The organism is Pigmentiphaga sp. YJ18 (genome assembly GCF_038066655.1).
In the GTDB taxonomy this organism is placed as follows: Bacteria; Pseudomonadota; Gammaproteobacteria; order Burkholderiales; family Burkholderiaceae_B; genus Pigmentiphaga.
Genome location: NZ_JBBUKU010000002.1, coordinates 1,173,993 through 1,228,930, shown reverse-complemented (window position 1 = coordinate 1,228,930; position 54,938 = coordinate 1,173,993). Strand labels below are relative to the sequence as shown.

Sequence of the window (54,938 nt, the reverse complement as noted above, 5' to 3'; positions counted from 1 at the left end):
AAGGCGCTGTTCCTTGCCCGCGAGAACGGCTGTCCCGAAGGGGAGCGGTGGCGGCTGCGTGCCGATCCCGTCCACAAGATCGTCAATCGTGTCCTTTATCGGTTGGAAGAGGTGCTGGCCTGCTGGCGTGCGATCACGGCGCCGGTGCTGTGGGTGGAAGCCGCTGACAGCGCCGTCCGCGCCCGGGCATGGGCGGAGCCGGGCTACGAGGACAGGCTGGCTGGCGTTGCTTGCCTGCAACGGGAGACGGTCGCCGATGCCGGCCACATGCTGCATCAGGATCGTCCAGCCGAGGTGGCGCAACTCGTAGCAGATTTCCTGGCGCGGGCGGCGACGGTGCCGGGTGGCCGTCCTACAATGTGAACATGGAATCCGCCCTGAACGTCGATCTGCACTGCCATTCCCAGGTGTCGGACGGCATGCTGCCGCCCGCCGAGCTGGCGGCGCGGGCGCGCCGCAATGGCGTCGACGTACTGGCGCTGACCGATCACGACGAGGTCGGCGGGCTGCACGAGGCCGCGGCGGCTTCGCGGGAACTGGGCATGCGCTTCGTCCCGGGGGTGGAGATCTCGGTCACCTGGGCCGGGGAAACGGTCCACATCGTGGGCCTGCGCGTCGATCCCGACGATGCGGTGCTGGTCGAGGGGCTGCGCGACACCCGCTCCGGCCGCGAGCGCCGCGCCCGCGAAATGGCGGCGCAACTGGCGGCGGTCGGCATCCCGGACGCGTTCGAGGGGGCGCTGGTCCACGTCGGCAATCCGCAACTGATCAGCCGCACGCACTTCGCGCGTTTCCTGGTCGAGCGCGGCGTGTGCAAGGACGTGGGCGAGGTCTTCCAGAACTACCTGGTGGAGGGCAAGCCCGGCTACGTACCCATGCGCTGGGCCACGCTTGCCGATGCCGTGGGATGGATACGGGGCGCCGGCGGCGTGGCCGCCATTGCCCATCCGGGCCGCTATCCCTACACGCCGCTGCAGTTCCATGCGCTGTACGATGAATTCCTGCAACTGGGCGGGCGCGGCATCGAGGTCGTCACGGGCAGCCATACGCCCGACCAGTACCGCGAGTATGCCGAGGTCGCCACGCGCTATGGCTTCCTGGCCTCGCGCGGCTCGGACTTCCACGGCCCCGAGGAAAGCCGGGTCGACCTGGGCGGCCTGCCTCCCTTGCCCGCGCAGCTGACGCCTATCTGGCACGACTGGTTTTGAGCTTCATGAACAAGGCTTTTGTCAAAGAATCCGAGGGCCAGGACGACGACGACCTGCCCGAGCACCTGGCCCTGCCGGCCGGCGTGCGCAACTACATGACGCCCGACGGCTACGCGCGCCTGCGCGGCGAACTGGTCCACCTGATGAACGTGGAGCGGCCGTCGGTGGTGCAGATCGTGTCGTGGGCCGCCTCCAATGGCGACCGTTCCGAGAACGGCGACTACCTGTACGGCAAGAAGCGCCTGCGCGAGATCGACCGCCGCATGCGTTTCCTGACCCGCCGCCTGGACATCGCCGAAGTGGTGGACACCTCCGCCCAGCCCAACCGCGACCAGGTGTTCTTCGGCGCTACGGTCAACTACATGGACCGTGCCGGCGAGGAACACACGGTGACCATCGTGGGCGTGGACGAGGCCGAACCGCTGCAGGGTCGGATCAGCTGGATCTCGCCCGTGGCGCGTGCCTTGATCAAGGCGCGCGAGGGCGATACGGTCGTGCTGCGCACCCCGTCGGGCGTGGATGAACTGGAAATCCTGGAAGTGAGCTATCCGGATCCGCCGCCGCCGTAGCGGGCCGGTCAGCCCTTGACGCGGATGATGCGCTGGACCTGGGGCACGCGGCGCAGGTGGCGGATGACCTGGGCCAGGTGCTGGCGGCTTTCCACCTGGATGGTGAAATGCACCGCCACGGTGGACGAGGCCTCGTCCTGCATGGAGACGTGGGTGATGTTGGCGTCGGAGGCCGATATCTCGGCCGCCACGCGGCCCAGCACGCCGCGCTCCTGGCGCAGCACCACGTCGATGCGCACGGTGAAGTGGCGCGAAGTCTGGTCGTCCCAGGCCACGTCCAGCCAGCGTTCCGGTTCGCGGGCGCGTTGGCGGCGGGCGTTGGGGCAGTCTTCGGTATGGACCACCAGGCCATGCCCCAGTCGCACGTAGGCGACGATGGCATCCCCGGGTATGGGCGTGCAGCAGGGGGCCAGCTGCACCGCCAGGCCTTCGTTGCCCTGGATGCGTATGGGCGTGGCCGTGCCTTGTTCCGTGTAGCGTTCCACCTGTTCGGCGGTGGTCGAGATGGGGTCGCCCTCGGGCATGAAGCGGCGCGCGACCACCGCCGCGAGCCGTTTGCCCAGCCCGATGTCGGCCAGGATCTCGTCGCGCGAGCGCGCGCCGCTGCCGCGTGCCAGCTTGTCCCAGATCGGGTCGGTGCTGTCCGGCATCGGCATGTTCATGGACTTGAGCGCCTGGCCCAGCAGGCGTTCGCCGAAGCTGACGGACTCCTCGTACTTGACCGTGCGCAGGTAGTGGCGGATTTCCGAGCGCGCCTTGCCGGTGCGCACGAAGTTCAGCCATTGCGCATTGGGACGCGAATGCTCGGCGGTAACGATCTCGACCGCGTCGCCGCTCTTGAGTTCGGTGCGCAGCGGCACGAACTCGCTGTTGACCTTGGCGGCCACCGTCTGGTTGCCGACGTCGGTGTGGATGCTGTAGGCGAAATCGATGGGCGTGGCGCCGCGCGGCAGCGAGATGATCTTGCCGCGGGGCGTGAAGACGTAGACCGCGTCGGGGAACAGGTCCACCTTCACGTGTTCCAGGAACTCGCTGCTGTCCCCGGTCTGGCGCTGGATGTCGAGCAGCGACTGCAGCCACTGGTGGGTGCGTTTCTGCAGGTCGTTCAGGTCGACGTCGGAGGTCTTGTACAGCCAGTGCGCCGCCACGCCGCTCTCGGCCACCTGGTTCATGTCGCGCGTGCGGATCTGGAACTCCACCGGCGTGCCGTAGGGGCCCACCAGCGTCGTGTGCAACGACTGGTAGCCGTTGACCTTGGGGATGGCGATGTAGTCCTTGAACTTGCCCGGCACCGGCCGGAACAGCTGGTGCAGCGTGCCCAGCGCCAGATAGCACTCGGGCTGCGAATTGACCACGATGCGAAAGCCGTAGATGTCCAGCACTTCCGAGAACGATTTCTTCTGTTCCAGCATCTTGGTGTAGATGCCGTACAGGTTCTTCTCGCGGCCGTTGACCTCGGCTTCGATGCCGGCGGCGGGCAGCGCGGCGCGCACGGCTTCCTGGATCTTGCCCACCAGTTCGCGGCGGTTGCCGCGCGCGGCCAGCACCGCCTTGCGCAGCACCATGTAGCGGTGGTGATACATCGCCTCGAAGCAGAGTTCCTGCAGTTCGCGGTAGATGATGTTCAGCCCCAGGCGGTGGGCGATGGGAGAATAGATCTCCAGCGTTTCCCGCGCCACGCGGCGGCGTTTCTCGTGGCTGACGGCGCCCAGCGTGCGCATGTTGTGCAGCCGGTCGGCCAGCTTGATCAGGATGACGCGCACGTCGCGCGCCATGGCCAGCAGCATCTTGCGGAAGCTCTCGGCCTGTTGCTCGGCCTTGCTGGCGAACTCCAGCCGGTCCAGCTTGGACAGTCCGTCGACCAGTTCGGCGACCTCGGTGCCGAAGCGTTCGATCAGCTCCTGCTTGGTAACGCCCTGGTCTTCCATGACGTCGTGGAGCAGGGCGGCCATCAGCGCCGCCGCATCCAGTTTCCAGGCGGCGCAGATTTCGGTGACGGCTATGGGGTGCGAGATGTACGGCTCGCCACTGGCGCGGAACTGGCCCAGGTGCGCTTCGTCGGAGAAACGGTAGGCTTCGCGCACCCGGCGGACGTCTTCCGGGCTGAGATACTGCGAAATGGTTTCGGCCAGCGGGGCGAACGAGACGCCGGCGGCGGCCGGCGCGGGACTGGCTGAGGCGAGCGCCTGGGAACCGGCGGCGGCAGCAACTGCTATCGGTGTTCCGGAAGTACTCCCGGAACGCGAGGAAGAAACTGGAAATCCCATGGTCGCCTCAGGAGGAGCGCCCCCGGGGGGACCGGGCCGCTCCAGGCATCGCCGGCCTGTATGCCGGCGGCAAGACCGTCATGGTCTTGGAAATCAGGTGGGGACCTTTTTCAGCATTTCCACCCCGGTCACGCCGGAAGCGACCTCGCGCAGCGCGGTAACGGTCGGCTTGTCCTTGCTATCGAGCTTGGGGGCATGGCCCTGGGCCAGTTGCCGGGCGCGATAGGTCGCCACGAGGGTCAGTTTGAACCGGTTCGGAATTTGCTTCAAGCAGTCTTCTACGGTGATACGTGCCATGAGGGTCCCTGAAAGCTGTGCGTACTGGACGCGAGTCAAAGCGGTGCGGACGTTTGCGGAATGCCCAGTTGCGAAAACAGACTGGCATGCCGGGCCGCCTGAGAACGAAAACGCAGCCTGGCGGCGGTAACGATCGTCGTCATGTCGGCCAAGGCTGCGCTAAAGTCTTGATTAATAATAACATATTCGAATTCGGGAGCATGCGCGAACTCGCCCCCGGCTGCCAGCAGCCGCCGCGCGATCACATGGGACTCGTCCTGGCCGCGTTCGTGCAGCCGGGTTTCCAGGGCCTCGATGGATGGCGGAAGGATGAAGATGCCGATGACTTCGGGGAATTTGGCGCGCACCTGGCGGGCTCCCTGCCAGTCGATTTCCAGCAGGACGTCGTTGCCGGCCTCGGTCTGGCGTTGAATCCAACTGCTCGGCGTGCCGTAGAAATTCCCGTGTACCTCGGCCCACTCCAGCAGGTCATCCTCGCGCTGCATCTTCTCGAAGGCGGGGACGGTGACGAAGTGGTATTCCTTGCCGTCGGTTTCACCCGGGCGGGGCGGGCGGGTGGTGCAGGAAATCGACAAGCGGATTTCGGGTCTGGCCTTGAGCAGGGCGTTGACCAGGCTGGACTTGCCGGCGCCGCTGGGCGCGACGACCATGAAGACGTTACCGGCGCGTGGAGGCATGAATCAGTGCGGAACACAAAAAAATATTATATCCCCCCCGCCCTTGGGGGACGCAAGAATACGGCGCTCCGCACCGAGACAGCCCCACAAGACCCAGGATGCGGTGGATCCGGCTCCGCCGGTCCACCCGCATCGCCCCCTGGGGGGGCGCCCGTAAGGGCGTAGGGGGGTTATCTACCCGTATTCATCTTTTGATTGCTGGTCTGCAGGGCCTTGATGATGGCGTCCACGCCGCCCTGCGAACCGATGGAGGCGAACTGGTCGCGGTAGTTCTGGATGAACCAGACGCCCATGACGTTCAGGTCATAGATCTTCCAGCCCTGGTCGCTTTTCTCCAGCCGGTAGTCGACGGGGATCGGGTCGCGCTGGCCGTCGGTGACCGTGGTGCGCACGACGACGTCGGTGGCGCCGGGTTCGGCGCGGAAGGGGCGCATGTCGACGCGGGCCTGCGGGGTGATGGTGGAGACCGAGCCGCCGTAGGTGCGCACCAGCATGTTGCGGAACTCCTTGACCAGCGCGGTGCGCTGCTCGGGCGTGGCCTGGCGCCAGTAGCGGCCCACCGCCAGGCGGGTGGTCTTCTCGAAGTCGACGTAGGGCAGGATGAGTTCGTCGATGGCCTGGTTGATCTTCTCGGGCGAGCCGGACTTCAGTTCCTGGTCCTTGCGGATGCGGTCCAGCACGTTGTTGGCCGCCTTCTGGATGATCACGTTGGGCGGATCCTGCGGGCCGGGCGCCTGCGCGCGGGCCTGGCCGGCGGCGAAGAAAGCGAGGGCCAGCGCGGTCGCCCAGCAGGCGAGCCAGGCCAGGCGGTGGCGGGTCGAGGCGAGGGCTTGGAGGGCGGAGCGCGAGTCGAGCATGGGATCTCCCTGAACGGACGGCGAACGGAGGCCGCCGGTATGTATTGGAGGATATATCACGCCCGGCGTTCCGGACGACTGAAACAGAATGCTGCAAAGGCCGGACCGGGCCGGGGGCGACACTTCGCTGTGCTATGTTTTCCGATCATTCCCTCCTTCTATCGCGGATCGCGCCATGACCTCGACTTCCCCCCCCGCCATACGGCTCGTCAAGCGCTACGACGTGCGCGATTTCTTCCGGAAGCCGGAACGTTCCAGCTATCGCATTTCGCCCGACGGCCGCCACCTGGCCTTTCTGGCGCCCGCCCAGGGCAGGCAGAACGTGCACGTGCAGGCGCTGGACGAACAAGGCGTTCCCACCGGTCCGGCGCGGGCGCTGACCGGCGAGGCCGAACGGGACGTGGGCGGATTTTTCTGGAAGGGGCCGGGCCACATCCTGTACATCAAGGACTTCGGCGGCGACGAGAACTTCCACCTGTTGTCGGTGCCGCTCGATGGCGCCGCCGCGCCGACCGATCTCACGCCTTACGACGGCGTGCGCGCCGACGTGGTGGACGACCTGATCGACGACGATGCCCACGTGCTGCTGTCGCACAACCGGCGGGACCCGCAGGTGTTCGACGTGTTCCGCGTCGAGGTCGCCACCGGCAAGGAGGAACTGATCGCCCAGAACCCCGGCAACATCACCGGCTGGGCCACCGACCACGATGGCCGGCTGCGGCTGGCGGTGGCCACGGACGGGGTCAACAACACCTTGCTTTACCGCGACACCGAGGCCGAGGAATTCCGTCCCATCCTGACCACGGATTTCAAGGAAACCGTCGCGCCGTTGTTCTTCACGTTCGACAACAAGCGCATCTACGTCAGCTCCAACCGCGGCCGCGACAAGGCCGCGCTGTTCGAGTTCGACCCGCATACCGCCCGCGAGGGCGCGCTGATATTCGAGCACCCCGAGGTCGACGTCTCGGGGCTGGCCTATTCGCACCAGCGCAAGGTCCTGACCGAGATCGGCTACATGACCTGGAAGGCGCAGCGCCAGGTGCTGGATCCGGCCACCGCCGAAATCTACGCCGACCTGGAAAGCCAGTTGCGCGGCTACGAGATCGCGCTGCAAAGCGAGACGCGCGACGAGACCCGCTTCGTCGTGGCGGCCTACAACGACCGCACGCAGGGGGCGCGCTACCTGTACGACGCCGCCTCGCGCAAGCTGACCAAGCTGGGCGAGATCCAGCCGTGGCTGCTGGAACGCGACATGGCGCCGATGAAGCCCGTGCGCTACACCGCGCGCGACGGCCTGAAGATCGACGGCTACCTGACGCTGCCCGTGGGCGCGACGCCGCGCAAGCTGCCGGTCATCATCCATCCCCATGGCGGACCGTGGGCCCGCGACACCTGGGGTTACAACCCCGAGGTGCAGTTCCTGGCCAATCGCGGCTATGCCGTGCTGCAGATGAATTTCCGGGGCTCCACCGGCTACGGGCGCAAGTTCTGGGAGGCCTCGTTCAGGCAGTGGGGCCGGGCCATGCAGGACGACATCACCGATGGCGTCGAATGGCTCAAGCGCGAGGGCATCGCCGATCCGGCGCGCATCGCCATCTATGGCGGCAGCTACGGCGGCTACGCCACGCTGGCCGGCATCGCGTTCACGCCCGACCTGTATGCCGCGGCCGTGGACTACGTGGGGGTGTCGAATCTGTTCACGTTCATGGACACCATCCCGCCGTACTGGAAGCCTTTCCTGGATTCCATGCACGAGATGGTCGGCGATCCCGAGCGGGACAAGGACATGCTGCACGCGGCATCGCCGGTCTTCTTCGTCGACCGGATCAAGGCGCCGCTATTCGTGGCCCAGGGGGCGAAGGACCCGCGCGTCAACAAGGACGAAAGCGACCAGATCGTGGCCGCGCTGCGCGCACGCGGCGTACAGGTCGAATACATGGTCAAGGACAACGAAGGGCACGGCTTCCACAACGAAGAGAACCAGTTCGAGTTCTACGCCGCGATGGAAGCGTTCCTGGCCAAGTACCTGTAGGCCCTAGTCCAGCATGTCGGCCAGCGCGGCGCGCCACTCGTCCACGTGGCCGAGATAGCGGCCGGTGTCCAGCACCCGGTAGCGGCCATCGCGCTCCAGCGCGAAGGTCGGGAACCCCTGGCCGCCGGCACGGGCCAGCAGGGCGCGGCTTTCGGCGATGTGGTCGCGCGTCGGCTGGCCATCCCGCGCGGCATAGGCGGCTTCGAAGGCCGGCCGGTCCAGGCCGATGTCGGCGGCCATCTCGGCCAGCACGCCGGCATCGGCTATGCGCCGGCCCTCCACGTAATGGGCGCGTTGCAGGCGCGCCAGCAGGTCCAGGTCGCGTCCCTCGCCACCGGCATCGAGCGCGGCCAGGATGGCGGTGATGGGCGGTTCGGAGTCGAACACGGCGTCGTGGTCGCGCAGCAGGCCGTCGAAATAGGCCTGCCCGAACGGCTGGCCGGTCATGGCCGCGATGCGGCGGTCATGGGGCATGACGTAGTTGCGCAGCCGGTCGGTCACGGGCTGGCGGTTGCTGCCGGCCATCATGCCGCCGCCATGCGCGGTGACGGGCAATAGCCCGCGGGCCGCCGCCATCAACGGGGCCGAGGCATAGCACCAGCCGCAGAAGGGATCGTAGATGTAGTGAAGCCGGGTCGTTTCCATGATGGGTTCGTGGGACGCATGGCGTCCGGATTTTGCTAGGTGTCAGGATAATTACAAAAAACGATAGTAAAAACCGTAGAATCGAGAATTATTTGTTGCTGGAACCGGTCAGGTCATGGACAGACTCAGCGCGATGCGCGTATTCGTCGAGGTCGTCGACCGCGGCAGCCAGTCGGCCGCGGCCGAGGCATTGGAACTGTCGCGGCCGGCCGTTTCGCGCTATCTGGCCGAGCTGGAGGAATGGGTGGGGGCCCGGCTGCTGCATCGGACCACGCGCAGGCTGAGCCTGACCCCGCCCGGTGCCGAAGTGTTGGCCCGCTGCCGCCAGATGCTGGAACTCGAAGGCGACATGCGCGCCGCCGTGTCCAGCCCGGACAGCGCGCCGCGCGGCGTGCTGCGCGTGACGGCCAGCACGTCCTTCGGGCAGGCCCACCTGGCGCCGGCCATTGTCGACTACACCCGCCGGTATCCCGACGTGGCGGTGGACATGGTCATGGTCGATCGCACCGTCAATCTGGTGGACGAACGCATCGATCTCGCGCTGCGCGTCACCAACGATCTCGATCCCAACCTGATCGCGCGCCGGCTGGCCGTATGCCGGTCGGTGCTGTGCGCCTCGCCCGACTACCTGCGCCAGCAGGGCACGCCTGGCAGGCTGGAGGAACTCGGCCTGCACAATTGCCTGACCCATTCGTACACCGGCAAGAGCCTGTGGCATTTCGTCCGCGCCGGCGCGCCGGTGTCGGTCGCGGTAGGCGGGAACATCAGTTCCAACGAGGCGACCACGCTGGTCGAGGCGACCGTGTGCGGAGCCGGGATCGCGATGTTGCCGACCTATGCGGTGGGCGAGCTGGTGCGCGCGGAACGCCTGCGGGTGCTGCTGCCCGAGACGCCGCCGCGCGACATGACCCTGTACGGCGTCTACACCTCGCGCAAGCACATGCCGCCCACGCTGCGCACGCTGCTCGATTTCCTGGCGCAGCGCTTTTCGGACCCGCCGGCCTGGGATACCGAATTGCAGGACACGCTGGCCGCCCTGGCCGCAAGCGGCCGGCGCGGCGCGGGCCGTCACCAGTAGCCGGTCGTGACGGCGGGCGCGTCCGTGTCCTCCCGCCCCGGGCGGGCGGGGCGGCCGCCGCGGCCGATGCCGTAATAGGCCAGGCCGCAGCTTTGCACGTACTCGGGGTCGTACAGGTTGCGGCCGTCGAAGATCGCGCGTGACTTGAGCTGGCCGGCCAGCCCCCGGAAGTCGGGCGATTTGAACTCGCGCCATTCGGTTACCACCGCCAGCACGTCGGCGCCTTCGCAGGCCGCCTGCGCGTTGGGGACGATGACCAGGCCGGGATGATCGATGGCGCGGCGCGCGTTCTCGGCGGCGACCGGATCGTACGCGCGCACGATCGCGCCGTCGGCCAACAGTTCACGCACCAGGGCGAGGCTGGGCGCCTCGCGTATGTCGTCGGTATTGGGCTTGAAGGCCAGGCCCCACAGCGCGATGCAGCGGCCTTGCAGCGAGGGGCCCAGGTGCTGCCGTATCTTCGCCGCCATGACGCGCTTCTGTTCCTCGTTCACCCGCTGCACGCTGTCGAGCAGCGGCGTGGATTCGCCGTGCTCGGCCGCCAGCCGGGCCAGGGCCTGGATGTCCTTGGGAAAGCACGAGCCGCCATAGCCGACGCCGGCATACAGGAAGTGGTGGCCGATGCGCGGGTCGGCGCCGGCGCCGTGGCGCACGGCCTCGATGTCCGCGCCGACCTTCTCGGCGATCCTGGCCAGCTCGTTCATCAGCGAGATGCGCGTGGCCAGCATGACGTTGGACGCGTACTTCGTGAACTCGGCCGACCGCACGTCGGTGTGGATCAGGCGGTCGCGGTTGCGGTTGTAGGGCGAGTACAGCGCTGTCATCAGCCGCAGCGCGCGGGTGTCCTCGGTGCCGATGACGATGCGGTCGGGGCGCTGGAAATCGTCGACCGCGCTGCCTTCCTTCAGGAACTCCGGATTGGAGACGATGGGGACGCGCCAGGCGGCGCCGCGTTCGCGCAGGGTATGTTCGATCAGGGCCTGCACGCGGTGGCAGGTGCCGACGGGCACGGTCGATTTCACGACGACCACCATGTCGCGCGGGATAGACCGGCCCAGTTCGGCGCTGGCCTCGAGCACGTGGCCCAGGTCCGCCGAGCCGTCTTCGCCGGCCGGCGTGCCCACCGCGATGAAGACGATCTCCGCGTCGCGCAGCGCGGCGGGCAGGTCATCGGTGAAGGAAAGGCGCCCGGCCTGCGCGTTGTGCGCGGCCATGTCGGCCAGCCCGGGTTCGAAGAAGGGAACGCCGCCTTCCCGCAGCACGCGCAGGCGTTCGGCATGGCGTTCGACGCAGACGACGCGGTTGCCCACGTCGGCCAGGCAGGCCCCGGTAACCAGGCCGACGTAGCCGGCCCCTATGATCGCGAGATTCATGCCCCGATTTATATCGGGCGCGCATTGCAATCTGCTGACAGCGGCCCGTCATGGCCGTGCAACACGAGCACCCGCTAGCGGCTGCGCTGGAACCAGAGCATGGACAGCACGCAGGCCAGGGTCAGCAGGACGACCGCGGCCGCGCTTAGCAGGGCGCTGAGTTCGGTCTCCTTGCGCTCCATCGAGAACTTGGCGTTGAGGTTGCGGTACACCGAACTCAGGTCCGCCTCGGAACTGGCCAGGAAGTATTCGCCCCCGGTCATTTGCGCCACCGTGCGCAGCGTGGGCTCGTCCAGCCGGGCGAAGAACGACCAGCCCTCGTCGCCGATGGGCGCGCCCTGCTGGGTGCCGAAGCCCACGGTGTAGACGCGCACGCCCCGCTCGGCGGCCATGCGCGCGGCGTCCAGCGGATCCGGGCCGGTGGTGCGCCGGCCGTCGCTCAGCAGGATGATGGTGCCCGAGGTGTACGAGCCCGGCAGCACCGGCTGCAGGGTCTTCTGCTTTTTCTTCGCCGCTTCGGCGGCGCCCGCCTGGTCGAGCGGGACCCCGCGCCGCCCCGCGCGGATGGACGGGGTTTCGAAGATGACCGACTCCAGGTCGATGCCGTCGTCGGGAAACAGCATGGACAGAGCCAGGATCAGCCCGCTGCCGGTGGCGGTGGCGCGTTGCAGCTGGAATCGGTCGATGGCCTCGACCATGTCCTGCCGGTTGTCGGTGGGCGTCTGCACGACCGCGGCGGTGCCGGCGAACGAGACGATGCCCAGCCGTACGTTGGACGGCAGTTCGGAGATGAAGCGCTTGGCCGCCATCTGCGCGGCCACCAGCCGGTTGGGGGCGATGTCGGCGGCCTGCATGCTGCGCGAGACGTCCACCGCCAGGACCACCGTGAGGCTGTCCGAGGGCAGGGTGACGGTGGCGGTGGGACGCGCGCACGCCAGCAGCGCCGCCGACATCGCCAGCAGGAACAGCAGCGGCGGGATGTGGCGTCGCAGCCGCTGGCCAGGGCCGATGGCGACCTTGGCCAGGCTCAGGCTGGCATAGCGGATGGCCGCCTTCTTGCGGCGGGCAAGCGCGTACAGGTAGAGGGCTACGAGCAGGGGAACGAGGAGCTGCAGCCAGAGAAGATCGGGCCAGAGAAACCGCATAAGTGCTCCTTGGCGCGCGGGAGTGTGCAACGTTGTCTTTAGTATGCCCACGAACCCTTGCGGCGGTAAAGGTATCTGCCCATGGTCGTCGTTTAAGTGTTACCTTATTTTGGCCGGGCCCTCGTTCGATTGAACCGGGGGCGGTCCGGGTTGTCAGCCCTGAATACCCCAAGGGATTCCGGGCCGCGCCCTGGACGCGCGACCGCATTCCGTGAAGAACGCCAAGCTGGACGGTAGTGATGAAACGGGTTGCCCTATACAGCAGGACCGCCAGGCCCCCTTCGGTCGATGCCGCCCCGAAGGACGAGGCCGATGCCATGCGCCGTCCGGGATGGCCGAGGCGCTTCCGGGACTGGACGGCCAGACACCGCTCCGCCTTTTTCGGCCTGGCCCTGCTCGTCATCGCGGGCGGCCTGGTTTTCGTTTTGTTGCAACCTCAACAAAGTCAGCCGACCCAGGAAGACATCGATTCGGCGGTCCTGCATACCCTGCAAAACAAGACGCTGCCTTCGCGGCCGGCCAAGGCGGCCGAGGCCGTGCGCCAATCCGTCGTGCAGATACGCGGCTACGGCGATGAGGACGAAGCGGACGACGGCGGCGCGAAGAAAGCCAAGCCGCCCGTCAAACCCAAGGCGGGCGGCAAGTCCAAGGGCAAGGGCAAGGACAGGCAGACGGCCAGGAACGAGGAAGGCAACGCGCCCCGGCATGAAGGCAGCATAGGCTCGGGCGTGGTCATCGTCGACAGCGGCGTGATCCTGACCAACTTTCACGTCATCTCCGGTTCCAGGCGCCTGAAGGTCACCTTCTTCGACGGCTACGAGGCCGATGCCGACGTGGTCGCCATCCAGCCGGACAAGGATCTGGCCGTGATCCGCGCCAAGTCCGTGCCCGACGACCTGCCCGCCGCCACGCTGGGGTCCAGCCTGGATCTCGCGCCGGGCGACGAGGTCGTGGCGGTGGGCTTTCCGTTCGGCATCGGACCGTCGGTGTCGTCAGGCGTGGTATCGGGCCTGAACCGCGAATTCGTCTCGGCCGAGGGGCGGCACGTGCTGACGCGGCTGATCCAGTTCGACGCCGCGGCCAATCCGGGCAATTCCGGCGGGCCGCTGGTGAACATGAACGGCGAGGTCGTCGGCATCGTCACCGCCATCCTGAATCCGACCAACGCCGGGACCTTCGTCGGCATCGGCTTCGCCACCACGATAGAAAGCGCCGGCAGCGCGGTCGGCATGCCTCCCTTCTGACTCTCCACGACAGGACGCCTATGAACGACAAGCCCATGAGTGCCGTAGACAGCGCCAACCTGATGGAACGGCTGCTGTACGAGGTCAAGCGCGTGGTGGTGGGGCAGGACCACTTCCTGGAGCGGGTGCTGGTGGCCATCCTGGCCCAGGGGCATTTGCTGGTGGAGGGCGTGCCGGGCCTGGCCAAGACGCTGACCGTCAACACGCTGGCCAAGACCCTGCGAGGCACGTTCAAGCGCATCCAGTTCACGCCGGACCTGTTGCCGGCAGACCTGGTGGGTACGCGCATGTACAACCAGCGCACCGGGGATTTCTCCACGGTGCTGGGCCCGGTCTTCGCCAACCTGCTGCTGGCCGACGAGATCAACCGCGCACCGGCCAAGGTGCAGAGCGCGCTGCTGGAGGTCATGCAGGAGCGGCAGGTCACCATCGCGGGCGAGACCCACAAGGTGCCGGCGCCGTTCCTGGTGATGGCGACGCAGAATCCGATCGAGACCGAGGGCACCTATCCGCTGCCCGAAGCGCAGGTCGACCGTTTCATGATGAAGGTCATCGTCGGCTATCCCAGCGAGGAAGAAGAATTCGTCATCGTCGATCGGGTCACGGGGCCGCCGGTGCAGGTGCAGCCGGTCGCGGTCACCGAGCAACTCACGCAGCTGCAGGCGGAGTGCCGCAAGGTGTATGTCGATCCGGGCCTGGTGCAGTACGCGGTGAAGGTGGTGGCCGCCACGCGCCGTCCCGAGGCCTACGGGCTGTCCGACCTGTCGCGCTACCTGACTTTCGGGGCGAGCCCGCGCGCCACCATCAACCTCGTCGAAGGAGCGCGCGCGCTGGCCTTCCTGCGGGGGCGGCACTACGCGCTGCCCGAAGACCTGGTCGACCTGATCCCCGACGTGCTGCGGCACCGGCTGGTGCTGTCGTACGAGGCGCTGTCCGATGGGCTCGGGTCCGACCAGATCATCACGCGCATCCTCCAGACCTTGCCGGCCCCGGAGCGGCCATTGGATTCGCATGTTCGGGTTGCGGCGGTTCACTAAGCGGCCGGCCGAGCCGGCCAACGATGCGGCGGTGGCGTCGGCCCAGCCCAGGGCCGACGCCGAGGAATTGCTGCGCCGCCTGGAATGGACCGTCATCCGCCGGCTGGACGGAGCGCTGCAGGGCGACTACCGCACCTTGTTCCGGGGCTTCGGGCTGGACCTGGCGGACCTGCGCGAATACCAGGCCGGCGACGACGTGCGCCACATCGACTGGAACGTCACGGCGCGCCTGCAATCGCCGCACGTGCGCGAATTCCAGGAGGACCGGGAAGTGTCCGCGTGGTTCCTGCTGGACCTGTCGGGTTCAGTCGATTTCGGTTCGGCCGGGGTGCGCAAGCGGGCGGTGCTGACCAGTTTCGTGGCGGTGCTGGCGCGGCTGCTGACGCGCTACGGCAACCGTGTGGGCGCGGTCCTGTACGGCGGCCAGGGCGAGGGCGCCATTCCCGCCCGCACCGGCCGGCGCCATGTGCTGCACGTGCTCGATCGCATCGGCGCGCTGCGGGCCGACGGCAAGTCGGGCGAGACGCGGCTGGGCGACCTGCTGGAGCGTTCGTTGTCGGCCATAGGCCGGCGCTCGGTGGTGTTCGTGGTCTCGGATTTCATCAGCGCCCCGGGCTGGGAGCAGACGCTGGGCGTGCTGGCCCAGCGCCACGAGGTCGTCGCGGTGCGACTGTACGATCCGCTGGAGCAGGCCTTGCCCGACCTGGGCCTGGTGGTGTTGCAGGATGCCGAGACCGGCGAACAGCTTTTCGTCGATACCCACGACCCCGGCTTTCGCCGGCGCTTCGCCGCCGCCGCCACGGAGCGCGAGACGGCGCTGCGCAAGGCCCTGACCGAGGCGGGCGTCGATTGTCTGGAACTGGCCACCGACGAACGGCTGGACCAGGCCCTGCTGCATTTCATGCGGTTGCGCCGCCGGCGCAGCCAGCTCGTGGGTGGACTGAACGGGCCCTGGGCCCGAGATATCTGAACCGGGAAGCATCTCATGGAGAACCTGCCCGCCCTGACTTTCCTGTGGCCCAAGATGCTGTGGCTGCTGGTGCTGGTACCGCCTCTGGCGTTCTGCTATTGGCGGCTGGATCGCCTGCGCCGCGGCATGGCCCTGCGCTATCCCGCCCTGGACGTCGTGGGCACCAGCGTCCGGCCGTCCCGGCTGCGCCGGGTCCTGCCGCCGCTGTTGCTGCTGCTCGGGCTGTGCTCGCTCATCGTCGCGATGGCCCGTCCGCAGGCGTTGATGATGCTGCCCTCGCGGCTGGAGACCGTGGTGCTGGCCATGGACATGTCGGGCAGCATGCGGGCCGACGACATCAAGCCGACCCGGATCTATGCGGCCCAGCGGGCCGCCAAGGAATTCGTCGACGGGCAGCCCGCCAACGTCAGCGTGTCGGTGGTCGCGGTGGCGGGCGCGGCGGCCGTGGTGCAGTCGCCCACGCGCAAGCGCGAGGACGTGATCGCCGCCATCGAGCGCCTGGAGCCCCAGCGCGGCACCGCGCTCGGCAGCGGGCTGATCATCGCGCTGGCAACGGTGCTGCCCAATGCGGGTATCGACGTCGAGCGCTTCCTGGACGGCGGCAGCGCCCGGCCGGCGCCGGTCGACCTGGCCGCGGCGGGACTGGGTGACGGGGCGGTTCCCGGCTCGTATCCGTCGGGCGCCATCGTGCTGCTGTCCGACGGCCAGAACAACACGGGACCCGACGCGCTGAAGGCGGCCGAGGTCGCGGCGTTGTACGGCGTGCGGATATTCACGGTCGGGATCGGGACGCCCGAGGGTACGACGCTGACGACCGACGGCTGGTCCATGCGCGTGCGGCTGGACGAGGACGTGCTGAAGAAGGTGGCCGACATGACCGGCGCGCAGTATTTCCAGGCCCAGGACGCGGGCGAACTCAGGAAGGTATATCGCTCGCTCAGTGCCCGGTTGGCGTTCGACAAGCGCGACGTGGTCGAGGTCACGGCGCTGTTCACCGCGCTGGGCGCCTTGCTGGCGGTGCTGTCGGGGCTGCTGTCGCTGTGGTGGTTCGGCCGGGTGCAATAGACGCGGGAAGGGCGCGGTGTCATGACCCTGTCATGTCCGTGTAGCAAAAAGAGGCGTTGGCCCGACCTTTCCAAGCGCCCCATGAGCTACCAGCCGATTTCCGACCACGACGAACTGATGCACCGCATTCACCGCGACCTGATCGACAGCTACGACGAAGAGCTGGAGATCGAATTCGAGGACCGCGAGTGGGACGCCGAGGGCCAGCCGGCCCGGGTGGAAGAGGACCGCGACGCGCGGCGACGCTACTTCCGCGAGCTGTTCCGGCTCCAGGCCGAACTCGTCAAGCTGCAGGACTGGGTCGTGCATACCCGCCACAAGGTCGTCATCATCTTCGAGGGCCGCGACGCGGCGGGGAAGGGCGGCGTGATCAAGCGCATCACCCAGCGCCTGAATCCCCGCGTGTGCCGCGTGGCCGCGCTGCCCGCGCCCAACGACCGCGAACGCACGCAGTGGTATTTCCAGCGCTACGTGCCGCACCTGCCCGCCGCGGGCGAGATCGTGCTGTTCGACCGCAGCTGGTACAACCGCGCAGGCGTCGAGCGGGTAATGGGCTTCTGCAATGACGACGAGTACGAGGAGTTCTTCCGCTCGGTGCCCGAGTTCGAAAGAATGCTGGTCCGCTCGGGCATACAGCTGGTCAAGTACTGGTTCTCGATCACGGACGATGAGCAGCACCTGCGCTTCCTGGGCCGCATCCACGATCCGCTGAAGCAGTGGAAACTCAGTCCCATGGACCTGGAGTCGCGCCGGCGCTGGGAGGACTACACGCGCGCGAAAGAGATCATGCTCGAGCGCACGCACATCGACGAGGCGCCGTGGTGGGTGGTGCAGGCCGTGGACAAGAAGAAGGCCCGGCTCAACTGCATCGACCACCTGCTCAGCCTGGTTCCCTATCACGACATTCCCCATCATCACATCGATCTGCCCCAGCGCGTGCGGCACGAGGACTACATCCGGCGGCCGGTGCCGGACAGCATGATGGTGCCCGAGCGCTACTGAGCGGCGGCGCGCCGTTCGCGTTATCCTGGGCTTGGCGGCCTCATGAGGCCAATGGATGCCAAGGCCATGGACAAGAACAATTTTCTGAAGATGATCGCGGCCGGCCGCGACAGCGCGCTGCTGCGGTTCACGCTGGGCAACCTCTACCTCGAAGAGAACGATGCCGCCGCGGCCGCCGAACACCTGCGGCGCGCGGTTGAACTGGATACCGGCTATGCCGCCGCGTGGAAGCAGCTCGGCAAGGCGCTGCTGGCGCTGGGCCGCGACGATGATGCCCGCGCTGCCTGGGACGAGGGCATCGCGGCCGCCTCCGCCAAGGGCAGCGTGCAGGCGGTCAAGGAAATGCAGGTGCAGTTGCGGCGGCTGGACAAGAAGCGGCAGCCTTCCTGAGGCTTCTTCCAGCAGGAACTGGCCCTAGGCTGGCGCGTCGTCCAGCCGCGCGAGTTGCCACAGGGATTCCGCGGCCGGCGCCATGTCCACGTGCTGCCGGTACAGGCGGATCTCGGTGGCGACCTGCCACGAGGCATCGCCGGCCTCCACCAGCCGTCCGCTGGCCAGCGCCGGCGCCGCCAGGATGCGGGGCAGCCAGGCCACGCCCCGGCCTTCCAGGGCCAGGGCTTCCAGCAGCAGGGCATGCGGCGCGGTGAACACCGGGTGCAGGCGCGGGTCGCGCGCCGCGGCGCCCAGCCCGGCGCGCAGGATGCGCCCCAGGCCCGAGGCTTCGCCGTAGGCCAGCAGCGGAATGGGCCCGTCCTGCCGCAGGTCGTGGCGGGGGGAGCCCGAGGGCGTGGGGGCGCAGACGGGCACCAGCGCATCGTCCGCCAGCCGCAGCACCGGGCAGGCGGCCTCGTCCAGCCGGCCGGGCAGCGCGGGGTGGGCGTGGCACAGCAGGAACTGCACCTTGCGCTGGAGCATCAGTTCCTCGCAGGCGGCCGTGCCGTCGGACATCATCTCGACCGCGCCCAGCTGCAGGCTGGCTTCCAGGCGCGCCAGCCACCCGGGCAGGAAGGACAGCGACAGGGCGTGCGTGACCGCGATGCGCAGGCTGGCGACGCTCTGGTCATGCGCCATGCGGGCCTTGATGCGGGCGGCCACCAGCCGGGCCAGCACGTCCTCGACCAGGGGCAGCAGCCGCCGGCCGGCGGGGGTGAGCGTGGCCGGGTGCGCGCCGCGGTCGATCAGGTCGGCGCCCACCCATTCCTCCAGCGCGCGGATGTGCCGGCTGAAGGCCGGCTGCGCGATGGCGCGGGCCTCGGCCGCGCGCGAGAAGTTGCCGCTGTCGGCCAGCGCGACGAAATCTTCCAGCCATTCCAGGTCCAGGGGGCGATTGTCCGGTCCCATCGTGGGGTCTCGTCTCCGCGATAGTTGTATGCATTTCGAGTATTGGACGCCGAGCGGGCGGGCGGCAATGATGGATTCTACCCACCGCAGCCTCATGGAGACCCACTTGCCTTCCATCGCCAACTATCGCGGCATCATTCCCGCGATCGCCTGCCCCTTCACCCCGGATCACCGCATCGACGAACCCGCCCTGCGCAAGCTGGCCTCCTGGCTGGCCGGCCACGAAGGCGTGGTCGCGGTCATGACCAACGGCCACACCGGCGAGGTCTTCTCGCTGACGCCGGCGGAGCGGGCTACCGTGACCCGCATCGTCGCCGACGAGCTGCGCGGCCGGCTGCCGGTGATCTCGTCCATCGTCTGCGAAGGATTGTCCGAGGCCGCCGAGCACGCGCGCGCCGCCGTCGAGGCCGGCGCGGCCGGGCTGGACGTGATGCCGCCGCACCACTGGCTGCGCTTCGGCTTCACGTCCGGCCACGCCTTGCAGTATTTCGACGCCATCCATCGCGCGGCGCCGGGCGCCGACCTGGTCTGCCACGTGTATCCCGCCTGGACGCGCGCGGCGTATTCCTCGGCCCTGCTGGCCGATCTGGCCAGGTTGCCGTACGTGCAGGCCTTCAAGGTTGGGCAGCGCGACATGAACAAGTACGCGCGCGACGTCCAGGCCATCCGCGACGCCGACGCCGGCAAGGCCATCCTGACCTGCCATGACGAATACCTGCTGGCTTCCATGGTGCAGGGCGTGGACGGCGCGCTGGTGGGCTTCGCCACCTTCATTCCGCAACTGATCGGCGATCTGTGGCGGGCGGTGCAGGAAGGCGACCTGAAGCGCGCCCAGCGGATCCAGGCCGTCATCACACCGCTCAAGGATGCCGTGTACGGCGGCGGCGAACCCACCGGCGAGGCCCACGCCCGCATGAAGGCCGGCATGTACCTGGCCGGCGTGCTGGACGACGCCACCGTCCGTCCGCCCACCGAGGCGCCCGATACCAGGGAAATGACGGCATTGCGGGCAGCGGTGGAACAGGCCGGACTGCTTCGACGCTGACCCCGAACGCGACCCGATTCAAAATAAAACGGAGACAAGCATGCAACGCAGACCCTTTCTTGCCGCCGGGCTGACGGCCGTGGCCTTGTGCGTGGCCGGCGGCGTATCGGCGCAGCCGTATCCCGCCCGCGAGGTGCGCATCATCATCCCGTTCCCGCCCGGCGGCACGCTGGACACGGTGGGGCGGCAACTGGCGCAGCGCCTGAGCGAGCAGACCGGCCAGGCCTTCGTCGTCGAGAACCGGGCCGGCGGCAACGGCATGATCGGGGCCGCCGCCGTGGCCAAGGCGACGCCCGACGGCTACACGCTGATGTTCAACGCGTCGACGGTGACCACCACGCCGATGACCATGAAGGTCGCACCCTTCGACATGGACAAGGATTTCCAGCCCATCTCGCTGGTGGCCCAGGCGCCCCTGTCGGTGGCCGTGAACAAGTCGCTGCCGTTCAACGACATCAAGGGCCTGCTGGACTATGCCCGGCAGAACCCGGGCAAGCTCAGCTTCGCGGTCGGTTCCACCGGCTCGGCGGGCCAGCTCGCCACCGAGCTGCTGCGCCGGGCCGGGCAGATGAACTACCTGATCGTGCCGTACAAGGGGTCCGCGCCGGCCTACCAGGACCTGGTCGGGGGGCAGATCTCCGGCTTCATCGATCCCATCCTGGGGGCCATGTCCTACTACAAGGGCGGCATGCTCAAGATCCTGGCCGTCACGTCGCGGTCGCGCGTGCCCACGCTGCCCGAGGTGCCCACCGTGGGCGAGACCGTGCCGGGCTACGAGTTCTACAGCTGGTACGGCCTGTGGGGCCCGGCGAAGCTGCCCATGGACATCGCCCGCAAGCTCAACGCCGAGGTCAACAAGGCGCTGGAGGCCGGCATGCGCGAGAAGCTGGAGCAGCAGGGGCTGGTGCTGAAAGCGGGTTCCATCGAGGACTTCGCGCGCTTCCAGCAGGAGGACATGGCGCGGTCGAAGCAGATCATCGTCGAGGGCAACATCCGTGCGGAATGAGCGCCGCGCCGCCGTGACGGGCAGCAGCGCCGGCATCGGCCGCGCGGTGGCGGCCGCGCTGCTGGAGCAGGGCTGGCACGTGGTCGGGCTGGACCGCGCGGCGGCGACCCTGGATCATCCGTGCTTCGAAGGCCGGTCGGTCGATCTGGCGCAGGCCGATGCCATTGCCGAAGCGCTGCCCGGCCTGCTGGACTGCGATGCGCTGGTCCACGCGGCGGGCATCATGCGGACCGCGCCGCTGGGCAGCCTGGACGGCGCCGCCTTCGAGCTGATGTGGCGGCTGCACGTGGCCGCGGCCAGCCAGCTCGCCGACGGCATGGCGCCGGCCATGGCCGCGCGCGGCCGGGGCCGGGTGGTGCTGATCGGCAGCCGTGTTTCCCGCGGCATGGCCGGACGCAGCCAATATGCCGCGGTCAAGGCCGCGCTGGTGGCCATGGGACGCAGTTGGGCGGCCGAGGTGGCAGCACGGGGTGTGACGGTGAACGTGGTGTCGCCCGCGGCCACGCGCACGGCCATGCTGGACGACCCGGGCCGCGCCGCCAGCGCGCCGCGCCTGCCGCCGCTGGGCCGCCTGATCGAGCCGGCCGAGGTGGCGGCGCTGGTGGGTTTTTTGCTGTCGGATGCCGCCGCGGCCATTACCGGGCAGGACATCCAGGTCTGCGGCGGCGCGTCGCTGCCCGGGTGAGCGCAGGGGCAGTCACAGGTGCAGGGCCAGCGCGGGCCCGACCGACGCCGGCGGCGCGAAGGCCTGCCTGGTGTCATGCGCGCTGCCCGGCGCGTGTAAGCGCGCGGGCGGCACGCTCGCGCCGCCTGCCGCCATGCCGCTCGCTTGCAGCAATTGTCGCGCATAGGCCGTGCGCGGCCGCTCGAACAAGGCATCGGTCGCGGCGTGCTCCACTACCTGTCCCTGCTTGAGGACGAGGATCTCGTCGGCCAGAGACCGCATCACCGCCAGGTCGTGGCCGATGAACAGCAGGGTCAGTCCATGGGCCTCGCGCAGGCGGGCGAGCAGATCCAGGATCTGGTTGCGCACCGTGGCGTCCAGGGCCGACACCGGTTCGTCGCAGACCAGCACGCGCGGCCGCATCGCCAGGGCGCGCGCGATGACCACGCGCTGGCGCTGCCCGCCCGAAAGCTGGTGGGGAAAGCGCGCCAGCATGTCTGCCGCCAGGCCGACCTCTTCGAGCATGGCCGCGCAGCGGCGTGCCAGGGCCTCGCGCGGCGTGGCGGGTTCGGCCGCCAGTTGTGCCTCGGACAGGGCTTGCAACAGCGTGCGCCGGGGATTGAGGCTGCCCGAGGTGTCCTGGAAGATGTATTGGCAGGCGCGGGCGTAGCGGACGCGCTGGCGCCGGTCGGTCGGATCCATGCCGCACACGCGCACGCTGCCTGCGGCGGGCGGCACCAGGCCCAGCAGGGCGCGGGCGAGGGTGCTCTTGCCCGACCCGGATTCGCCGGCGATGCCCAGGGTGGCCCCTTCGCGCAGCCGCAGGTCCACGTCCTGCAACACGCGATGGCGGGAACGGGCCCGGCCATAGTCCACGCACAGGCCCTGGGCATGGACGATGTCGCCGTTGCCGCGCCGCGCGGCGCCGCATCGGGGCAGGGCGCGATGCGTGTGCGCCGCCACCAGCGAGCGCGTGTAGTCGTTCCGCGGGGCATGCAGCATGGCGTCGGCGTCCCCAACCTCCAGCAGCGATCCATGGCGCATGACTGCGATGCGGTCGGCCATCGCCGCCACGACGTCCAGGTCGTGCGAGATGAACAGCATGGCCATGCCCCGCCTGCGCCGGACGTCCCGCAGCAGGGCCAGTACCTGCGCCTGCGTCGTGACGTCCAGCGCGGTGGTGGGTTCGTCGGCGATCAGCAGCGCGGGTTCGCCAGCCAGGACCATCGCGATCATCGCGCGCTGCTGCTGGCCGCCCGACAGTTCGAAGGGGTGGCGATCCAACATGCGGGCGGGGTCGGGCAGTCCGACTTCATGCAGCAGTTCGGCGGCGCGGGCCAGGCGTTCGCGCCGGCCGCGGCCGGCCTGCATGGCCTCCGTGATCTGCGCGCCCAGGGTCATCAGCGGGTTGAGCGCGCTCATGGGATCCTGGAACACGATGCCGATCTGGCGGCCGCGTACCGTACGCCAGGACGCCGGATCCAGCCCGGTCAGTTCCCGGCCGCGCAGGCGGATGCTGCCGGCGACACGTGGATGGCCGGGGGCGAGCCCGAGCACGGCCAGCGCGGTCATGGATTTGCCACTGCCCGATTCGCCGATCAGCCCGAGGGTTTCGCCATCGCGGATGTCGAGCGAGACGTCATGGACAACCGGGGTGCCGCCGTAGCTCAGCGTCAGGTTCTGGATGGAAAGAAGAGGCGCTTGCATGGGAGTTCCGTTCAGATGCGGGCTAGGCCTGGGAACGCGCCGTGCGCGGGTCGGCCCAGCGGTGCAGGAGGGTCGTGGCGACGTTGACCAGGACCACCGAGGTAGCGAGCAGCATGACCGCCGCCTGGATGACGGGATAGTCGCGGCCGCGGATGGCGTCCAGCGTCAGGCTGCCCAGTCCGGGCAGGCCGAACAGCGCCTCCATGGTCAGCGTCCCGCCTATCAGTCCGCCCAGGATGACGCCGGCCAGCGCGATGACGACCGACAGCGAATTGGGCAGGATGTGCCGCCACGCGATGCGCCAGGACGACAAGCCTTTGGCGTGCGCGGTTCGGATGAAGCCGGCCCTGGCCGTTTCCCGCAGTTCCTCGTGCAGCGGCTTGGCGATCTGGCCGGCAATGTCCAGGCCCAGGATGAGGACCGGCAGCAGCATCTGGCCGCGTATGGGCAGCCAGCCCAGCCAGATGGAGAACGCCAGTATCCCCAGGACGCCGGTACAGAAAGTGGGAACGGCGATGGACCAGACGTTCAGGCTTTCGATCGCGGCGGCCGCCGGGCTGCGCGGCGCGGCCAGCGCCAGCACGGCCAGGCCCATGCCCAGCGCCAGGCCCACCAGCAGGCTCGCGCCGGCCAGTTTCAGGCTGGCGGGCAGGGCGTGGACCAGCATGTCCGCCACCGGTGTGCCGAAGCGCATGGACAGGCCCAGGTCGCCCCGCAGCGCGGCCCGGGTCCACAGGCCGAACTGCGTGGACAGGCCGTCGTCCAGGCCGAGGTCGGCGCGCATGGCGGCCAGCGACTGGGTGTCGTAATCGCCGCGAGCCGCGTAGAAGTCGATGACGTCGCCGGGCACCGCCCGTACCAGGAGGAAGATGGCGAACGAGATCACCACGATATTGAGCAGTTGCCGGATGAGGTGAAGGGCGGAGGAAGAGAGCAGCGGCATGGTGGTTAGCAACGGAGGTCAGGCGCGGGCGCCCAGCGGGTCGAAGCGGTCGCGCAGGCGGTTGCCGAGCACGGACAGCGAGAGCGTGGTCAGGGCCAGCGCCAGCACGGGCAGCAGCAGCGAGGCCGGCGCCTGTTCGGCGTACGAGACCGCCGTCGCGATGATGCGGCCCCAGGTCGGCACGTCCGGAGAGACGCCCAGGCCGAAGAAGCTGAGCACCGATTCCGTGACGATGGCCCGGGGCACGACGATGGCGACCTGTGTGAGCAGCGCGCCGGCGGCATTGGGCAGGACGTGGCGCCAGGCGATGACGGCCGGCGCGACGCCGAGCACGCGCGCGGCGGCCACGTAGCCGGAGGCCATTTCCCGTTCGTACACGGCGCGCGCGACATAGCCGAAAAGCGGCATGAAAGCGATGCCGACGGCCAGGATGACCGACAGGGTGCCCACGCCCAGCGATACCATGAGCGCCAGCGACAGCAGGATGGGCGGCAGGGTGCGGACCATGTCGAAGGCGGCGTAGACGGCGCTCCGCGCCGGTCCGCCGGCCACGCATCCCATGAGGCCGAGCCCGGCGCCGCCCAGCAGCGCGATGCCCGCCGAGCAAACGGCCACGAGCAGCGTCAGGCGGGTGCCGGCCACCAGCCGGGCCAGGATGTCGCGCCCGAAACTGTCGGTGCCCAGCCAGTGGCCGGGGCCGGGCGGCAGGTTGCGGGCCAGCAGATCCTGATGATAGGGGTCCAGGCCCGGCAGCAGCGGTCCGATCGCGGCGGCTACCAGGGCCACCGCCAGCAGGACCCAGGGAGCCAGACGGCGGAAAGTGTTCATGCCGCGAGCCAGGTCCGTGCCAGCCCGCCGTCGACGCGGTTCTGGCTCCAGGTGTAGCCCGTCTCGTAGCCGCGCACCTTGGGCGCCACGCCGATGGCATCGGCCGCGTGGCCCAGCCCCAGGGTGTAGCGCTTGTCCATGACGTGCTTCCAGGCCTGGAGATAGCCTTCGCGGGCCTTCTGCGTGCTGGGCGAGGAGACCGCGGCGCCGATCAGCGCATCGAGCTCCTTGTCCTGGATGCCGCCCCACAGCATGGGGCTGGGGCCGTCGGACAGCAGCCGCGCATAGCGCAGGTAGACGTCGGCGCGCGGGCCGGAGTGGAAAGGTGCGAGATCCCAGTCGTATTGGGCGAGCAGGCGCTGTGCACCGATGTCGTCGAGCGCCTGATGGTCGATCTTGAAACCGAGTTGGCGCACCATCTGCACGGCAACCTGCGCATAGTCGGATTGCCAGGAGACCACTTTCAGCGTTTCTTTGGATGGTTCCACGCCGGCGCTCTTGAGCAGTTCGCGTGCGCGGGCCAGGTCGGGCTTGGCGTGGGGGTCCCGCTGCTCCAGCTCGCGGTCCCAGAAATAGGTGTTCGGGCGCACGGGCTGGTCGCTGACGACGGCCGTCTTCACCACGAACTTCATGTAGGCCTGCTTGTCGACGGCCAGCGAGATCGCCTCGCGCACGCGCGCATCCTGCAGCAGCGGGCGGGGCTTGCGGTTGTTGAAGGACAGGAAATACCAGGCCGTGTCCTTGAGGAACTGTATGCCCATGCGGTCCTTCGCCAGGCTGTCGAGCTTGTCGTTGCCGACGTGGGCCAGGTGCAGGTCGCCCGCGCGCAGCGACAGGCTGTTGTCGCGGTCGCCGCGCAGGTCGAACTCCAAGGCATCGAGATAGGGCAGGCCCGCCTGCCAGTACTGGTCGAAGGCCGGCGCCTGGAAGCTGACGTCCGGCTGCCAGGTGCCGAACTTGAAGGGACCCGTGCCGATGGGGCGGCGGATGGTCTCGTTCCAGCCTTCCGATTCGGGGGCGACGATCCACAGCTCGGACAGCAGGTTCAGGAAGGGAGCATGGGCGTTGGCGAGTTCCACGCGCAGGACGTCGGGCGCAGGTGTATCGATGTTGCGCGCCAGCTTCATGGCGCCGCTCAGCCAGCCGCCCTTGACCTTGTCGCGCACGCGCTCGAAGTTCGCCTTGACGTCGGCCGAGGTCATCGCGCGGCCGTTGTGGAAGCGCACGTTCTTGCGCAGGTGGAACGTGTAGGTCCGGCCGTCCTCCGAGGCGTCGATGCGTTCGGCAAGAAAGGGGCGCACCGTGCCGTCGTCGCCGATGCTGGTAAGCGTTTCGACATAGACCTGCTGCACGGCGATGGAGCCGGCATGACGGTGCGGGTCGGCGGTGTCCAGGCCCAGCAGCGCCACCTTCAGCGTGCCGCCGCGGCGCGGGGTGGGGGCATTCTGGGCGTGCAGCAGGCCGGGCATGGCAAGGGGGCCGGCGGTGGCGCTCATGGCGAGCAGTTTGAGTAGATCACGTCGTTGCATGGCGAAGTCCTGTGTAGGGAACGGGCGCGCTCAGGCGGCCTCGGCAGGGAGGGGAAGGGGCGTGCCATCCATGTCGCCATGGGGCAGGCCCAGGTGGCGCAGCATGGTGGGCGCATAGTCGATCAGCGAAACCCGATGGGCGTGGATGCGGCCGTCCGCGTAGCCGCCGCCCTCGACGATGAGGAACGGCGATTGTTCGAAGCCGCCGAGGCCACCGTGCTGGCCGTGGCCGCCGTAGGACTTGCCCTCGGAAGGATCGGTCGCGATCCAGGTGCCGCCGCGCACGCCATGGGCATTGGCATCATCCGTGTGCCGCATCGCGATGGCGATGGTGCAGGTGGTCGTGCCGACGGGCAGGCCCAGGGTGGCCAGCGCCTCGCCGTGGAACACGGCGCCGCACCAGGGCTGGCGTGCGAGATGTTCGAGCAGGGCCGGCACGCGGTCGCGCGCGGCCGCCGACACGCCGACGATACAGGCGCTGCCGTTGGGAGCGACGACGACATCGCGGCTGCCCGCCGCGGCCTTCAGGCCCGCGGCCACCAGGTCCTGGCCGACGTCGATTTCGCCCACCACGGTTTCCATGCCGTGGTCGGAACCGACCATCACCAGGATGTCCTGCCCCGCTTCGCGCAGCGCGGCCACCGTGCGCAGCACGCGCGCCACGCAGGCGTCGGCGTGGCCGATGGCCGCCAAATGGGCGGACGAGCCGAGCGCATGGGCATGGCCCGTGTGATCGGGTTCGGACAGCCACAGGGTGGCGACGACTGGCGCGTCGGGCGCCTGGAGGCGCGCGCAGAAACGCTCGGTCATGGCCGCATCGCCCTGGGCGCCGGAGGCGACGTCCAGCCCGCGCGCGCCGGCATAGGGCACGCCGCCGGGGCCGTACGAGCCGGCGCGGTGATAGACCTCGCCATGCTCGTCCGGGTCGTGGAAGTAGGCCGCGCCCGCCGAGACGTTGGACATGATGCATGCACCGCCGTGGGCGGATACGTGCTCGGCCAGCGTGGGGGCGTGCAAGGTTCGTCCGGTGAGGGCGCGCAGGCGTTCGCGGAACGCCGGATCGCCCACCGAATGGCAGCGCAGTCCGCCGGGTTCTTCCAGGAGCATGGTGTTGCCCAGGAGTCCATGCCGGGCCGGCAGGCATCCGGTGGCGATGCTGCTGGAACTGGTGCGGGTGGTGGAGGGGAAGACCCCGCGGACGTCGGCGTACCAGTGGCCGCGCGCTGCCAGGCGGGCCAGCGTCGGCGTGGTCGCCTCGCTGATCAGATCCCTGCGCAGGCTGTCGCAGATGATCAATATGCATCGCTTGTTTGATTTCATGGTGGAAATGATAATTTCCCCATGTTTATTTTTTATTACAAGCGAGATTTTATTTTAATTTAAGTTGTTGATTTAAAAGAAAAATAAGGCCATTCTCGATAATGGATATCGAGAATGGCCGGATAATATATTGATTAATTGGCCCGATAATAAATCGGGGTGTGGCGAAGCGTCTTCCGGGTTTCAGCGGTCCATTACGCCATTGAGCGCGAAGTCGAAAATGTCGAAATTGCGCAGCCCGTCCGCAGCCGCGCGTGCCGCGTAGTCGGGCTTGAGCGGATGCGACAGCAGGAAGGGCACGCGCTGTTCCGAGAAGCCGCCGTGCGAGCGCAGGGGATGGTCGCCCACGGTCGACAGGTCGTGTTCGGCGTCGCGCGATCCCAATACGAAATTTTCCTCCGACACCACCACGAAGTCCGCCTCGCGATCCAGGGGCAGGCCCAGCAGCGCCGCCGCCTGCGCGCCGCCATATACCTCGAACACGCCGGGCAAGGCGGCCGAGGCACGCATCATCGCCTCGATCGTCGAGGCATCGCGGGCGTAGACGCGCACGAACGAACCCAGCGCGCCGTGGTGACGCACGAAAGGATCGGCGATCGGGCAGATGACGCGCGCGCTGCCGGCGCCGAATTGTCGTTCCAGTTCGTCCTGAAGGAAAATGACATTGGGTCGCCCGTCGGCATCGCTCTTGGACGACATGCCATGGTCCGCCACGCAGCCGACCACCGCGCCTTCGTCCACGAATGCGCGCAAACGCTGGTCAACTGCGGCCAGGAAGGCGTCCGATTCCGGCGTGCCGGGCGCGTGCTTGTGCTGCACATAGTCCGACAGTGACAGGTACAGCAGGCGGGCGCGCCCCTGACGCAGCAGCGCGAGGCCGGCGTCCAGCACATACAGCGACAGATCGCCCGAGTACATGTCGGGAGCGGGGCGGCCCACCAGCGTTTCCACGTCGGCGATGCCATGCTCGGTTTCGGCGCAGTCCGCGGCCTTTTCGGACGAAAAGCAGATGCCTCGCAGGTTGTGCCCCAGGATGCGGCGCAGCTTGTCCTTGGCGGTGATCGCCGCCGTGGGGACGTCCGCCTGCGACATCAGGCCAAGCAGCGTCTCTCCGCGCAGCAGCGTGGCATCCGTCACCATGATTTCGCGGCCCGTGTCGCGGTCCAGGTAGTAGTTGCCGCCTATGCCATGCACCGCGGGCGAAACGCCGGTCACGATGGAGACGTTGTTCGGGTTGGTGAAGGAAGGCATGACGCAATCGGCCACGCCGCCATGGCCCCGCTGGTGGAAGTCGGCAATGGTCGGGCAGACGCCGTCGGCGATGCCGCGCGTGATGTATTCGGGGTCGCAGCCGTCGATGCAGATCACGACGGTGGGGCGGGCGGGCAGGCTGTACTGGCGGCCGTGCAGCGAAATGGAGGACATGAATCGGCGTAGGGGTGTATCAGGGAAGCGCCAGCATAGTGTGAGTAAATCAACGTTGCTGTGATAGATTTTCCCCTTGCTGTGATTTTTATTCACGACTTCGGACGCCAAACTGACATCTAGCCATGGTTGCTTCCCGTATTCCTCCCTTGCCGGCCCTGCGGGCCTTCCTGGCCGCCTGCCGCGCGGGCAGCTATACCGCCGCGGCCGAGGAACTTGCCGTCACCCATGGCGCGGTCAGCCGGCAGATCCAGGTGCTGGAGGAATGGCTGGGCCAGAAACTGTTCGAGCGCACGGGCCAGCGCATGACGCCCACGCCCCATGCCCAGGCCTTCGCGCAGGAGGTCGGCGTGGCGTTCGAGCGCATCGAAGAGGCCGCGCGCCGCTATGGCCGAGGCAGCGCCTCGATGCTGCTGCGCGTCAGCGCGCCGGCTACCTTCGCGATGCGCTGGCTGATTCCGCGGCTGCCTGATTTCTATCGCAGGCATCCCGGCACCCTGGTGCAGGTGCAGACCGCCACCACGCAGCAATTGGCGCTGGCCGGCAGCTTCGACGTGGCCATACGCCGCGGGGCCGTCAGCCATGCGCATTTTTCGGCGATGCCGTTCATGGACGAATGGCACGTGCTGGCCGCGGCGCCGGCGTTGCTCGAACGCCTGCCGCTGCGCACCCTGGATGACCTGGCCGGCCATGTGCTGCTCGACACCGAGACCCGGCCGGGACTGTGGCAGCAATGGTTCAACGCCGCCGGCTACCTGCACGAACCCCGGCTGCCGCGCCAGCGCTTCGATCACTTCTACGTGACCTACATGGCGCTGATCGACGGCCTGGGCATAGGCGTGGTGCCCATGCCCACGCTGGCGCACGATGTCATGGCGGGACGGCTGGTCCTGCCGTTTCCCGAGATCCGGACGTCGGTCAATCGATACGTCAGCCTGACACCCGCCGGCGTGCCCAAGACCGCCGTGCATCGCATGTTCGAGACGTGGCTGGCGGAATGCGGCAACCTCGGGAAAGACGAGGAGGCCGCAACGACATAGCGGCCACGGCGGCGGCTGGAGTCAGCCCAGCCGCTCGATCAAGGCCATGGCCGCGGCGGGCGCCTTGGGCTTGAAGCCGTTGATCATGTAGACGAACACCTCGCGCGCCCGCTCGGCCTTGGCGGGCGGGGCGGCCAGGCAGGGCAGGTCAGCCGGCGCCTTGCCGCCGGCCCAGGCGCGGGCGCGTTCGGCCCAGGCATCGAGATCGGCTGGCGCATAGCCCAACTTGCGGTCCTCGCGTGCGGCTTGCAGCCGGACGTAGACGAACGGCGCCGTCACGTCGTGCAGGTGCGGCACGCCCTCCTTGTCCGCCACGACCGCCGCCACCTCGTGCCGGCGCAGCAGATCGACGAAGGCCGGTACCGCGAAGCTCTCGTGCCGGACCTCCACCGCATGGCGCAGCCTCCGGCCCTCGTATTCAGCGGGCAGCAGCGCCAGGAAGGCGGCGAAGTCCTCCGGGTCGAATTTCTTGGTGGGCGGAAGCTGCCAGTTGATGGGGCCGAGCTTGTCCTTCAGTTCCACGAGGCCGCTGGCCAGGAACTTGTCGATGGAGGGGCCGGCCTCGGCCAGCACGCGGCGGTTGGTGGCGAAGCGTGGGCCCTTCAGCGCGAAGACGAAGTCCTCGGGCGTCTCGTCGTGCCAGCGGGCGAAGCTGGCCGGCTTCTGCGTCCCGTAGAACGTGCCGTTGATCTCGATGGAAGTCACGTGGCGGCTGGCGTAGTCCAGCTCCCGGCTTTGCACGAGACCTTCGGGATAGAAGCTGCCGCGCCAGGGTTCGAACACCCAGCCGCCTATGCCCACGCGTACGGAAGCCATGTTTTTCGCCTTGCTCATGCGCCGCTTCTCCATCGTACCGGCCGACCCTACAATGCCGTTCCGGTTTTCGTTTCGCCCCGCCATGCCCCTGGACGCCGAACAACTTGCCGCCTTCCGCCGCCTGGCCGCCGGCCTGGATCGCATCGACGGCGAGGCCTATGCCGCCGCCGGCCGCGATCCGCTCCTGCCTATTCTAGGTCTGGGGCCCGCGCGGGCGCCATTGTGTTTCTTCGGCCGCGACCCAGGCGCGGACGAAGTCCGGCACGGGCAACCCTTCGTGGGCAGCTCCGGCCAGTTGCTGCGCGCCGAACTGCACCGCCACCTGGCGCCGGACGTGCCGTATTCGTTCGACGAAGGGCTGCGCGTCGGCGCGGGTTTCTTCTGGATCAGCACCGTGCCCTACAAGCCCTTGCACAACAAGGCGTGGTCGCCCGCGGTACGGCAGCGTTTCCAGCCGTTGATCCAGCACATCCTGTCGGCGCAGTGGCGCGGCGGCGATGTCATCACCCTGGGCAACGAAGCCTTCGAATGGTTCAGCATCGGCCTGGCGGGCGACGAACTGGCCGCCGTGCGCGAATTCTGGCGGCGCGAGGACAAGTACGAGTCCAGCGTTGCCGTACCCCTGCGTGCGCAAGGCGGCGAACGGATCTTGCGCCTGCATCCCTTGCCGCATCCTTCGCCTGCCAATGCCCGCTGGCGGCCGCATTTCCCCCGGCTGCTGAAAGCCCGGCTGGACGCGCTGCTGCCGCCCGCCTGATGGAGGCCTTGCCATGAACGGACCCGCCATTTCGATTACTTATTGCACGCAGTGCCTGTGGCTGCTGCGCGCGGCCTGGATGGCGCAGGAACTGCTGTCCACGTTCGGCACGGACCTGGGGCAGGTCGCGCTGGTGCCGGGTACGGGCGGGGTCTTCCAGATCCGCTACGACAGCGAGCTGATCTGGGACCGGAAGACCGATGGCGGCTTCCCGGATGCGAAGGTACTCAAGCAGCGCGTGCGCGACCGGCTGGACCCGGGCCGCGACCTCGGGCACGTCGATCGGCCCTAGCGCAGGCGCTTCGGGAAGCAGCGCCCGTATTCCTCGCAGCCGTGGCAGCCCGGTGCGGGCTGCGGCGTTTCCCCGCGCGTGACCGCCAGGTCGTACGCCAGGAATTTCTTCCAGCGCATGTCGCCCGTGTTGCGCTCGGGCAGCCCGGGGAAGTAGCGATGCAGCGCGCGCGTGACGTCGTCGCGCCCGGCCAGCCCCAGGTCGCGCCACAGGTGATCGGGCCGCAGACAGGCATGGGCGATGATCGTCGCCAGACAGGCGACGTCGGCGGCGGGAAGCGCGGGGTTGCGCCAGGCCAGCATGTGGGTGCGCAGGTTGGCCGTGAACGTGGTGCCGGCCTCTGGTTGCGCCGGCAGCGAGGGAAGGAGCGCGCCTGGAAACCAGCGGGCGTACAGCTCCCGTAGCGCTTCCTGAGACAGCCCCAGCAGGGGCAGCTCGTGCCGGACTTCGCGGGCGGCCAGCAGGCGGGCGAAGAGGCGCGCGTCGAAGGCGTCCGGATGCGCGGAGAAGGAAGTGAGCAGCGCGGTGCGGGCGGCGGGGTCAGCGCGCCCGGGCTGGGTGTGGGGTCGGTCGAGCAAGGCATTTGCTCCGATGGAAAGGCACAGAGCCAGGTCTGATGTCATCTTTCTGACGCGTTACTCGATATTCTGCGCCTGTTCCCGCATCTGCTCGATCAGCAGCTTCAGGTCCATGGCCGCCCGCGTCACTTCCAGCCCGCCCGCCTTGGATCCCAGCGTGTTGGCCTCGCGGTTCATTTCCTGGAACAGGAAGTCCAGCCGCTTGCCGGCGCTGCCCTTGTCGGCCTTCTTGCCCGCGCCGCCCTTGCCGATCAGCTGCTTGAGCTCGGCCAGGTGCGAATGCAGGCGCGACAGTTCCTCGGCCACGTCGATGCGCAGGCCGAACAGGGTGGCTTCATGGGCCAGGCGTTCGGACAGTTCCTCGCCGCGGATGTTCTGGAAGCCGCCGGGGAAGGCGGCCTCGACGGTGTCGCGCAGCTTGCGCGCGAGCCGTTCGCGGTATTCGTGCACGAGCTGGGGCATGCGCTGTTCGACCTCGCCCACGATGGCGGCGACCGAGTCGGCGCGGTCGGCGATCATGGCGGCCAGGCGTTCGCCTTCGCGGTCGCGCGCTTCCTGCATCTGGGTCAGCGCCTCGCCGGCGGCGCGCAGGGCGGCTTCGCGCCAGGTGTCCTCCGATTCCTCGGCCGCCTGCACGCCGGGCCAGGACAAGAGTTCGGACAGGCGCGGCGGCTGGACGTCCGGGAGCACGGCCTGGACTTTGCGGAACAGCGTGGCGGCCTGTTCCAGGGCGGCGACGTTGATGGATTCGGGGTCGGTGCTGAGGCGGCGCTGGATGGAGGCGCGCACCTCGATCTTGCCGCGCGCCACGCCCTTGGTCAGCATCTCGCGCAGCGGCGATTCCAGCGCGCGCAGTTCGTCCGGCATGCGGAAATGGAGATCGAGGAAGCGGCTGTTGACGCTGCGCAGTTCGATGGACACCGAACCGTGGTCGGTGTCGGCGCGCGCGGCGCCGAAGGCGGTCATGCTACGGATCATGGCGAAGGCCTGTCAGGACGTGGGCAAGGCCGACGAGCACGGCGACAGGGCCGGTGCGTTTGTCGGCATGAATCAGCATGATAAATCGCACGGAAGGGTTCGTGGGGCCTTGCCCGTACAATGTCCGCATCCGGCCGCCGCGGCGCGGCCCATGCGTCCTGGGCGCCGGCGCGCCGGTCCGCCCGCCGATCTGGAGTCTTTTTTCATGAGCATTGCCCCTTCCGCATCCGCCCGGCCGTCCGGTCGCGGCCTCGCCTCGCTGCGTCCCGTTTCCCTGCAACGCGGCTATACCCGCTATGCCGAAGGTTCGGTGCTGGTGAGCTTCGGCGACACGCAGGTGATCTGTACCGCCAGCGTCGAGGACAAGGTGCCGCCGTTCCTGAAGGGCATGGGGCAGGGCTGGGTCACGGCCGAATACGGCATGCTGCCGCGGGCCACGCATACGCGCGGCGGCCGCGAGGCGGCCAAGGGCAAGCAGACCGGCCGCACGCAGGAAATCCAGCGCCTGATCGGCCGCAGCCTGCGCGCGGTGTTCGACCTGGAGAAGCTGGGCGAGCGCACGCTGCACCTGGATTGCGACGTGATCCAGGCCGACGGCGGCACGCGCACGGCCAGCATCACCGGGGCCTTCGTCGCGGCCAGCGATGCGATCGCGCTGCTGATGGCGCGCGGCGCCCTGGCCGCTTCGCCCATCCGCGACCACGTGGCGGCGGTATCGGTGGGCATCTATCAAGGGCAGCCGGTGCTGGACCTGGACTACGCCGAGGATTCGCAGTGCGAGACCGACATGAACGTCGTGATGACGGGCAGCGGCGCCTATGTGGAAGTCCAGGGCACGGCCGAGGGCGTGCCGTTCTCGCGCCAGGAAATGGATGCGCTGCTGGGGCTGGCCGAGGCCGGCATCGCCGATCTCGTGCGCCTGCAGCGCGAGGCGCTGGCGCAGCCGTATCCGGGCCGTTGATGCCTGTGGGAGCGGAGCGAACGATGGCAAGAAAACTGGTCCTGGCTTCCAACAACGCGGGCAAGCTGCGCGAGTTCTCGTCGCTGCTGGCGCCGCGCGGCTTCGAGCTGGTGCCCCAGGGCAGCCTGGGCGTGCCGGAGGCGGAAGAACCCCATGTCACGTTCATCGAGAACGCGCTGGCCAAGGCCAGGCATGCCAGCCAGCTGACCGGCCTGCCCGCGCTGGCCGATGATTCCGGCGTGTGCGTGACGGCGCTGGGCGGCGAGCCCGGCGTTTATTCGGCGCGCTACGCGGCGCGCAACGGCGGCGAGAAGTCCGATGCCGCCAACAACGCGCTGGTGGTCGAGCGCCTGCGCGGCGCGCAGGACCGCCGGGCCTATTACTACGCCGCGCTGGTGCTGGTGCGTTCGGCCAACGATCCCCAGCCCTTGATCGGCGAAGGGCTGTGGTGGGGCGAGATCATCGAGCAGCCGCGCGGCGCCGGCGGTTTCGGCTACGACCCGCATTTCCTGCTGCCCGGCCTGGGCCGCACGGCGGCCGAGCTGTCCGCCGACGAGAAGAACCGCGTCAGTCACCGCGCCCAGGCGCTGGCGGTGCTGATGGGCAAGCTGGATACGTTCTGATGGCCCGGTCCATCGCGATCCGGCCGGCGGGGCAGGGGGCGCCCGCGGCGCGCGCGGCCATGCCGTTCGCGCCCGGCCCCAGCCTGCTGACCAGCCTGCCGCCCCTGTCGGTGTACGTGCACGTGCCCTGGTGCGTGCGCAAGTGCCCGTATTGCGATTTCAATTCGCACGCGGCGCCCGATGAGCTGCCGGAGTATCGCTACCTGCAGGCGCTGACCGCCGATCTCGATCAGAGCCTGCCGCAGGTGTGGGGCCGCAAGGTGGTGTCGGTCTTCATCGGCGGCGGAACGCCGAGCCTGTTGTCGGCCGCCACGATGGATTCCTTGCTGGCGCTGCTGCGCTCGCGGCTGCCGCTCCTGCCCGACGCCGAGATCACGATGGAAGCCAACCCCGGCACGGTCGAGGCCGGGCGCTTCGCCGATTTCGCGGCCAGCGGGGTCAACCGCATTTCGCTGGGCATACAGAGCTTCGACGACGACCGCCTGCGCGCGCTGGGCCGCATCCACGACGGCCGGGCGGCGCGCGAGGCGATCGCCATCGCGCAGCGCCACGTCGAGCGGGTCAATCTGGACCTGATGTTCGCGCTGCCGGGGCAGACCCTGGACGGCTGTCTGGACGATGTCGAGACCGCGCTGTCCTTCGGGACGGAACACCTGTCCCTGTACCACCTGACGCTGGAACCGAACACGGTCTTCGCCAAGTATCCGCCGCAACTGCCCGACGACGATACGGCCTTCGAGATGCAGGACCGGATCGAGGCGCGGCTGGCCGAGGCGGGATACGACCACTACGAGATATCGGCCTATGCCCGGCCCGGTGCCCGCTGCCGCCACAACCTGAACTACTGGGAGTTCGGCGACTACCTCGGCATCGGCCCGGGTGCCCACGGCAAGTTGTCCTTCCACGACCGCATCCTGCGCGAGGCGCGCGTGCGCAATCCCCAGTCCTGGATGGATGCGCTGCTGGACCCGGCGGATGGCGCGACGCACCTGGCGGAATCGCGGCTGGTGGGGCCCGACGAACTGCCCTTCGAATTCATGCTGAACGCGCTGCGGCTGGCCGATGGCGTGCCGGCGGCCAGCTTCGCCGAACGGACCGGCCTGAACCTGGCCACCATCGCCCGGCCGCTTGCCCGCGCCGTGGAGCGGGGCCTGCTGGACGAGGATCCGACCCGCATCCGCGCGACGGCGCTGGGTCGGCGCTTCCTGAACGACCTGCAAAGCCTGTTTCTTTGAACGGGCGAAAAGGCGGACCGTTGCCCGTAACCGTGCGGGCCGCGCCATCACGCGGCACGAATGCACTTTTATGGTGCAAAATAAGCCTGGTTTCCCCTTGTGCACCAATATAGGGAATGCCCCGGCCGGGTATGCTTCATGGTGGTGCGAGGCCTGACATCTTCCCCGGCTCGCCGATGTGCGAGAATGCCGCGCCGTCCTGCGCAAGCGGGCCGGCAAGCGGCCCCGGCCGATGCTGGCACGGAAACTGCTTAACTTGATGCGCAACCGTTCAGCCCAGATCGCTTCCGGTCGCGCTGTATGCATTATCGAGAACGCTTGAGCCTCCGGGAGCCGGAGGCGGTTACGAGACTATCAGGAGCCCTAATGGCAACGCCCAAAGACGTCCTCAAGATGATTGCGGACAACGAGGTCAAGTTCGTTGACTACCGTTTCACCGATACGCGTGGCAAGGAACAGCACGTGACGGTGCCGTCCCATACCGTGGACGATGACAAGTTCGAAACGGGCCATGCTTTCGACGGCTCCTCGATTGCCGGCTGGAAGGGCATCGAAGCCTCGGACATGCTGCTGATTCCCGAGCCCTCGACCGCCCGCATGGATCCGTTCCGCGAGGAATCGACCCTGATCCTGACCTGCGACGTGGTCGAGCCTTCCGACATGAAGGGCTATGACCGCGACCCCCGCTCGCTGGCCAAGCGCGCCGAAGCCTACCTGAAGTCCTCGGGCCTGGGCGACACCGCCTACTTCGGTCCCGAGCCCGAATTCTTCGTGTTCGACGGCGTGACCTGGAACGTCGACATGTCCGGCTGCTTCGTCAAGATCAAGTCGGAAGAGGCCTCGTGGTCCACCGGCATCGACTACGACGGCGGCAACCTGGCCCATCGTCCCTCGGTCAAGGGCGGCTATTTCCCCGTTCCGCCCACCGATTCCTTCCAGGACCTGCGTTCGGAAATGTGCCTGCTGCTGGAGCAGCAGGGCGTGCCGGTCGAAGTGCACCACCACGAAGTGGCGGGCCCCGGCCAACTGGAAATCGGCACCAAGTTCTCGACCCTGGTGCAGCGCGCCGACTGGAACCAGATCATGAAGTACACGATCTGGAACGTGGCCGCCGCCTACGGCAAGACCGCCACCTTCATGCCCAAGCCCGTCGTCGGCGACAACGGTTCCGGCATGCACGTCCACCAGTCGATCTGGAAGGACGGCCAGAACCTGTTCGCGGGCAACGGCTACGCCGGCCTGTCCGAGTTCGCGCTGTACTACATCGGCGGCATCATCAAGCACGCCCGCGCGCTGAACGCCATCACCAACCCCGGCACGAACTCGTACAAGCGCCTGGTTCCGCACTTCGAAGCCCCGGTCAAGCTGGCCTACTCGGCCCGCAACCGCTCGGCCTCGATCCGCATCCCGTACGTGGCCAACCCGAAGGGCCGCCGCATCGAGACGCGCTTCCCGGATCCGCTGGCCAACCCGTACCTGTCGTTCTCGGCCCTGATGATGGCCGGCCTGGACGGCGTGATGAACAAGATCCATCCTGGCGATCCGGCCGACAAGAACCTGTACGACCTGCCGCCCGAGGAAGACGCGAAGATCCCGACCGTGTGTGCCTCGCTCGAGCAGGCGCTGGAAGCCCTGGACAAGGATCGCGAGTTCCTGACCCGCGGCGGTGTGTTCAGCAACGCCATGATCGATGCCTACATCGCGCTGAAGATGGAAGAAGTCACGCGTTTCCGCGTCACGACCCACCCCGTCGAGTTCGACATGTACTACGGCCTCTGATCAGGACCTGATCAGTCGTCAGCAAGGAAAAACGGGGCGTTCGAACGCCCCGTTTTCATTGGACATGACTCATTTGCTTCCCGATCCTTCCTCCTATCCGGTCGACGCCTTCGCCGCGTTCGAGCTGCTGTCCAGCGCCATCCTCGTCATCGACGACGACGGCCTGATCCGCTATGCCAACGCCCCGGCCGAGGATTTGTTCGAGGTCTCGGTGCGGCAGTTGTACGCGGTCAAGGCCGGCGACCTGTTCCGCGATGGCGAGCAGTTGCGTCAGTCGCTGGAGGAGGCCCGCCAGCACCTGTTCGCGGACAAGCGGCAGATACTGGAGATCGATCGCCTGGGGCGCGAGCCGACGCAGGTATCGGTAACCGTGGTCGCGCTGGACGGCCAGCCGTGGCCGGCGCTGATCGAACTGCGCGAGATCGAGCAGCAGCTGAAGGTGGACCGCGAGGAACGCCTGCTGGAACAGGCGCAGGCCAATCGCGAACTGTTGCGCAACCTCGCGCACGAGATCAAGAATCCGCTGGGCGGGCTGCGCGGCGCGGCGCAATTGCTGGAGGCCGAGTTGTCCGATCCCGCGCTGATCGAATACACCCAGGTCATCATCCAGGAGGCGGACCGTCTCCAGACCCTGGTGGACCGCCTGCTGGTGCCGCATCGCGCGCCGCGCATCGTCGGCGACGTCAACATCCACGAGGTCTGCGAGCGCGTGCGGTCGCTGGTGCTGGCCGAGTATCCGAACGGGCTGCGCATCGTGCGCGACTACGACGCGGCGATTCCCGAGTTCCGGGGCGACAAGGCGCAGTTGATCCAGGCCGTCCTGAACGTGGTGCGCAACGCCGCCGAGGCCTTGTCGCCACGCATCGCGGCCGGCGATGCCGAGATCACGCTGCGCACCCGTGTGGCGCGCCAGGTCACCTTGGCCAAGCAGCGTTTCAGGCTGGCATTGGAATTGCATGTGATGGACAACGGCCCGGGGATTCCCCCTGAATTGCTGGACCGGATCTTCCATCCGCTGGTGTCGGGACGTGAGGGCGGCAGCGGACTGGGATTGACCCTGGCTCAGACTTTCGTGCAGCAGCACGAGGGTGTGATCGAATGCGACAGCCGGCCCGGCCTGACCGATTTCCGCCTGCTGTTGCCCTTACCTTGATCGAAGAATTGGATGGATTTTTTTTCCCGAGCGTACCTAGGAAGGCAGCGATGAAACCGATCTGGATCGTAGATGATGACCGTTCGATCCGCTGGGTGCTCGAAAAAGCCTTGGCCCGCGAGAACCTGCCCAGCCGCAGCTTCGGCACCGCGCGCGAGGCTCTGGACGCCCTGAACGACGACGTGCCCCAGGTGCTGGTGACCGACATCCGGATGCCCGGGGCCGGCGGCATCGAACTGTTGCAGGCGGTCAAGCGGCGTTTTCCGGCGCTGCCCGTCATCGTCATGACGGCGTATTCCGACCTGGAGAGCGCGGTATCGGCCTTCCAGGGCGGCGCCTTCGAGTACCTGCCCAAGCCCTTCGACGTGGACACCGCGACCGAACTGATCCGCCGCGCCGTCGAGGAAAGCCTGCGCGAGGAGGCCTCGGCCGACGAGACGCTGGTCGGCACGCCCGAGATCCTGGGGCAGGCGCCGGCCATGCAGGAAGTGTTCCGCGCCATCGGCCGCCTGTCGCAGTCGCAGGTCACGGTCATGATCACCGGCGAATCGGGCAGCGGCAAGGAACTGGTGGCGCGCGCACTGCATCGGCACAGTGCCCGGGCCTCCGGCCCCTTCGTGGCGATCAATACCGCCGCGATTCCGCGCGACCTGCTGGAGTCCGAGCTGTTCGGCCACGAGCGCGGCGCCTTCACCGGCGCGCAAAGCATGCGCCGCGGCCGCTTCGAGCAGGCCGACGGCGGTACGCTGTTCCTGGACGAGATCGGCGACATGCCCGCCGAATTGCAGACGCGCCTGTTGCGGGTGCTGTCGGACGGCAGCTTCTATCGCGTGGGCGGGCACAACCCGGTGCACGCCAACGTGCGCGTCATCGCGGCCACGCACCAACCGCTGGAAGAACGCGTCAAGCAGGGCCTGTTCCGCGAGGACCTGTTCCATCGGCTCAATGTGATCCGCCTGCGCCTGCCGCCGCTGCGCGAGCGGGCCGAGGACATCCCGCTGCTGGCCCGCCATTTCCTGGCGCGCAGCGCGCGCGACCTGGGCGTGGAACCCAAGCGCTTCACGCCCGCCGCGCTGGCGGCCCTGTCGCGCTTTCCGTTTCCCGGCAACGTGCGGCAGCTCGAGAACGTCTGCCATTGGCTGACCGTGATGGCGCCGGCGCAGACGGTGGACGTGCAGGACCTGCCGCCCGAACTCCTGGAGAAGATGCCGGCCGAGGGCGATAAAGCGCTGGCGCCGGGTGCCTTCGCCGCGACAATGCAGGCGCTGACGCCGGATCGCGGCGTGCTGGCCGGGCCGAGCGCGGAGGTGGCGCACACCGCCGGCGGCGTGGTCGTGGCCGATCGCCCGAATCCGTGGCTGGGCGGCCTGCAGAGCGACGTCGAACAACGCCTGCAGCGGGGCGAGCCCGACATCATGCAGACCCTGACCCGCCAGTTCGAAAGCATGCTGATCTCGACCGCGCTGCGCGCCACCCGGGGCCGCCGGATCGAGGCGGCGCTGAAGCTGGGCATCGGACGCAACACCATCACGCGCAAGATCCAGGACCTGGGGCTGGACGACGACGATTGACGCCGGCGGCGCCGGGCGGCGCCCCAGCCGTCAGCCCAGCGCCGTGTCCAGCAGCATCATGATGACGAAGCCCACCATCAGGCCGCAGGTGGCAAACACCTCGTGTCCCTTGCGGTGTGATTCGGGGATGATCTCGTGGCTGATCACGAACAGCATCGCCCCGGCCGCGAACCCCAGTCCCCAGGGCAACAGCATCGCGGAGTAGGAGATGACCGAGGCGCCGATGACGGCGGCGATCGGCTCGACCAGTCCCGTCAGCGCGCCCAGCACGAACGCGAAGCCTTTGCTGTAGCCGATGCCCAGCAGCGCGACGGCCACGACCAGTCCTTCGGGTACGTCCTGGATGGAAATGCCGGTGGTGAGCGCCGAGGCGCGCAGCGGATCGGTGCCGGCGAAGGCCACGCCTATGGCCAGGCCCTCGGGCAGGTTGTGCAGGGCGATGGCGAACACGAACATCCACGTGCGGCGCACGGCCAGGATCGTGTGCTTGCCTTCCACGCCCTTGATGAAGTGCTCGTGGGGCAGGTAGCGCTCCATCGCCAGCAGCAGCGCGGCGCCCAGCAGAATGGCCGCGCCCATCAGCATGCCCGCGCCCCAGGGGCCGGCGCCCTGCAGCTTCGCTGCTTCGATGCCCGGCACCACCAGCGAAAAGGCACTGGCCGCCAGCATGACGCCTGCGCCGAATCCGAACAGGCTGTCCTGCACGCGATCGGACAGGCGTTGGGAGAACAGCACGGGCACGGCCCCCAGCGCTGTCGCGCCGGCGGCCATCATGCCGCCTATCAGGGCATCCAGCACCACCGGGTCGGTGGCCATCCGTATCCAGAGCTGCCGACCGAGCACGGCCAGGCCCAGCAGCACGATGGCGACGCCCACGGTCTTGCGCAGCACCTGGCCCGGGGAGGCGGTTCGGTTGGCCGTCGTCATGGGGGCCTCAGCTTTGGGCCTGTTGGTAGCGCCGTTCGACTTCATCCCAGTTCACCACGTTGTAGAAGGCGGCGATGTATTCGGGACGCCGGTTCTGGTAGCGCAAGTAGTATGCATGCTCCCACACGTCCAGACCCAGTATCGGCGTGTTACCAGCCATGAGCGGGCTGTCCTGGTTGCCCGTGCTTTCCACGGCCAGCTTGCCCTGGGGCGTCAGGCTCAGCCATGCCCAGCCGCTGCCGAAGCGCGTCAGCGCGGCTTGTGTGAACGCCTGCTTGAAGGCTTCGAAACCGCCCAGGTCGGACTGGATCGCGCGCGCCACCTGGCCGTGCGGCGCGCCGCCGCCCCGGGGCGACATCACGGTCCAGAACAGCGAGTGGTTGGCGTGTCCGCCGCCGTTGTTGCGAATGGTCGTGCGCAGGGCTTGCGGCGCCTGGTCGACGCCGGCCACCAGTGCTTCCACGGGCAGTTCCTTCAGCGGCGAGTTCTCCAGCGCGGCGTTCAGGTTGTTGACGTAGGTCTGGTGGTGCCTGGTGTAGTGGATCTCCATGGTCTGCGCGTCGATGTGGGGTTCCAGGGCGTCGTACGCGTAGGGCAGCGGGGGCAGGGCATGGGTCATGAGGCGCTCCGGACAAGGATTTTTGAATAAAAATAACTATACAAATAGTAATGATAATCATTTATATTTTAGAACAAAAAGACAGACTGAAGGAAGAAGCGGGACTTCGCCGCATCACCGCCGAGACGTGAGCTGGCGCAGGACGTCCAGAAGCTTCACCGCGGGCTGGGGCAAGAGCCCGTGGCTTCGCCGGTAGACCTGCAATTGGCGGCGCTTGACCACGCCGGCCACCGGTAGCCGGTCTATCCAGCCTGCCTGCCGTTCCGGCTCGTACAGCGGTTCAGCCAGCCATCCGAGGAAGCCGCCGTGCGAGATCAGGCTCTTGTTCGTGATGTTCGAGCGGGTCTTGACGATCACCTCCGGCATGGGCAATCCGGCCTTGGCGAATTCCTTGGACAAGTCCTCGTAGGGGGCGGTCCCTTCGGGCGATAGCACCCACTTGTAGTCCAGGGTGTCCGCCAGGGTGATGACGCTGTTGGCGCGGAGGGGATGGGACGGCGCGGCGACGATGTAGCTCGCGTCTTCCCAATGGCAATCCGGGATCGCGCAGATGTCGGGGCTGGCGGGCATGGAAGCGCCGACGGTAAGGTCGACCTCCCGGTTGACGAGCGCATCGACGAGCACGTCGGCGATTCCTTCGACGATATGCACCTGCAGCCTGGGCCATTGTTCCAGTACCTGGGCGATGGCTTGGGGCAGGATTTGTCCGACCGCGCTGGCGATCGCACCGACGCGGATCGTACCGCGCGCCAGGCCGCGCAGTTCGTCGATTTCTTCGGTGGCGGCCTCGGCTTCTTTCTGGATCAACGCTGCGCGGGGCAGCAGGGTCTCGCCCGCGGCGGTCAGCTTCATGCCGGTCAGGTAGCGCTCGAACAGCGGTATGCCGATCTGCTCTTCCAGCTTGCGTATGGTCCGGCTCAGGGCAGGCTGGGTGATGTTGAGTTTCTGGGCTGCGCGCCCCAGCGTGCCGTACTGGGCAACCGCAAGAAAGGCATCGAGAGGGCGGATGTGGATGGTCATGCCGAAACTTAATGGCGCCCACCGGAAAAAGCAATATTCAGTGCCGCTCTGCCTTACGCATACTGCGCGCATCGTAAACGAGGAGCCAGGAGCGCAAGCAGTGAAGAGCATCATCGTTACAGGAGCGGCCAGAGGCATAGGGCTGGCGTTCGCACGGCGTTTCGCGGCCGACGGGTTCGACGTCGCCATTCTCGACAGCACGGGCGCCGAGCAGGCCGCGGCGTCGATCGCACGCGAGGGACTGAGCGCGACCGGCTATTCCGGCGACGTGACGGAAGAGGCGGATTGGATGCGCATCGTCGAAGACCTGTCCGCGAAAGGACATGCGCTCTACGGACTGGTCAACAACGCGGCGATGTTCGCGAGCCTGCCCATGCAGCCGTTCACGCAGATTTCCAAGAAAGACTGGATGCAGGTCATGGCAGTCAACACCGCCGGTCCGTTCCTGGGCATCAAGGCGTGTTCGCCAGCCATGCGGGAGGGCGGCGGTGGGCGTGTGGTGAACATCGCGTCCACCTCGCCTTTGAAAGGGGTGACCGGGATGCCTCACTACGTGGCCAGCAAGGGCGCGGTGATCGCGCTCACGCGCAGCCTGGCCAGGGAACTGGGGCCGGCGGGGATCACGGTCAATGCGATCGCCCCGGGATTCACGCTGTCGGACGGCATCCTGACGAACAAGGAGCACGTCGATCAGTTCCGCGACGTGGGCAAGAGCGCGCGGGCGTTGAAGCGGGACCAGATGCCGGAGGACCTGGTCGGCGCGGCCTCGTTCCTGCTGGGACCCGATGCGGCATTCATGACGGGCCAGACGCTCGTCGTCGATGGCGGAGCCATCTTCGTCTGATCACAAGAACCATCAGAAACCAGGAGTCGAGACCATGAAAAAGACAATCACGGCCGCTGCCGCGGCATTCATGCTGGCGAACACGCCGGCCTTTGGCCAGGCGCCGAAATATCCCGCCAAGCCGGTCCGCATCGTGTCGGCGTTTTCCACCGGATCGGGAGCCGACGCGATGTTGCGCATCGTGGCCGATCGCCTGTCCAAGGCGTGGGGCCAGGCCGTCGTCGTCGAGAACAAGCCCGGGGGCACGGGTTTCATCGCGGCCGCCGACGTCATGCGCTCGCCTGCCGACGGCTATACGCTCTTCCATGCGGATGGCCTGAACTTCACCGCGGTGCCGCATCTTTACAAGAAGATGCCCTACGACGCCCAGAAGGATTTCGTGCCGGTGATCCCCCTGCATCACAGCAACTTCTTCATCGCCGTGTCGTCGCAATCGAAATGGAACAGCGCCGGCGATCTGCTGGCCGCCGCGAAGGCGGCTCCCGGCAGGGTGACGTACGGCTCGTGGCAGATCGGAAGCGTGGCGCATCTGGCCGGCGCGGCACTGGAGACCGCCTCGGGCACCCATATGACGCATGTCCCGTTCAAGGACGTGGGTCAGTTGTATGCCTCCGTTGCCAATGGCGACGTCGACTGGGCATTCGGGACGCCGGGCAGCGCCGGTCCGTTGCAGCAGGCGGGCAAGCTCAAGTTCATCGGCTGGGCTGGCACCGAGCGTCTTGCCGGGTATCCGGACGTGCCGCTGGTCGGCGAAAGCGGCGGGCCGGCAGGTTTCCAGGTGTCGGGATGGGTGGGGCTGTTCGCGCCGGCGGGCACGCCCAGGACGCTGGTCGATCAGGTCAACAGGGATGTGGCCGCCATCTACGGCCAGGCGGACGTGCCGCCGAAGATGATCCAGTTCGGCTACATGCCGCTGCTGATCAAGCCTCAGGAAGTCTCGGCGCTGATCCGCAAGGAATCCGAGGCCTACGCGAAGATCGTGAAGGAAAACAACCTGACGCTGGACCAGTAGGCGCGGCCGCGTGTCTGGACCGACCGTCGGGAAATCTTTGAGGATGGAATCTTGGAACTGGGAAATACCGATACATACCGGCAGCCGGAACTGCTGATCGGGGGCGATCCCCGAGGGCTCGATGGCCGGGAAGCCATGCCGGTCGTGAACCCCGCGACAGGCGGTGCGCTGGGCCTGCTTCCGCTGGCAAGCCGGCAGGATCTGGACGATGCGCTTGAAGCTGCGCAAAGGAGCTTCATGGCATGGCGGCGGGTGGCGCCGGTCGATCGGGGGCGGATCTTGCGCCGGGCCGCCGACCTGATGCGCGGCAGCCTCGAGCGGATAGCCCGGCTGATCACCCTGGAGGTGGGCAAGCCCATTGCCGAGTCTCGCCAGGAAGCGGCGTTGGCCGCGGAGACGCTCGACTGGTTCGCGGAAGAGGGGCGCCGCGCGTATGGACGGATCCTGCCATCGGGGCTGGGCAAGACCCAGTTCATGGTGGTCAAGGAGCCGGTCGGGCCCGTTGCGGCATTCGCACCCTGGAATTTTCCGACGGTCAACGCGGCCCGCAAGATAGGGTCGGCGCTGGCGGCCGGGTGCCCCTGCATCCTGAAGCCTGCGGAAGAGGCGCCCGCGGCGGCGCTGGAAGTGGCCAGGGCACTGCTGGAGGCCGGCCTGCCGCGCGGGGTCCTGTCCGTCGTGTTCGGCGTGCCGGCGGCGGTTTCCGAGCATCTTCTGGCGTCGCCGGTCATACGGAAGGTGTCCTTCACCGGATCCATTCCCGTCGGGCAGCATCTGATGAAACTCGCCGCGGCCTCCGGGAAGCGGACCACCATGGAGCTGGGCGGGCATGCGCCGGTGCTCGTGTTCGGCGATGCCGACGTCGAAGAGGCACTGGACCTGGCCGTCGCCTCGAAGTATCGCAATGCCGGCCAGGTGTGCGTGAGTCCCACGCGCTTCTACATCCATGAAAGCATCCATGAGCGCTTCGTCAGCGGTTTTCGGCAGCGGGTGCGGGCCATTCCGGTGGGCGACGGACTGGCCGAAGGGACCCGCATGGGCCCGCTGGCGCACGACCGGCGCCGGGCTCCCCTGGAAGGCCTGATCGAGAACGCGCTGGACGGCGGCGGCCGCCTCGTCAGCGGCGGCAAGGCCATCGAGGCGGACGGCTATTTCTTCGAGCCGACGGTGCTGGCCGACGTGCCGGAGTCAGCCCGAGTGATGAACGAAGAACCGTTCGGCCCTCTGGCGCTGTTGAACACCTTCACGTCCACGGACGAGGTGATCGCACGGGCCAACCGGCTGCCGTTCGGCCTGGCGGCCTATGCGTTCACCCGTTCGACGGACGTGGTCAGGCGGGTATCCCAGGAGGTCGAGGCCGGCATGCTGGCCATCAATTCCTTCTTGATCTCGGTTCCCGATGCACCGTTCCTGGGAGTCAAGGAAAGCGGCCATGGCGCCGAGAATGGCATCGAGGGGCTCGAGGCCTGCCTGGTGACGAAGCTGGTTTCGCTGGCCTGATTCAGGCGGCGGGCGGGCGCATGGTCCGCACGACGCCCACCACCGCGGCGATCAGAAGATCCAGGTCGTCCTGGCCGATGGTGAAGGCCGGCGTCAGGTAGACGATGCTGCCGAAGGGCCGCACCCAGACGCCGGCGTCGACCAGCCTGGCCCGCAGCGCATCGCGGTCGAACGGTCCGGCCAGTTCGATCGCGGCGATGGCGCCCAGCACGCGCACGTCGCGCACCCACGGCAGCTCGCGGCAGGGAGCCAGGCCGGCCTCCAGCGCTCGGGACAGGGCCGCCACCTGCCGCAGGCGCGGCTCGCGTTCGAACAGATCCAGCGAGGCGTTGGCGGCGGCGCAGGCCAGGGCGTTGCCCATGAAGGTGGGGCCGTGCATCAGGGCATGGCCCGGATCGTCGGACCAGAAGCCGTCGAACACGCGCTGGCTGGCCACGGTGGCGGCAAGCGGCAGGGTGCCGCCGGTCAGCGCCTTGGACAGCGTGACGATGTCGGGCCGGGCATCGGCCTGTTCGAACGCGAACATCGTGCCGGTGCGGCCGAAGCCGGTAAAGATCTCGTCGTAGATCAGCAGCAGGCCGTGGCGGTCCGCCAGCGCGCGCAGGCGGGCCAGCACCTCGGGCGGGTGCATCAGCATGCCGCCGGCGCCCTGGACCAGCGGTTCGACCAGAATGCCGGCCAGTTCGTGGGCGTGCCGGCGGAGCAACGCGTCCAGCTCGGCTTCCGAGGCGTCGTCGCGTGGCAGCGGCGCGATCACGTGCCGGGTCAGGAGGCCGCGGAACAGGCTGTGCATGCCGTCTTCCGGATCGCAGACCGCCATCGTGCCGAAGGTGTCGCCGTGGTAGCCGCCGCGGAAGGCCAGGAAGCGCGAGCGCTGGCGCTCGCCCTGGTTGAGCCAGAACTGTACGGCCATCTTCATCGCCACCTCGACCGCCACGGAGCCCGAGTCGGTGTAGAACACGCGATCGAAGCCAGGCCCCAGCAGCGCGCACAGGCGCTGCGCCAGCCGCGCGGCGGGCTCGTGCGTCAGCCCGCCGAACATCACGTGCGGCATCGCATCGAGCTGGTCGCGCACGGCCTGGGCGATGGCGGGATGGTTGTAGCCATGGCAGGCCGTCCACCACGAGGCCACGCCGTCCACCAGGCTGCGGCCGTCGGCCAGTTCGATGCGGCTGCCGTGGGTGCGCACCACCGGCAGCGGCGGCGCGGCGGTTTTCATCTGCGCATAGGGCAGCCAGACGTGGCGGGCGCCGTCGGCGACCCAGGCGGGCGGGGGTGTGTGCATGATCGTCCTGCGCCGGCCGCGGCGCCAGGCCGGACCGGTCGTTCCTCTACAATGACACGCATTCTACGGTGCGGGCGCCGCCGGGCGCATCGCCGGGCCATGTCTATATTCGATTCCCTGTTTTCCCAAGAGCTCGACCGCGCCGCGCAGCGCCAGACGCGGCGCCGCTTGCGCACCGCCGCCGCGGCGCGCGGCGGGCATGTGACGTTCGAAGGCCGCGACGTCGTCGATTTCTCCAGCAACGACTATCTGGGCCTGGCCAGGCATCCCGTGCTGGCCGAACGCGTGGCCGAGTGGACCGCGCGCCACGGCGCCGGCGCGCGTGCCTCGCGCCTGGTGTCGGGCAATCTCGATCTGCACCAGGCCGTCGAAGCCAAGCTCGCCCGCTTCAAGGGGACCGAGGCGGCGCTGTTGTTCGCCTCGGGCTGGCAGGCCAACGCCGCCGTGCTGCCGGCCTTGCTGCGCGTACCGGGCCAGGGCGACCCGCTGGTGTTCAGCGACCGGCTGAACCATGCCAGCCTGCATCATGGCTGCCAGGCCGCCGGCGTGCGGCAGATACGTTTCCGGCACAACGATCTCGATCACCTGGATGCACTGCTGGCCGAGCGCGCCGGCCAGCCGGGGCCGCGTTTCGTCGTAACGGAAAGCGTGTTCAGCATGGACGGCGACCGCACCGACGTGGCCGCGCTGTGCCGGGTGGCCGAGCGCCACGGCGCCTTCGTCTACCTGGACGAGGCCCACGCGACCGGCGTGCTGGGGCCGCGCGGCGCCGGGCTGGCCAGCCTGGGCGAGGGCAGGGTGGACCTGGCCATGGGCACCTTCAGCAAGGCCCTGGGCGGCTTCGGGGCCTACGTGGCGGGGTCGCGGCAATTGTGCGACTACCTCGTGAATACCTGCTCGGGATTCATCTACACCACCGCCTTGCCGCCGCCGGTGCTGGCCGCCATCGACGCCGCACTCGATCTCGTGCCCGGCATGGACGACGAGCGGCGGCGGCTGGCGGGGCTGGGCGACGGACTGCGGCGGGCGCTGGCGGACCAGGGCGTGGAGACGGGCGCCTCGTCGACGCAGATCGTGCCCGCCATCGTGGGCGAGGCGGGCGCGGCGCTGGCCCTGAGCGACGGACTGCGCGCGCGGGGCCTGCTGGCGGTGGCGATCCGTCCGCCCACGGTGCCCATGGGCACGAGCCGGCTGCGGATTGCGCTCAGCGCCGCGCACGACGAAGCGGACGTGGCCCGCCTGGCCCGGACCATCGCCGAACTGCGCGCGCAGGCCATGAACGCGGACGGAGGCCGGCCATGACCGATGGCGCGCGCCTGCCGCTGGTGTGCCTGCATGGCTGGGGCTTCGACGCCTCGACCTGGGCGCCCATGCGCGCCCATCTGGATGGCTGGGACATCCACGCCGACGATGCCGGCTACTTCGGCCGCACCGTCGCGGCCGAACGCCCCGCCGCCTACGTGGCGGTCGGCCATTCGCTGGGCGCCATGCGGAGCCTGGAAGACGCGGGCGCGGGTTGTCGCGGCCTCGTCCTGATCAATGGCTTCGCGCGCTTCTCGGCCGCCGGCGATTTCCCCACGGGGGTGGCCGCTCGGGTGCTGGACCGCATGCTGACCCGCCTGGCGGCCGATCCCGCCGCCGTGGTGAGCGAGTTCCGCCGACGCTGCGGCGCCGCCGATCCCATCGACGCGGGCACGCTGGACGAAGCCGTCCTGGCCGCCGGACTGCGCCAATTGCGCGCGGGCGATGCACGCGCGGCCTGGGCCGCCAGGCGCGTGCCGGTCCGCATCCTGGCCGGCGATGCCGATCCGGTCGTCACGCCGGCGCTCACGGCCGCCTCGTTCGGCGGCGAGGCCGTCTGGTGCGCCGGAGGCGGCCACCTGCTGCCCCTGACGCATCCCGCGTGGTGCGCCAGCCAGATACGCGCGTTCGTGCGCGAACTGGCCGGCGCCCCGGATCCGGCATGACGGGGCGGATCCATGGGCGGGCCGTGGCCCGCCGTTTCGGCGATGCGGCGGGACGCTACGAACGGCACGCGGGCTTGCAGCGCGAGGTGGCCGAGGCACTGGCCGCGCGCATCGCCCGCCTGCCGCTGCCGGAGCGCCCGCGCATCCTGGAGATAGGCTGCGGCACGGGATTCCTGGCCGAGGCGCTGTCACGCCGGCTGGGACCGGCATGCTGGACGCTGACCGACATCTCGCCCGCCATGCTGGAGACCGCGCGGCGCCGCTTGGCGCTGCCCGGCTCCTGCCGTTTCCTGGCCATGGACGGCGAGCACCCCGACGCGGAACTGGGCGAGTTCGACCTGATCTGTTCCAGCATGGCCGTGCAATGGTTCGGCGACCTGGATGCCGGCCTGGCGCGGCTGGGCGGATTGCTCGCCGAAGGCGGCTGGATGGCCGTCGCGACGCTGGCCGAGGGCACCTTCGCCGAGTGGCGGGCGGTGCACGCGGACCATGGCGTGCGCGCCGCGGTTCGCGACTACCCCCGGCCCGCGGACATCGGCGCCGCGCTGCCCGGCCTGCGCCGCCTGATGCAGGCCGAGCGGCGGGTGCTGCCGCATCGCGACGGCATGGCGTTCCTGCGCGGGCTCAAGGCAATAGGCGCGGATGCGCCCGCGCCGGGGCGCCGGCCGCTGCCGCCCGCCCTATTCAAGCGGATACTGCACAGTTTCGATACACAGGGGGCAAGCGTGACCTATCATCTGGCCTACGGCACCTGGAGCAAGGGCGAGGCGCCGCGCGGCGTGTTCGTGACCGGCACCGACACCGGTATCGGCAAGACGCTGGTGTCGGCGGTGCTGGCGCGCGCCTGGCAGGCCGACTACTGGAAGCCCTTGCAGACCGGCGTGGCGACCGAGCCCGACGACACCGGCACGGTGGCGAGGCTGGCCGGCCTTGCGCCCGAGCGCATCCATGCGCCCCACGCGGTGCTGCAGGCGCCCTTGTCGCCCTGGGCGGCCGCGCGCGAGGAAGGCGCGGCGCTGAGCGCGGCCGACATCGCGCTTCCCGCCACGCGCGCGCCGCTGGTGGTGGAGGGCGCCGGCGGACTGCTGGTTCCCATCGACGACCGGGCGACCATGATCGACCTGATCGCGCGCCTGGGGCTGCCAGTGGTGCTGGTGGCGCGCAGCGCGCTGGGCACGCTCAATCACACGCTGTTGTCGCTGGAGGCGTTGCGCGCGCGGGGCATCCCGGTGGCGGGCGTGGTGATGAGCGGCGAACCCTCGGCGGGCAACCGGCTCGGCATCGAACAGTTCGGCAAGGTCCGCGTGCTGGCCGAGATCCCGCGCCTGCCCGCGGTCGATGCCGAAACGGTGGCGGCCCTGGCGCGCGGCATCGAGCCGCTGGAGCGGATGCTGGAAGCGGCCGGAGCCGCTGGCGCCTGAGGCCGGCCTTCAGCGCCTGCCGGTGTCCTGGCCGTACAGCGTGCGCACGTGCTTGCGCATGTGCTGGAGATAGGCGCTGACCGCCTGCGGCAGGCGCCGGCGGCCCAGCACGCACACGTCCACGCAGGTCTTGCCCAGGATGGGATGAGACAGCGGGATGCTGACCAGGTCGCCCGCATCCAGTTCATGGTGGATGGACATGTGCGACAGGATGGTGATGCCGCCCTGGTTGCGCGCGTAGTTCCTCATCGCTGCGATGGAGTTGGTCACCATCGCGGGCGCCACCCGCAGGCGTTCGCCGGCGCAGATGGAATCGATCAGCCGGCGTATGCCGAAGTCCGAGGCCGGCAGCGCCGTGCGGTGATTCAGCATCTCGCGCAGCGATATCGATTTGCGGCGCGCCAGTTCGTGCGTGGGCGCCATCACCGCTTCCAGCGGCGCGGAAATGCGCAGGGCGCATTCGATGGCGTCGTGCGGCGTGGGCGTGAAAGCCAGGCCCAGGTCGGCGTCGCCGCAGCTGACCGCGGCCAGGGTGGTTTCCGTGCCCGCCACCACGATCTCGAAGGTCACGCCTGGATAGCGTTGCTGGAAACCGGCCACGGTCTGCGTGACGAACTCGATCTGGCCTTCGGTGGAATACAGCTTCACGTGGCCATTGCGCAGGCCTTTCAATGCCTCGAGTTCGGCCAGCATGCGCCGCTCGCCGTGCAGCACTTCCTCGGCGTAGTGCAGGCAGACTTCTCCGGCGGGCGTCAGGACCACGCCGCGGCTGGAGCGGTCCAGCAGCTTGATGCCCAGTTCGCTCTCCAGGCGCTTGATGTGCTTGCTCAGGGCCGATGGGGCGGTGTCGAGCCGTTCGGATGCGCGGCGTATGCCCTTGCATACCGCGACTTCATAGAAGCTGGCCAGATCAGCCTGGTTCATGGATGTTCCCCATACAGGTGTTCTCGATCCGAGAACATAGTGTGCGTGCCCTTCGTCTTGTTGGGGTGGAGGGATCTATCGATAATTTTTTGGCGCCCGGCAAGGCTGACGCCAAGGTGGCACAGCAGCCGGCGGTTCGAGCGTTTCCCGCCAGTCATTATCGAGGCCCCTCATGTCCACAAGCAAGATTTTCATGTCCGATGCCGTCGCCAAACCCAAGGCGCCGCTCTCGCACGCGGTCGTCGCCGGCGACTTCGTCTTCGTCTCGGGCACCACCCCCTTCGACGCCAACCGCGAGCTGGCGCCGACCTTCTCCGAGCAGATGCACCAGGTGATGAAGAATCTCAAGCAGATCCTGGCCGAATGCGACAGCTCGCTCGACAAGGTGGTGAAGGCCAACGTGATCCTGACCGACATCAGCCGCTTCAACGAGATGAACGAGATCTATCGCAGCTATTTCCAGGAAGGCAAGTTCCCCGCCCGCACCACGATCGAGGCACCCCTGGCGATCGCCGGGATGATGCTGGAGATCGAGGTCGTGGCGACCCGCTAGGCAGGCTGGCGGCGCGCGGACCTCGCGTGCCGCCCATGCTTCTTTTCCTCTCTTTTCGCTCAAGGTATCGAACATGAAGATGTCGTTGAGTTCATCGCTTTTCGCACGACGCGCCACCGGTGCCGTGCTTGCGTGCGCCGCCGTGGCTTGTGCGGCCTCCGCCACGGCGGCGGATTCCTATCCCAGCCGTTCCATCAGGATCATCGTGCCCTTCGCCGCCGGCGGCGGCAGCGACGTGACGGCGCGACTGATCGGCAAGAAGCTGCAGGAAGCCTACGGCCAGGCCGTGGTGATCGAGAACCAGCCCGGCGCCAGCACCCAGATCGCGACCCGCAACGTGATCCGGTCCGCGCCCGATGGCTATACGCTGTTGCTGGCGACCACCTCGATCGTCAACAACGCCCACCTGTATCCCAAGCTCGACTACGACGCCATGAAAGAGCTGGTGCCGGTGGTGGGCATCGTCGACGTGCCGCCGTTCCTGGCCGTGGGGCCCGGCATCAAGGCGACCAACGTCAAGGATTTCATCACCGAGATCAAGGCCAAGGCCGCCACCGAGAAAGGCGTGACTTTTGGCTCGGCGGGCCCCGGCAGCACGCTGCACCTGGCTTCCGAATGGCTGATCAAGCAGCTCGGCATCAAGGCCGTGCATTCACCCTACAAGGGCAGCGGCCCGGCATCGGTGGCATTGGCCCAGGGCGACGTCGATTTCAGTTTCGACAACATCCCGCCGCTGCGCCCCATGGTGGATGCCGGCAAGGTGCGCCTGCTGATGGTGGGGGCACGCAACCGCTTCCCGAGCACGCCGGCGCTGCCGACCCTGAAGGAATCGGGACTGCCCGACGAGGAACTGTCGAGCTGGTTCATCCTGATGGCTCCGGCGCAGACTCCGCCCGCCGTGGTGGCGTCGATCAACAGCGAAGTGAACAAGATCCTGAAGAAGCCGGACGTGCGCAGTACGTTGATCGATCTGGGGCTTGCGCCCATGGACACCTCGGTGGACGATCTGAAGAAGCGCATGCGCAATGACTTCGACATGTGGGGCGGCATCATCAAGGATGCCAAGGTGACGCTGGAGTGAGCATGGGGGAAAGCAAGGTCGACGGTGGCTACGCCCATATCGGGCGGCCGCTGGTCCGGGTGGAGGATGCCCGCCACCTGGCTGGCGGGGGCGCCTTCGTGGCGGACATCCAGGCGCCGGGATGCCTGGAAGTGGCGTTCTGCCGCAGCCCGGTGGCCCATGGCCGATTGAAGGGCGTGACGCTGCCGCCGGAATTGCCGGCCGGCACGTTCTGGACCGCGGCCGACATCGCCGACCTGGCTTTGCCCATCTACTGCGCGCTGCTGCGTCCGGAATTCAACGGCGCGCCGTATCCGCTGCTGGCCGACGGCAAGGTGCGCTTTGCCGGCGAGCCGGTGGTGCTGGCGCTGGGCGCGACCCGGGCCGAGGCCGAGGAACGCGCCGAGCAGGTACAGCTGGACATCGAGCCGCTGGCCGCGGTGGTCGATGCCTGGGACGAGGTGGACCACCCGGGCGTGCCGCTGCACGACCACCTGTCCTCCAACCTAGTCATGCGCATCGGCCGCGCGCTGGGCGATGCGCAGGCCATCATCGACGATCCGGCCGGGCGCGGCCTGCGGCAGGTCACGCGCCGACTGTCCATGGGCAGGGTGCTGGCCAACCCCCTGGAATGCCGGGGCTGCCTGGCCTATCCCGATCCGGCCGGCGGCGTGGTCGTGCACGTGTCCAGCCAGCGGCCGCACCTGATCCGCACCTTCCTGGCCGAACAGATTCCCGGCCTGACCGAG

The 54,938-nt window shown here is 68.3% G+C and carries 54 protein-coding genes (2 of these 54 cut by a window edge); 32 read left to right on the top strand and 22 right to left on the bottom strand.

The genetic code is table 11. The features are described 5' to 3' along the window. The 3 genes in view from WKR98_RS19560 to greB are tightly spaced (at most 5 nt apart) and all read left to right on the top strand, a layout consistent with a single transcriptional unit that may run on beyond the window. Positions 1-363, top strand: partial view of an alpha/beta fold hydrolase gene (locus tag WKR98_RS19560; protein ID WP_341434456.1) — the final stretch only. The gene continues 453 nt to the left of window position 1, outside the view; the window shows 363 of its 816 coding nt (coding positions 454-816); the start codon falls outside the window, past its left edge; its stop codon occupies positions 361-363. Positions 364-365: 2 nt separating this feature from the next. Further along, entirely contained in the window at positions 366-1,208 is an 843-nt protein-coding gene (locus tag WKR98_RS19555) for a 3',5'-nucleoside bisphosphate phosphatase (RefSeq protein ID WP_445936113.1), read from the top strand. 5 nt (positions 1,209-1,213) lie between these two features. Next, positions 1,214-1,777 carry a transcription elongation factor GreB gene (greB, locus tag WKR98_RS19550; protein ID WP_124689071.1) on the top strand — a complete coding sequence of 188 codons (564 nt, stop codon included), beginning with the start codon at positions 1,214-1,216 and terminating at the stop codon, positions 1,775-1,777. A gap of 8 nt (positions 1,778-1,785) precedes the next feature. Here greB and WKR98_RS19545 read toward each other — a convergent pair whose 3' ends face one another. The 4 genes from WKR98_RS19545 to WKR98_RS19530 form a co-directional block, all read right to left on the bottom strand. Next, the gene (locus WKR98_RS19545; RefSeq protein WP_124689072.1) at positions 1,786-4,044 is read right to left on the bottom strand and encodes a RelA/SpoT family protein; all 2,259 of its coding nucleotides are present in this window, start codon (positions 4,042-4,044) and stop codon (positions 1,786-1,788) included. A gap of 93 nt (positions 4,045-4,137) precedes the next feature. Further along, positions 4,138-4,341, bottom strand: a complete 204-nt coding sequence (gene rpoZ / locus WKR98_RS19540) for a DNA-directed RNA polymerase subunit omega (RefSeq protein ID WP_087839443.1) — start codon at positions 4,339-4,341, stop codon at positions 4,138-4,140. A gap of 35 nt (positions 4,342-4,376) precedes the next feature. Continuing rightward, entirely contained in the window at positions 4,377-5,018 is a 642-nt protein-coding gene (gene gmk / locus WKR98_RS19535; protein WP_341434454.1) for a guanylate kinase, read from the bottom strand. Positions 5,019-5,188: 170 nt separating this feature from the next. Beyond that, positions 5,189-5,875: an MlaC/ttg2D family ABC transporter substrate-binding protein gene (locus WKR98_RS19530; protein WP_341434453.1), complete on the bottom strand. Its 687-nt coding sequence runs from the start codon at positions 5,873-5,875 to the stop codon at positions 5,189-5,191. 175 nt (positions 5,876-6,050) lie between these two features. Here WKR98_RS19530 and WKR98_RS19525 point away from each other — a divergent pair, with 175 nt between their 5' ends. Continuing rightward, positions 6,051-7,907, top strand: coding sequence for an alpha/beta hydrolase family protein (locus WKR98_RS19525; protein WP_124689075.1), 1,857 nt, complete (start codon positions 6,051-6,053; stop codon positions 7,905-7,907). Positions 7,908-7,910: 3 nt separating this feature from the next. On the opposite strand, the gene WKR98_RS19520 is transcribed toward WKR98_RS19525, so the two are convergent. Next, positions 7,911-8,552 (bottom strand): DsbA family protein, encoded by a 642-nt coding sequence (locus WKR98_RS19520; protein ID WP_341434452.1) that lies wholly within the window; start codon positions 8,550-8,552, stop codon positions 7,911-7,913. Between the two features lie 115 nt (positions 8,553-8,667). Between WKR98_RS19520 and WKR98_RS19515 the strand changes: the two genes are divergently transcribed. Further along, positions 8,668-9,630, top strand: a complete 963-nt coding sequence (locus WKR98_RS19515) for a LysR family transcriptional regulator (RefSeq protein ID WP_341434451.1) — start codon at positions 8,668-8,670, stop codon at positions 9,628-9,630. On the opposite strand, the gene WKR98_RS19510 is transcribed toward WKR98_RS19515, so the two are convergent. After that, positions 9,621-11,003: a UDP-glucose dehydrogenase family protein gene (locus WKR98_RS19510; RefSeq protein ID WP_341434450.1), complete on the bottom strand. Its 1,383-nt coding sequence runs from the start codon at positions 11,001-11,003 to the stop codon at positions 9,621-9,623. The two genes, WKR98_RS19515 and WKR98_RS19510, sit on opposite strands and share 10 nt — an antisense overlap. A gap of 74 nt (positions 11,004-11,077) precedes the next feature. Beyond that, entirely contained in the window at positions 11,078-12,148 is a 1,071-nt protein-coding gene (locus WKR98_RS19505; protein WP_124689079.1) for a VWA domain-containing protein, read from the bottom strand. Between the two features lie 239 nt (positions 12,149-12,387). On the opposite strand from WKR98_RS19505, the gene WKR98_RS19500 reads away from it, so the two are divergent. From WKR98_RS19500 to WKR98_RS19475, 6 genes are all read left to right on the top strand, one after another. After that, positions 12,388-13,392, top strand: a complete 1,005-nt coding sequence (locus tag WKR98_RS19500; RefSeq protein ID WP_341434448.1) for a S1C family serine protease — start codon at positions 12,388-12,390, stop codon at positions 13,390-13,392. A gap of 35 nt (positions 13,393-13,427) precedes the next feature. Next, positions 13,428-14,429 carry an AAA family ATPase gene (locus tag WKR98_RS19495; RefSeq protein WP_370282952.1) on the top strand — a complete coding sequence of 334 codons (1,002 nt, stop codon included), beginning with the start codon at positions 13,428-13,430 and terminating at the stop codon, positions 14,427-14,429. Beyond that, the gene (locus WKR98_RS19490) at positions 14,404-15,399 is read left to right on the top strand and encodes a DUF58 domain-containing protein (RefSeq protein WP_341434447.1); all 996 of its coding nucleotides are present in this window, start codon (positions 14,404-14,406) and stop codon (positions 15,397-15,399) included. The genes WKR98_RS19495 and WKR98_RS19490 overlap by 26 nt, the downstream gene beginning before the upstream one ends. A gap of 15 nt (positions 15,400-15,414) precedes the next feature. Further along, positions 15,415-16,464: a VWA domain-containing protein gene (locus WKR98_RS19485; RefSeq protein ID WP_341434446.1), complete on the top strand. Its 1,050-nt coding sequence runs from the start codon at positions 15,415-15,417 to the stop codon at positions 16,462-16,464. Between the two features lie 81 nt (positions 16,465-16,545). Then, on the top strand, positions 16,546-17,466 hold the full coding sequence (gene ppk2 / locus WKR98_RS19480; protein ID WP_341434445.1) for a polyphosphate kinase 2: 921 nt from the start codon (positions 16,546-16,548) through the stop codon (positions 17,464-17,466). 66 nt (positions 17,467-17,532) lie between these two features. Beyond that, positions 17,533-17,856: a tetratricopeptide repeat protein gene (locus WKR98_RS19475; protein WP_341434444.1), complete on the top strand. Its 324-nt coding sequence runs from the start codon at positions 17,533-17,535 to the stop codon at positions 17,854-17,856. A gap of 24 nt (positions 17,857-17,880) precedes the next feature. Here WKR98_RS19475 and WKR98_RS19470 read toward each other — a convergent pair whose 3' ends face one another. Beyond that, positions 17,881-18,807 (bottom strand): LysR family transcriptional regulator, encoded by a 927-nt coding sequence (locus WKR98_RS19470; RefSeq protein ID WP_341434443.1) that lies wholly within the window; start codon positions 18,805-18,807, stop codon positions 17,881-17,883. 106 nt (positions 18,808-18,913) lie between these two features. Between WKR98_RS19470 and WKR98_RS19465 the strand changes: the two genes are divergently transcribed. From WKR98_RS19465 to WKR98_RS19455, 3 genes are read left to right on the top strand one after another with little or no spacing between them, the layout of a single operon-like run. Then, entirely contained in the window at positions 18,914-19,852 is a 939-nt protein-coding gene (locus tag WKR98_RS19465) for a dihydrodipicolinate synthase family protein (protein WP_341434442.1), read from the top strand. 40 nt (positions 19,853-19,892) lie between these two features. After that, positions 19,893-20,858: a Bug family tripartite tricarboxylate transporter substrate binding protein gene (locus WKR98_RS19460; protein ID WP_341434441.1), complete on the top strand. Its 966-nt coding sequence runs from the start codon at positions 19,893-19,895 to the stop codon at positions 20,856-20,858. Continuing rightward, positions 20,848-21,543 (top strand): SDR family NAD(P)-dependent oxidoreductase, encoded by a 696-nt coding sequence (locus WKR98_RS19455; protein WP_124689089.1) that lies wholly within the window; start codon positions 20,848-20,850, stop codon positions 21,541-21,543. Before WKR98_RS19460 ends, WKR98_RS19455 begins: the two co-directional genes overlap by 11 nt. Positions 21,544-21,555: 12 nt before the next feature. Here the strand turns inward: WKR98_RS19455 and nikE are convergent, their stop codons facing one another. The 6 genes from nikE to phnA all read right to left on the bottom strand — a co-directional run bounded on the left by nikE (position 21,556) and on the right by phnA (position 29,274). Beyond that, positions 21,556-23,229, bottom strand: a complete 1,674-nt coding sequence (gene nikE / locus WKR98_RS19450) for an ABC transporter ATP-binding protein (protein ID WP_341434440.1) — start codon at positions 23,227-23,229, stop codon at positions 21,556-21,558. Positions 23,230-23,251: 22 nt separating this feature from the next. Next, positions 23,252-24,172, bottom strand: coding sequence for an ABC transporter permease (locus tag WKR98_RS19445; protein ID WP_341434439.1), 921 nt, complete (start codon positions 24,170-24,172; stop codon positions 23,252-23,254). Positions 24,173-24,190: 18 nt separating this feature from the next. Then, positions 24,191-25,000, bottom strand: a complete 810-nt coding sequence (locus tag WKR98_RS19440; RefSeq protein ID WP_124689092.1) for an ABC transporter permease — start codon at positions 24,998-25,000, stop codon at positions 24,191-24,193. Next, complete coding sequence (locus WKR98_RS19435; RefSeq protein ID WP_341434438.1) at positions 24,997-26,529, bottom strand: ABC transporter substrate-binding protein; 1,533 nt, start codon at positions 26,527-26,529, stop codon at positions 24,997-24,999. Before WKR98_RS19435 ends, WKR98_RS19440 begins: the two co-directional genes overlap by 4 nt. Positions 26,530-26,559: 30 nt before the next feature. Further along, a complete protein-coding gene (locus WKR98_RS19430; RefSeq protein WP_124689094.1) occupies positions 26,560-27,849 on the bottom strand; it encodes an alkaline phosphatase family protein in 1,290 nt (429 codons plus the stop codon). Positions 27,850-28,032: 183 nt separating this feature from the next. Beyond that, positions 28,033-29,274: a phosphonoacetate hydrolase gene (gene phnA / locus WKR98_RS19425; RefSeq protein ID WP_341434437.1), complete on the bottom strand. Its 1,242-nt coding sequence runs from the start codon at positions 29,272-29,274 to the stop codon at positions 28,033-28,035. Between the two features lie 125 nt (positions 29,275-29,399). Between phnA and WKR98_RS19420 the strand changes: the two genes are divergently transcribed. Then, positions 29,400-30,314, top strand: a complete 915-nt coding sequence (locus WKR98_RS19420; RefSeq protein ID WP_124689096.1) for a LysR substrate-binding domain-containing protein — start codon at positions 29,400-29,402, stop codon at positions 30,312-30,314. Between the two features lie 21 nt (positions 30,315-30,335). Here the strand turns inward: WKR98_RS19420 and WKR98_RS19415 are convergent, their stop codons facing one another. After that, a complete protein-coding gene (locus WKR98_RS19415; RefSeq protein ID WP_202865612.1) occupies positions 30,336-31,148 on the bottom strand; it encodes a DUF72 domain-containing protein in 813 nt (270 codons plus the stop codon). Positions 31,149-31,212: 64 nt separating this feature from the next. Between WKR98_RS19415 and WKR98_RS19410 the strand changes: the two genes are divergently transcribed. Together WKR98_RS19410 and WKR98_RS19405 are read left to right on the top strand one after the other, a co-directional pair. Next, entirely contained in the window at positions 31,213-31,887 is a 675-nt protein-coding gene (locus WKR98_RS19410; protein WP_341434436.1) for a uracil-DNA glycosylase family protein, read from the top strand. Between the two features lie 13 nt (positions 31,888-31,900). After that, positions 31,901-32,179 (top strand): SelT/SelW/SelH family protein, encoded by a 279-nt coding sequence (locus WKR98_RS19405; protein WP_124689098.1) that lies wholly within the window; start codon positions 31,901-31,903, stop codon positions 32,177-32,179. On the opposite strand, the gene WKR98_RS19400 is transcribed toward WKR98_RS19405, so the two are convergent. Continuing rightward, on the bottom strand, positions 32,176-32,757 hold the full coding sequence (locus WKR98_RS19400) for a nitrogen fixation protein NifQ (RefSeq protein WP_341434435.1): 582 nt from the start codon (positions 32,755-32,757) through the stop codon (positions 32,176-32,178). The genes WKR98_RS19405 and WKR98_RS19400 overlap by 4 nt on opposite strands. Positions 32,758-32,814: 57 nt before the next feature. Further along, complete coding sequence (locus WKR98_RS19395) at positions 32,815-33,735, bottom strand: YicC/YloC family endoribonuclease (protein WP_124689100.1); 921 nt, start codon at positions 33,733-33,735, stop codon at positions 32,815-32,817. 205 nt (positions 33,736-33,940) lie between these two features. Here WKR98_RS19395 and rph point away from each other — a divergent pair, with 205 nt between their 5' ends. From rph to ntrC, 6 genes are all read left to right on the top strand, one after another. Further along, a complete protein-coding gene (gene rph / locus WKR98_RS19390) occupies positions 33,941-34,696 on the top strand; it encodes a ribonuclease PH (protein WP_341434434.1) in 756 nt (251 codons plus the stop codon). 23 nt (positions 34,697-34,719) lie between these two features. Beyond that, complete coding sequence (gene rdgB, locus WKR98_RS19385) at positions 34,720-35,319, top strand: RdgB/HAM1 family non-canonical purine NTP pyrophosphatase (RefSeq protein WP_238160369.1); 600 nt, start codon at positions 34,720-34,722, stop codon at positions 35,317-35,319. Then, entirely contained in the window at positions 35,319-36,554 is a 1,236-nt protein-coding gene (gene hemW / locus WKR98_RS19380; RefSeq protein ID WP_341434433.1) for a radical SAM family heme chaperone HemW, read from the top strand. The genes rdgB and hemW overlap by 1 nt, the downstream gene beginning before the upstream one ends. Before the next feature lie 366 nt (positions 36,555-36,920). Further along, on the top strand, positions 36,921-38,333 hold the full coding sequence (glnA, locus tag WKR98_RS19375; protein WP_124689104.1) for a type I glutamate--ammonia ligase: 1,413 nt from the start codon (positions 36,921-36,923) through the stop codon (positions 38,331-38,333). Between the two features lie 64 nt (positions 38,334-38,397). After that, the gene (glnL, locus tag WKR98_RS19370) at positions 38,398-39,486 is read left to right on the top strand and encodes a nitrogen regulation protein NR(II) (RefSeq protein ID WP_124689105.1); all 1,089 of its coding nucleotides are present in this window, start codon (positions 38,398-38,400) and stop codon (positions 39,484-39,486) included. Between the two features lie 50 nt (positions 39,487-39,536). Continuing rightward, positions 39,537-41,057 (top strand): nitrogen regulation protein NR(I), encoded by a 1,521-nt coding sequence (gene ntrC / locus WKR98_RS19365; protein WP_124689106.1) that lies wholly within the window; start codon positions 39,537-39,539, stop codon positions 41,055-41,057. Between the two features lie 30 nt (positions 41,058-41,087). Here ntrC and WKR98_RS19360 read toward each other — a convergent pair whose 3' ends face one another. From WKR98_RS19360 to WKR98_RS19350, 3 genes are all read right to left on the bottom strand, one after another. Further along, positions 41,088-41,984, bottom strand: a complete 897-nt coding sequence (locus WKR98_RS19360) for a ZIP family metal transporter (RefSeq protein ID WP_341434432.1) — start codon at positions 41,982-41,984, stop codon at positions 41,088-41,090. A gap of 7 nt (positions 41,985-41,991) precedes the next feature. Then, complete coding sequence (locus WKR98_RS19355) at positions 41,992-42,603, bottom strand: superoxide dismutase (protein WP_124689108.1); 612 nt, start codon at positions 42,601-42,603, stop codon at positions 41,992-41,994. Between the two features lie 114 nt (positions 42,604-42,717). After that, the gene (locus tag WKR98_RS19350) at positions 42,718-43,623 is read right to left on the bottom strand and encodes a LysR family transcriptional regulator (protein ID WP_341434431.1); all 906 of its coding nucleotides are present in this window, start codon (positions 43,621-43,623) and stop codon (positions 42,718-42,720) included. Positions 43,624-43,723: 100 nt separating this feature from the next. Here WKR98_RS19350 and WKR98_RS19345 point away from each other — a divergent pair, with 100 nt between their 5' ends. The 3 genes from WKR98_RS19345 to WKR98_RS19335 are packed head-to-tail and all read left to right on the top strand — an operon-like array spanning position 43,724 to position 46,979. Then, positions 43,724-44,467, top strand: a complete 744-nt coding sequence (locus WKR98_RS19345) for an SDR family NAD(P)-dependent oxidoreductase (protein WP_238160370.1) — start codon at positions 43,724-43,726, stop codon at positions 44,465-44,467. Between the two features lie 34 nt (positions 44,468-44,501). Continuing rightward, positions 44,502-45,479, top strand: coding sequence for a Bug family tripartite tricarboxylate transporter substrate binding protein (locus WKR98_RS19340; RefSeq protein WP_341434430.1), 978 nt, complete (start codon positions 44,502-44,504; stop codon positions 45,477-45,479). 51 nt (positions 45,480-45,530) lie between these two features. Beyond that, entirely contained in the window at positions 45,531-46,979 is a 1,449-nt protein-coding gene (locus WKR98_RS19335; protein ID WP_341434429.1) for an NAD-dependent succinate-semialdehyde dehydrogenase, read from the top strand. A 1-nt stretch (position 46,980) separates the two neighbouring features. Here WKR98_RS19335 and WKR98_RS19330 read toward each other — a convergent pair whose 3' ends face one another. Next, the gene (locus WKR98_RS19330; RefSeq protein WP_341434428.1) at positions 46,981-48,264 is read right to left on the bottom strand and encodes an adenosylmethionine--8-amino-7-oxononanoate transaminase; all 1,284 of its coding nucleotides are present in this window, start codon (positions 48,262-48,264) and stop codon (positions 46,981-46,983) included. A 99-nt stretch (positions 48,265-48,363) separates the two neighbouring features. Here WKR98_RS19330 and WKR98_RS19325 point away from each other — a divergent pair, with 99 nt between their 5' ends. From WKR98_RS19325 to bioD, 3 genes are read left to right on the top strand one after another with little or no spacing between them, the layout of a single operon-like run. Then, positions 48,364-49,566: an aminotransferase class I/II-fold pyridoxal phosphate-dependent enzyme gene (locus WKR98_RS19325; RefSeq protein WP_341434427.1), complete on the top strand. Its 1,203-nt coding sequence runs from the start codon at positions 48,364-48,366 to the stop codon at positions 49,564-49,566. Further along, positions 49,563-50,231, top strand: a complete 669-nt coding sequence (locus tag WKR98_RS19320) for an alpha/beta fold hydrolase (protein WP_341434426.1) — start codon at positions 49,563-49,565, stop codon at positions 50,229-50,231. The genes WKR98_RS19325 and WKR98_RS19320 overlap by 4 nt, the downstream gene beginning before the upstream one ends. Next, entirely contained in the window at positions 50,228-51,652 is a 1,425-nt protein-coding gene (bioD, locus tag WKR98_RS19315; protein WP_341434425.1) for a dethiobiotin synthase, read from the top strand. Before WKR98_RS19320 ends, bioD begins: the two co-directional genes overlap by 4 nt. Positions 51,653-51,661: 9 nt before the next feature. Here the strand turns inward: bioD and WKR98_RS19310 are convergent, their stop codons facing one another. Then, positions 51,662-52,576, bottom strand: a complete 915-nt coding sequence (locus WKR98_RS19310) for a LysR family transcriptional regulator (protein ID WP_124689115.1) — start codon at positions 52,574-52,576, stop codon at positions 51,662-51,664. Positions 52,577-52,748: 172 nt separating this feature from the next. Between WKR98_RS19310 and WKR98_RS19305 the strand changes: the two genes are divergently transcribed. The 3 genes from WKR98_RS19305 to WKR98_RS19295 all read left to right on the top strand — a co-directional run. Beyond that, complete coding sequence (locus WKR98_RS19305) at positions 52,749-53,129, top strand: RidA family protein (protein WP_124689116.1); 381 nt, start codon at positions 52,749-52,751, stop codon at positions 53,127-53,129. Positions 53,130-53,202: 73 nt separating this feature from the next. Continuing rightward, complete coding sequence (locus WKR98_RS19300; protein ID WP_341434424.1) at positions 53,203-54,210, top strand: Bug family tripartite tricarboxylate transporter substrate binding protein; 1,008 nt, start codon at positions 53,203-53,205, stop codon at positions 54,208-54,210. A 2-nt stretch (positions 54,211-54,212) separates the two neighbouring features. After that, positions 54,213-54,938, top strand: partial view of a xanthine dehydrogenase family protein molybdopterin-binding subunit gene (locus WKR98_RS19295; protein ID WP_341434423.1) — the 5' end (the start) only. The gene runs 1,647 nt beyond the window's last position; only the first 726 of its 2,373 coding nucleotides appear in the window; it begins with the start codon at positions 54,213-54,215; the stop codon falls past the right edge of the window.

What these genes read in the sequence shown, in the direction of transcription:
- WKR98_RS19555 (WP_445936113.1), top strand. Translation starts at nt 366, where the DNA reads ATGGAATCCGCCCTGAACGTCGATCTGCACTGCCATTCCCAGGTGTCG.
- greB (WP_124689071.1), top strand. Translation starts at nt 1,214, where the DNA reads ATGAACAAGGCTTTTGTCAAAGAATCCGAGGGCCAGGACGACGACGAC.
- WKR98_RS19545 (WP_124689072.1), bottom strand. Translation starts at nt 4,044, where the DNA reads ATGGGATTTCCAGTTTCTTCCTCGCGTTCCGGGAGTACTTCCGGAACA.
- rpoZ (WP_087839443.1), bottom strand. Translation starts at nt 4,341, where the DNA reads ATGGCACGTATCACCGTAGAAGACTGCTTGAAGCAAATTCCGAACCGG.
- gmk (WP_341434454.1), bottom strand. Translation starts at nt 5,018, where the DNA reads ATGCCTCCACGCGCCGGTAACGTCTTCATGGTCGTCGCGCCCAGCGGC.
- WKR98_RS19530 (WP_341434453.1), bottom strand. Translation starts at nt 5,875, where the DNA reads ATGCTCGACTCGCGCTCCGCCCTCCAAGCCCTCGCCTCGACCCGCCAC.
- WKR98_RS19525 (WP_124689075.1), top strand. Translation starts at nt 6,051, where the DNA reads ATGACCTCGACTTCCCCCCCCGCCATACGGCTCGTCAAGCGCTACGAC.
- WKR98_RS19520 (WP_341434452.1), bottom strand. Translation starts at nt 8,552, where the DNA reads ATGGAAACGACCCGGCTTCACTACATCTACGATCCCTTCTGCGGCTGG.
- WKR98_RS19515 (WP_341434451.1), top strand. Translation starts at nt 8,668, where the DNA reads ATGGACAGACTCAGCGCGATGCGCGTATTCGTCGAGGTCGTCGACCGC.
- WKR98_RS19510 (WP_341434450.1), bottom strand. Translation starts at nt 11,003, where the DNA reads ATGAATCTCGCGATCATAGGGGCCGGCTACGTCGGCCTGGTTACCGGG.
- WKR98_RS19505 (WP_124689079.1), bottom strand. Translation starts at nt 12,148, where the DNA reads ATGCGGTTTCTCTGGCCCGATCTTCTCTGGCTGCAGCTCCTCGTTCCC.
- WKR98_RS19500 (WP_341434448.1), top strand. Translation starts at nt 12,388, where the DNA reads ATGAAACGGGTTGCCCTATACAGCAGGACCGCCAGGCCCCCTTCGGTC.
- WKR98_RS19495 (WP_370282952.1), top strand. Translation starts at nt 13,428, where the DNA reads ATGAGTGCCGTAGACAGCGCCAACCTGATGGAACGGCTGCTGTACGAG.
- WKR98_RS19490 (WP_341434447.1), top strand. Translation starts at nt 14,404, where the DNA reads ATGTTCGGGTTGCGGCGGTTCACTAAGCGGCCGGCCGAGCCGGCCAAC.
- WKR98_RS19485 (WP_341434446.1), top strand. Translation starts at nt 15,415, where the DNA reads ATGGAGAACCTGCCCGCCCTGACTTTCCTGTGGCCCAAGATGCTGTGG.
- ppk2 (WP_341434445.1), top strand. Translation starts at nt 16,546, where the DNA reads ATGAGCTACCAGCCGATTTCCGACCACGACGAACTGATGCACCGCATT.
- WKR98_RS19475 (WP_341434444.1), top strand. Translation starts at nt 17,533, where the DNA reads ATGGACAAGAACAATTTTCTGAAGATGATCGCGGCCGGCCGCGACAGC.
- WKR98_RS19470 (WP_341434443.1), bottom strand. Translation starts at nt 18,807, where the DNA reads ATGGGACCGGACAATCGCCCCCTGGACCTGGAATGGCTGGAAGATTTC.
- WKR98_RS19460 (WP_341434441.1), top strand. Translation starts at nt 19,893, where the DNA reads ATGCAACGCAGACCCTTTCTTGCCGCCGGGCTGACGGCCGTGGCCTTG.
- nikE (WP_341434440.1), bottom strand. Translation starts at nt 23,229, where the DNA reads ATGCAAGCGCCTCTTCTTTCCATCCAGAACCTGACGCTGAGCTACGGC.
- WKR98_RS19445 (WP_341434439.1), bottom strand. Translation starts at nt 24,172, where the DNA reads ATGCCGCTGCTCTCTTCCTCCGCCCTTCACCTCATCCGGCAACTGCTC.
- WKR98_RS19440 (WP_124689092.1), bottom strand. Translation starts at nt 25,000, where the DNA reads ATGAACACTTTCCGCCGTCTGGCTCCCTGGGTCCTGCTGGCGGTGGCC.
- WKR98_RS19435 (WP_341434438.1), bottom strand. Translation starts at nt 26,529, where the DNA reads ATGCAACGACGTGATCTACTCAAACTGCTCGCCATGAGCGCCACCGCC.
- WKR98_RS19430 (WP_124689094.1), bottom strand. Translation starts at nt 27,849, where the DNA reads ATGAAATCAAACAAGCGATGCATATTGATCATCTGCGACAGCCTGCGC.
- phnA (WP_341434437.1), bottom strand. Translation starts at nt 29,274, where the DNA reads ATGTCCTCCATTTCGCTGCACGGCCGCCAGTACAGCCTGCCCGCCCGC.
- WKR98_RS19420 (WP_124689096.1), top strand. Translation starts at nt 29,400, where the DNA reads ATGGTTGCTTCCCGTATTCCTCCCTTGCCGGCCCTGCGGGCCTTCCTG.
- WKR98_RS19415 (WP_202865612.1), bottom strand. Translation starts at nt 31,148, where the DNA reads ATGAGCAAGGCGAAAAACATGGCTTCCGTACGCGTGGGCATAGGCGGC.
- WKR98_RS19410 (WP_341434436.1), top strand. Translation starts at nt 31,213, where the DNA reads ATGCCCCTGGACGCCGAACAACTTGCCGCCTTCCGCCGCCTGGCCGCC.
- WKR98_RS19405 (WP_124689098.1), top strand. Translation starts at nt 31,901, where the DNA reads ATGAACGGACCCGCCATTTCGATTACTTATTGCACGCAGTGCCTGTGG.
- WKR98_RS19395 (WP_124689100.1), bottom strand. Translation starts at nt 33,735, where the DNA reads ATGATCCGTAGCATGACCGCCTTCGGCGCCGCGCGCGCCGACACCGAC.
- rph (WP_341434434.1), top strand. Translation starts at nt 33,941, where the DNA reads ATGAGCATTGCCCCTTCCGCATCCGCCCGGCCGTCCGGTCGCGGCCTC.
- rdgB (WP_238160369.1), top strand. Translation starts at nt 34,720, where the DNA reads ATGGCAAGAAAACTGGTCCTGGCTTCCAACAACGCGGGCAAGCTGCGC.
- hemW (WP_341434433.1), top strand. Translation starts at nt 35,319, where the DNA reads ATGGCCCGGTCCATCGCGATCCGGCCGGCGGGGCAGGGGGCGCCCGCG.
- glnA (WP_124689104.1), top strand. Translation starts at nt 36,921, where the DNA reads ATGGCAACGCCCAAAGACGTCCTCAAGATGATTGCGGACAACGAGGTC.
- glnL (WP_124689105.1), top strand. Translation starts at nt 38,398, where the DNA reads ATGACTCATTTGCTTCCCGATCCTTCCTCCTATCCGGTCGACGCCTTC.
- ntrC (WP_124689106.1), top strand. Translation starts at nt 39,537, where the DNA reads ATGAAACCGATCTGGATCGTAGATGATGACCGTTCGATCCGCTGGGTG.
- WKR98_RS19360 (WP_341434432.1), bottom strand. Translation starts at nt 41,984, where the DNA reads ATGACGACGGCCAACCGAACCGCCTCCCCGGGCCAGGTGCTGCGCAAG.
- WKR98_RS19355 (WP_124689108.1), bottom strand. Translation starts at nt 42,603, where the DNA reads ATGACCCATGCCCTGCCCCCGCTGCCCTACGCGTACGACGCCCTGGAA.
- WKR98_RS19350 (WP_341434431.1), bottom strand. Translation starts at nt 43,623, where the DNA reads ATGACCATCCACATCCGCCCTCTCGATGCCTTTCTTGCGGTTGCCCAG.
- WKR98_RS19340 (WP_341434430.1), top strand. Translation starts at nt 44,502, where the DNA reads ATGAAAAAGACAATCACGGCCGCTGCCGCGGCATTCATGCTGGCGAAC.
- WKR98_RS19330 (WP_341434428.1), bottom strand. Translation starts at nt 48,264, where the DNA reads ATGCACACACCCCCGCCCGCCTGGGTCGCCGACGGCGCCCGCCACGTC.
- WKR98_RS19325 (WP_341434427.1), top strand. Translation starts at nt 48,364, where the DNA reads ATGTCTATATTCGATTCCCTGTTTTCCCAAGAGCTCGACCGCGCCGCG.
- WKR98_RS19320 (WP_341434426.1), top strand. Translation starts at nt 49,563, where the DNA reads ATGACCGATGGCGCGCGCCTGCCGCTGGTGTGCCTGCATGGCTGGGGC.
- bioD (WP_341434425.1), top strand. Translation starts at nt 50,228, where the DNA reads ATGACGGGGCGGATCCATGGGCGGGCCGTGGCCCGCCGTTTCGGCGAT.
- WKR98_RS19310 (WP_124689115.1), bottom strand. Translation starts at nt 52,576, where the DNA reads ATGAACCAGGCTGATCTGGCCAGCTTCTATGAAGTCGCGGTATGCAAG.
- WKR98_RS19305 (WP_124689116.1), top strand. Translation starts at nt 52,749, where the DNA reads ATGTCCACAAGCAAGATTTTCATGTCCGATGCCGTCGCCAAACCCAAG.
- WKR98_RS19300 (WP_341434424.1), top strand. Translation starts at nt 53,203, where the DNA reads ATGAAGATGTCGTTGAGTTCATCGCTTTTCGCACGACGCGCCACCGGT.